This is a genomic window from Microvirgula aerodenitrificans DSM 15089 (assembly GCF_000620105.1).
Taxonomy (GTDB): Bacteria; Pseudomonadota; Gammaproteobacteria; order Burkholderiales; family Aquaspirillaceae; genus Microvirgula; species Microvirgula aerodenitrificans.
The window spans coordinates 267622-323882 of record NZ_JHVK01000003.1 but is presented as its reverse complement, the minus strand read 5'-3'; the positions used below and the strand labels follow the sequence as shown (position 1 = coordinate 323882).

At 65.0% G+C, this 56261-nt stretch carries 57 protein-coding genes and 1 pseudogene (1 of these 58 running past the window's edge); 47 read left to right on the top strand and 11 right to left on the bottom strand.

The annotated features are described in order from the left end of the window. Positions 1-643: the 5' portion of a bile acid:sodium symporter family protein gene (locus Q352_RS0105230; RefSeq protein ID WP_028498421.1), read on the bottom strand. The gene continues 353 nt to the left of window position 1, outside the view; the window shows 643 of its 996 coding nt (coding positions 1-643); its start codon is at positions 641-643; its stop codon lies off the left edge, out of view. 121 nt (positions 644-764) lie between these two features. Here Q352_RS0105230 and Q352_RS0105225 point away from each other — a divergent pair, with 121 nt between their 5' ends. Continuing rightward, positions 765-1682 (top strand): LysR family transcriptional regulator, encoded by a 918-nt coding sequence (locus Q352_RS0105225; RefSeq protein WP_028498420.1) that lies wholly within the window; start codon positions 765-767, stop codon positions 1680-1682. After that, a complete protein-coding gene (locus tag Q352_RS0105220; protein ID WP_028498419.1) occupies positions 1679-2281 on the top strand; it encodes an acyl carrier protein phosphodiesterase in 603 nt (200 codons plus the stop codon). Before Q352_RS0105225 ends, Q352_RS0105220 begins: the two co-directional genes overlap by 4 nt. Before the next feature lie 6 nt (positions 2282-2287). Here Q352_RS0105220 and Q352_RS0105215 read toward each other — a convergent pair whose 3' ends face one another. Next, entirely contained in the window at positions 2288-3541 is a 1254-nt protein-coding gene (locus tag Q352_RS0105215; RefSeq protein WP_028498418.1) for a DUF1615 domain-containing protein, read from the bottom strand. Between the two features lie 182 nt (positions 3542-3723). Here Q352_RS0105215 and Q352_RS0105205 point away from each other — a divergent pair, with 182 nt between their 5' ends. The 5 genes from Q352_RS0105205 to Q352_RS0105185 all read left to right on the top strand — a co-directional run bounded on the left by Q352_RS0105205 (position 3724) and on the right by Q352_RS0105185 (position 9258). Beyond that, complete coding sequence (locus Q352_RS0105205; protein ID WP_036385281.1) at positions 3724-4398, top strand: response regulator transcription factor; 675 nt, start codon at positions 3724-3726, stop codon at positions 4396-4398. Continuing rightward, positions 4395-5708 carry an ATP-binding protein gene (locus Q352_RS19960; RefSeq protein WP_051528699.1) on the top strand — a complete coding sequence of 438 codons (1314 nt, stop codon included), beginning with the start codon at positions 4395-4397 and terminating at the stop codon, positions 5706-5708. The genes Q352_RS0105205 and Q352_RS19960 overlap by 4 nt, the downstream gene beginning before the upstream one ends. A gap of 82 nt (positions 5709-5790) precedes the next feature. Next, positions 5791-6432: a LysE family translocator gene (locus Q352_RS0105195; protein WP_028498416.1), complete on the top strand. Its 642-nt coding sequence runs from the start codon at positions 5791-5793 to the stop codon at positions 6430-6432. Between the two features lie 105 nt (positions 6433-6537). Further along, a complete protein-coding gene (locus Q352_RS0105190; RefSeq protein ID WP_028498415.1) occupies positions 6538-6870 on the top strand; it encodes a DMT family transporter in 333 nt (110 codons plus the stop codon). 174 nt (positions 6871-7044) lie between these two features. Beyond that, complete coding sequence (locus tag Q352_RS0105185) at positions 7045-9258, top strand: YgiQ family radical SAM protein (protein WP_028498414.1); 2214 nt, start codon at positions 7045-7047, stop codon at positions 9256-9258. 44 nt (positions 9259-9302) lie between these two features. On the opposite strand, the gene Q352_RS19955 is transcribed toward Q352_RS0105185, so the two are convergent. From Q352_RS19955 to Q352_RS0105165, 4 genes are all read right to left on the bottom strand, one after another. Continuing rightward, entirely contained in the window at positions 9303-10649 is a 1347-nt protein-coding gene (locus tag Q352_RS19955; RefSeq protein WP_084299861.1) for a Fic family protein, read from the bottom strand. A 95-nt stretch (positions 10650-10744) separates the two neighbouring features. Beyond that, positions 10745-13198, bottom strand: coding sequence for a hypothetical protein (locus tag Q352_RS0105175; RefSeq protein WP_028498413.1), 2454 nt, complete (start codon positions 13196-13198; stop codon positions 10745-10747). 169 nt (positions 13199-13367) lie between these two features. After that, positions 13368-14993 (bottom strand): Na/Pi cotransporter family protein, encoded by a 1626-nt coding sequence (locus tag Q352_RS0105170; RefSeq protein ID WP_028498412.1) that lies wholly within the window; start codon positions 14991-14993, stop codon positions 13368-13370. 412 nt (positions 14994-15405) lie between these two features. Continuing rightward, positions 15406-15672: a hypothetical protein gene (locus Q352_RS0105165; RefSeq protein WP_028498411.1), complete on the bottom strand. Its 267-nt coding sequence runs from the start codon at positions 15670-15672 to the stop codon at positions 15406-15408. 153 nt (positions 15673-15825) lie between these two features. On the opposite strand from Q352_RS0105165, the gene sodC reads away from it, so the two are divergent. After that, a complete protein-coding gene (gene sodC / locus Q352_RS0105160) occupies positions 15826-16350 on the top strand; it encodes a superoxide dismutase family protein (RefSeq protein ID WP_028498410.1) in 525 nt (174 codons plus the stop codon). Positions 16351-16422: 72 nt separating this feature from the next. Here sodC and ettA read toward each other — a convergent pair whose 3' ends face one another. Beyond that, positions 16423-18090 (bottom strand): energy-dependent translational throttle protein EttA, encoded by a 1668-nt coding sequence (ettA, locus tag Q352_RS0105155; protein WP_028498409.1) that lies wholly within the window; start codon positions 18088-18090, stop codon positions 16423-16425. A gap of 91 nt (positions 18091-18181) precedes the next feature. On the opposite strand from ettA, the gene Q352_RS19950 reads away from it, so the two are divergent. Then, the gene (locus tag Q352_RS19950; RefSeq protein WP_233495208.1) at positions 18182-18934 is read left to right on the top strand and encodes a Clp protease ClpP; all 753 of its coding nucleotides are present in this window, start codon (positions 18182-18184) and stop codon (positions 18932-18934) included. A 224-nt stretch (positions 18935-19158) separates the two neighbouring features. Here Q352_RS19950 and selD read toward each other — a convergent pair whose 3' ends face one another. Further along, on the bottom strand, positions 19159-20199 hold the full coding sequence (gene selD, locus Q352_RS0105145) for a selenide, water dikinase SelD (protein WP_028498408.1): 1041 nt from the start codon (positions 20197-20199) through the stop codon (positions 19159-19161). A 17-nt stretch (positions 20200-20216) separates the two neighbouring features. Here selD and mnmH point away from each other — a divergent pair, with 17 nt between their 5' ends. From mnmH to Q352_RS0105095, 10 genes are all read left to right on the top strand, one after another. After that, positions 20217-21296, top strand: coding sequence for a tRNA 2-selenouridine(34) synthase MnmH (mnmH, locus tag Q352_RS19945; protein WP_051528697.1), 1080 nt, complete (start codon positions 20217-20219; stop codon positions 21294-21296). 151 nt (positions 21297-21447) lie between these two features. After that, positions 21448-22497 (top strand): microcin C ABC transporter permease YejB, encoded by a 1050-nt coding sequence (locus Q352_RS0105135; RefSeq protein WP_199489769.1) that lies wholly within the window; start codon positions 21448-21450, stop codon positions 22495-22497. A 6-nt stretch (positions 22498-22503) separates the two neighbouring features. Further along, a complete protein-coding gene (locus tag Q352_RS19940; RefSeq protein ID WP_051528696.1) occupies positions 22504-23559 on the top strand; it encodes a GGDEF domain-containing protein in 1056 nt (351 codons plus the stop codon). Next, on the top strand, positions 23556-24593 hold the full coding sequence (locus Q352_RS0105125; protein ID WP_028498406.1) for an ABC transporter permease: 1038 nt from the start codon (positions 23556-23558) through the stop codon (positions 24591-24593). Before Q352_RS19940 ends, Q352_RS0105125 begins: the two co-directional genes overlap by 4 nt. Beyond that, positions 24590-26182 (top strand): ABC transporter ATP-binding protein, encoded by a 1593-nt coding sequence (locus Q352_RS0105120; protein WP_028498405.1) that lies wholly within the window; start codon positions 24590-24592, stop codon positions 26180-26182. Before Q352_RS0105125 ends, Q352_RS0105120 begins: the two co-directional genes overlap by 4 nt. Positions 26183-26292: 110 nt before the next feature. Beyond that, positions 26293-26622, top strand: a complete 330-nt coding sequence (trxA, locus tag Q352_RS0105115) for a thioredoxin TrxA (RefSeq protein WP_028498404.1) — start codon at positions 26293-26295, stop codon at positions 26620-26622. A gap of 119 nt (positions 26623-26741) precedes the next feature. Beyond that, positions 26742-27998, top strand: a complete 1257-nt coding sequence (gene rho, locus Q352_RS0105110; protein WP_028498403.1) for a transcription termination factor Rho — start codon at positions 26742-26744, stop codon at positions 27996-27998. Positions 27999-28106: 108 nt separating this feature from the next. Further along, entirely contained in the window at positions 28107-28727 is a 621-nt protein-coding gene (locus Q352_RS0105105; RefSeq protein ID WP_051528695.1) for a CoA pyrophosphatase, read from the top strand. Between the two features lie 92 nt (positions 28728-28819). Next, positions 28820-29245 (top strand): OsmC family protein, encoded by a 426-nt coding sequence (locus Q352_RS0105100; protein ID WP_028498401.1) that lies wholly within the window; start codon positions 28820-28822, stop codon positions 29243-29245. Positions 29246-29346: 101 nt separating this feature from the next. Continuing rightward, complete coding sequence (locus Q352_RS0105095; RefSeq protein ID WP_028498400.1) at positions 29347-30498, top strand: M20 aminoacylase family protein; 1152 nt, start codon at positions 29347-29349, stop codon at positions 30496-30498. On the opposite strand, the gene Q352_RS0105090 is transcribed toward Q352_RS0105095, so the two are convergent. Both Q352_RS0105090 and Q352_RS0105085 read right to left on the bottom strand, forming a co-directional pair. Continuing rightward, a complete protein-coding gene (locus tag Q352_RS0105090) occupies positions 30492-31250 on the bottom strand; it encodes a 2-keto-4-pentenoate hydratase (protein ID WP_028498399.1) in 759 nt (252 codons plus the stop codon). The two genes, Q352_RS0105095 and Q352_RS0105090, sit on opposite strands and share 7 nt — an antisense overlap. Before the next feature lie 69 nt (positions 31251-31319). Further along, the gene (locus Q352_RS0105085; protein WP_158537416.1) at positions 31320-34922 is read right to left on the bottom strand and encodes a transporter substrate-binding domain-containing protein; all 3603 of its coding nucleotides are present in this window, start codon (positions 34920-34922) and stop codon (positions 31320-31322) included. A 459-nt stretch (positions 34923-35381) separates the two neighbouring features. Between Q352_RS0105085 and Q352_RS0105080 the strand changes: the two genes are divergently transcribed. Together Q352_RS0105080 and nadC are read left to right on the top strand one after the other, a co-directional pair. Then, positions 35382-36392: a nucleoid-associated protein gene (locus Q352_RS0105080; protein ID WP_036385278.1), complete on the top strand. Its 1011-nt coding sequence runs from the start codon at positions 35382-35384 to the stop codon at positions 36390-36392. A gap of 70 nt (positions 36393-36462) precedes the next feature. Then, positions 36463-37302 carry a carboxylating nicotinate-nucleotide diphosphorylase gene (gene nadC / locus Q352_RS0105075; RefSeq protein WP_028498396.1) on the top strand — a complete coding sequence of 280 codons (840 nt, stop codon included), beginning with the start codon at positions 36463-36465 and terminating at the stop codon, positions 37300-37302. 161 nt (positions 37303-37463) lie between these two features. On the opposite strand, the gene Q352_RS0105070 is transcribed toward nadC, so the two are convergent. Further along, entirely contained in the window at positions 37464-38174 is a 711-nt protein-coding gene (locus Q352_RS0105070; RefSeq protein ID WP_051528694.1) for an XRE family transcriptional regulator, read from the bottom strand. 217 nt (positions 38175-38391) lie between these two features. Between Q352_RS0105070 and Q352_RS24020 the strand changes: the two are divergent. From Q352_RS24020 to Q352_RS19900, 26 genes and pseudogenes are all read left to right on the top strand, one after another. Continuing rightward, a pseudogene (locus Q352_RS24020) lies at positions 38392-38649 on the top strand (helix-turn-helix domain-containing protein); the annotation flags it as partial. A gap of 134 nt (positions 38650-38783) precedes the next feature. Then, the gene (locus Q352_RS24265; RefSeq protein ID WP_276324984.1) at positions 38784-38906 is read left to right on the top strand and encodes a hypothetical protein; all 123 of its coding nucleotides are present in this window, start codon (positions 38784-38786) and stop codon (positions 38904-38906) included. After that, the gene (locus Q352_RS19935; RefSeq protein ID WP_244879556.1) at positions 38907-40919 is read left to right on the top strand and encodes a Mu transposase C-terminal domain-containing protein; all 2013 of its coding nucleotides are present in this window, start codon (positions 38907-38909) and stop codon (positions 40917-40919) included. It begins immediately after the preceding gene. Between the two features lie 38 nt (positions 40920-40957). Then, positions 40958-41704 (top strand): AAA family ATPase, encoded by a 747-nt coding sequence (locus Q352_RS0105060; protein WP_028498394.1) that lies wholly within the window; start codon positions 40958-40960, stop codon positions 41702-41704. Continuing rightward, positions 41701-42006, top strand: coding sequence for a hypothetical protein (locus Q352_RS0105055; protein ID WP_028498393.1), 306 nt, complete (start codon positions 41701-41703; stop codon positions 42004-42006). Before Q352_RS0105060 ends, Q352_RS0105055 begins: the two co-directional genes overlap by 4 nt. Beyond that, a complete protein-coding gene (locus Q352_RS0105050) occupies positions 42003-42614 on the top strand; it encodes a DUF3164 family protein (RefSeq protein WP_028498392.1) in 612 nt (203 codons plus the stop codon). Before Q352_RS0105055 ends, Q352_RS0105050 begins: the two co-directional genes overlap by 4 nt. Positions 42615-42802: 188 nt before the next feature. Continuing rightward, a complete protein-coding gene (locus Q352_RS19930; protein ID WP_036385411.1) occupies positions 42803-43234 on the top strand; it encodes a Mor transcription activator family protein in 432 nt (143 codons plus the stop codon). 93 nt (positions 43235-43327) lie between these two features. Continuing rightward, positions 43328-43735, top strand: coding sequence for a M15 family metallopeptidase (locus tag Q352_RS0105040; protein ID WP_028498391.1), 408 nt, complete (start codon positions 43328-43330; stop codon positions 43733-43735). Beyond that, positions 43735-43965, top strand: a complete 231-nt coding sequence (locus Q352_RS0105035; RefSeq protein ID WP_028498390.1) for a DUF2644 domain-containing protein — start codon at positions 43735-43737, stop codon at positions 43963-43965. The genes Q352_RS0105040 and Q352_RS0105035 overlap by 1 nt, the downstream gene beginning before the upstream one ends. Further along, complete coding sequence (locus Q352_RS19925; protein ID WP_051528692.1) at positions 43958-44569, top strand: hypothetical protein; 612 nt, start codon at positions 43958-43960, stop codon at positions 44567-44569. The genes Q352_RS0105035 and Q352_RS19925 overlap by 8 nt, the downstream gene beginning before the upstream one ends. After that, a complete protein-coding gene (locus tag Q352_RS19920) occupies positions 44562-44750 on the top strand; it encodes a hypothetical protein (RefSeq protein ID WP_036385276.1) in 189 nt (62 codons plus the stop codon). Before Q352_RS19925 ends, Q352_RS19920 begins: the two co-directional genes overlap by 8 nt. After that, positions 44750-44953, top strand: a complete 204-nt coding sequence (locus Q352_RS22705; RefSeq protein WP_211249603.1) for a TraR/DksA C4-type zinc finger protein — start codon at positions 44750-44752, stop codon at positions 44951-44953. The genes Q352_RS19920 and Q352_RS22705 overlap by 1 nt, the downstream gene beginning before the upstream one ends. Then, positions 44953-45177: a hypothetical protein gene (locus tag Q352_RS0105015; protein ID WP_028498388.1), complete on the top strand. Its 225-nt coding sequence runs from the start codon at positions 44953-44955 to the stop codon at positions 45175-45177. Before Q352_RS22705 ends, Q352_RS0105015 begins: the two co-directional genes overlap by 1 nt. A 2-nt stretch (positions 45178-45179) precedes the next feature. Then, the gene (locus tag Q352_RS0105010; RefSeq protein WP_028498387.1) at positions 45180-45680 is read left to right on the top strand and encodes a DUF1804 family protein; all 501 of its coding nucleotides are present in this window, start codon (positions 45180-45182) and stop codon (positions 45678-45680) included. Continuing rightward, positions 45673-47436: a hypothetical protein gene (locus tag Q352_RS19915; RefSeq protein ID WP_051528691.1), complete on the top strand. Its 1764-nt coding sequence runs from the start codon at positions 45673-45675 to the stop codon at positions 47434-47436. Before Q352_RS0105010 ends, Q352_RS19915 begins: the two co-directional genes overlap by 8 nt. Positions 47437-47447: 11 nt before the next feature. Next, positions 47448-49028, top strand: coding sequence for a DUF935 domain-containing protein (locus Q352_RS0105000; protein WP_028498386.1), 1581 nt, complete (start codon positions 47448-47450; stop codon positions 49026-49028). Next, positions 49015-50298: a phage head morphogenesis protein gene (locus Q352_RS19910; protein WP_051528690.1), complete on the top strand. Its 1284-nt coding sequence runs from the start codon at positions 49015-49017 to the stop codon at positions 50296-50298. The genes Q352_RS0105000 and Q352_RS19910 overlap by 14 nt, the downstream gene beginning before the upstream one ends. Positions 50299-50402: 104 nt before the next feature. Continuing rightward, complete coding sequence (locus Q352_RS0104990) at positions 50403-50891, top strand: phage virion morphogenesis protein (protein ID WP_028498385.1); 489 nt, start codon at positions 50403-50405, stop codon at positions 50889-50891. Positions 50892-51221: 330 nt separating this feature from the next. Continuing rightward, the gene (locus tag Q352_RS0104985; RefSeq protein ID WP_211249602.1) at positions 51222-52274 is read left to right on the top strand and encodes a phage protease; all 1053 of its coding nucleotides are present in this window, start codon (positions 51222-51224) and stop codon (positions 52272-52274) included. Continuing rightward, positions 52271-52675, top strand: coding sequence for a hypothetical protein (locus tag Q352_RS0104980; protein ID WP_028498383.1), 405 nt, complete (start codon positions 52271-52273; stop codon positions 52673-52675). The genes Q352_RS0104985 and Q352_RS0104980 overlap by 4 nt, the downstream gene beginning before the upstream one ends. A 9-nt stretch (positions 52676-52684) precedes the next feature. Continuing rightward, the gene (locus tag Q352_RS0104975; RefSeq protein ID WP_028498382.1) at positions 52685-53590 is read left to right on the top strand and encodes a Mu-like prophage major head subunit gpT family protein; all 906 of its coding nucleotides are present in this window, start codon (positions 52685-52687) and stop codon (positions 53588-53590) included. A 2-nt stretch (positions 53591-53592) separates the two neighbouring features. Beyond that, positions 53593-54075, top strand: a complete 483-nt coding sequence (locus Q352_RS19905; protein ID WP_036385273.1) for an HI1506-related protein — start codon at positions 53593-53595, stop codon at positions 54073-54075. A gap of 2 nt (positions 54076-54077) precedes the next feature. Continuing rightward, positions 54078-54497 (top strand): gp436 family protein, encoded by a 420-nt coding sequence (locus tag Q352_RS0104965; RefSeq protein WP_028498381.1) that lies wholly within the window; start codon positions 54078-54080, stop codon positions 54495-54497. After that, entirely contained in the window at positions 54497-55147 is a 651-nt protein-coding gene (locus Q352_RS0104960) for a DUF1834 family protein (RefSeq protein WP_028498380.1), read from the top strand. Before Q352_RS0104965 ends, Q352_RS0104960 begins: the two co-directional genes overlap by 1 nt. After that, the gene (locus tag Q352_RS0104955; RefSeq protein WP_028498379.1) at positions 55144-55332 is read left to right on the top strand and encodes a hypothetical protein; all 189 of its coding nucleotides are present in this window, start codon (positions 55144-55146) and stop codon (positions 55330-55332) included. Before Q352_RS0104960 ends, Q352_RS0104955 begins: the two co-directional genes overlap by 4 nt. Then, positions 55332-56261 (top strand): tail sheath protein (locus Q352_RS19900; RefSeq protein WP_036385380.1); only part of this gene is annotated, 930 nt, incomplete at its 3' end. The genes Q352_RS0104955 and Q352_RS19900, both read left to right, overlap by 1 nt.

The following is a 56261-nucleotide window of genomic DNA, read 5'->3' as shown; positions in this document are numbered from 1 at the left end:
TGAAGGCGGTATATACCACCAGCAGGATCGAGCCCTGGTCGACGAACTTCAGCACCGGCTTGTGGCGGTCGACCCAGGCGCCGATCCAGCGCCGGGCGATCTGGCCGGCGATGAACGGCACCAGCAGTTGCAGCACGATCTTGCCGATCGCGTCATACGAGAACGAGCCGCCACCCTGGCTGGCGAAAATCAGCCCGCCGATCAGCGGGGTCAGGAAAATCCCGATCAGGTTCGATGCCGAGGCGCTGCAGATGGCCGCCGGGACATTGCCGCGCGCGACCGAGGTAAAGGCGATCGACGACTGCACGGTGGACGGCAGCGTGCACAGGAACAGCACACCGAGGTAAAGCTCCGGGGTCAGCATCGGCTTCAGCAGCGGGCCGAGCGCCAGGCCCAGCAGCGGGAAAACGGCAAAGGTGCACAGCAGGACCACCAGATGCAGCCGCCAGTGGGTGATGCCGGCGACCACCGCTTCGCGCGGCAGCTTGGCGCCATGCAGGAAGAACAGCAGCCCGATGGCGAGATTGGTGATCAGATCGAAAGTCTCGGCGACCCGGCCTTCGCACGGCAGCAGGCTGGCGAGAATGACGGTGGCGACCAGCGCGAGGGTGAAATTGTCCGGCAGGAAGCGGGGACGTCTCATGGCAGGTTCCGGCGGAGGTGGAGGACAGGAATACGGCGGGATGGCCGTCATGCGCTGCATTTCACCGCGAAACCGAATAGGATACAAATTCATTTATCAGATGCATTGATGAATTTCACGCATGAACATTACCTTGCGCCAGCTGCGCGTATTTCTGGCCGTCGTCCGCCATCGTGGCTTTGGCCGTGCCGGTGCCGAAATCGGTCTGACCCAGTCGGCAGTCAGCCGCTGCCTGCGTGAGCTGGAGGCCGAACTGGCGGTCCGCCTGGTGGACCGCACCACGCGCGATGTCGAAACCACGCCGGAAGGCCGGGTGCTGGCCGGTGAGCTGGAACGGCTGCTGGGGGAACTCGACACCCTGCTGCTGACGGCGCGCAGCCGCAGCGCACAGCGCAGCGGCCGGGTGCAGGTCGCCTGCGCACCGACGATTTCCGCCAGCCTGATGCCGACGGTCATTGCCGAATCGAACCGGCAATACCCGCAAGTCCGGCTGGTGCTGCACGATCTGGCACAGCGGCAGGTGCTGGAGGCGGTGCGTGATGGCGAGGTGGACTTTGCCGTGATTGTCGATCCGATCCGGCATGACGAACTGGAACTGGAGACAGTACTGACCGATCCGTTCTGCCTGATCTGCCCGCGCGGTCACCGGCTGGCCGGCCAGCACGCGGTACGCTGGGAGGCGCTGGCCGGCGAACGGCTGGTGCTGCTCGATTGTCACTCCGGCAGCCGGCCACTGATCGACCGGGTGCTGGCCGAACGGAAAATTGTCTGCGAGATCGCGCAGGAGGTCGGGCACGCGACCACGGTGTTCCGGCTGGTCGAGGCGGGCATCGGCATTTCGGTGATGCCGGCGCTGGCCCTGCCGCTGCCGGACAATGCCGGGCTGCTGGCCTTGCCGCTGTTGCCGCAGGTTACGCGGCAGATCATGCTGGCCAGACGTCACAACCGCTCGCTGTCACTGGCGGCCGAGGTCATCTGGAATCTGGTCCGCGCCACGGCGCGGGCCTTGCCGGCAACGAACGCAGGGGGAAGGGCATGAACTATCTGGCGCACCTGGTACTGGCCGGCGACGACCCGGCCGACCGGCTGGGCGGGCTGGCCGGTGATTTCGTCAAGGGCGTGCTGCCGGGCTCGCTGCCGGCTGACCTGGCTGCCGGGGTACGCCTGCACCGCGCGATCGACCTCTACGCGGATGCGCACCCGGCATTCCGGCAGAGCCGCGAGCGGGTCAGCACCCTGCGTCGCCGCTATGCCGGGGTGATGGTCGACATGTTCTATGACCATTTCCTTGCCGTGCACTGGACGCGTTATCGCGATGAACCGCTGCGCGTCTACACCCGAAGCGTTTACGGGCTGGTCGCCGAGCGCGCCGGCGAGTTGCCGGCCTCGTTCGGCGATGTCGCGCCGCACATGGCCGCCCAGGACTGGCTGGCCAGCTATCGCGATCCGCGCGCGATTGCCACCGCGCTGGACCGGATGTCGCAGCACCGGCTGCGGCGGGCCAATCCGCTGGCCGGCGGCGGTCTTGAACTGCTGGACGACTACGCCGGCTTCGAGACCGATTTCCTGGCGTTCTTTCCCGACGCACAGGCTTTTACCGCCAGCCTGCGCGCAGACAGGGACCGGACCGGTGCCTGAGTGTGGCTATCGCCGTGCAAGGCAACTGCGATAGCGCCCTTCGACCCGGTCGGCAAACCAGGCGGTGGTGATCTTGCGCTGGATCTTCGGGCCGGTCAGCTGGATCTGCGGCAGCGTTTCGCGCGGCTGGTGGCCGTACTGGCGGTCGGCCAGTGCGAACAGGCGCTGGTAGGTCGGGGTGGCGGCGAACGGGCCGACCTTCTCCAGCTTCAGATCGCGCTGGATCTCGCCCGCTGACAGGCCGAGCCGGCCAGCCAGCGACAGGACGGCTGCCTGGGTGTCGCTGGCACCGGCCGAGCCGCCGTCGTAACTGAGGATATCGCCGTCGGCCGACAGCCTGCGACCGCTGAGCCGGGCGACTGCCTGCTGGAAGGCGGCATTGCGGCTGGCGTAGCGGCCGGCGTTGAAGTCGGCGAAGCGATAGCGCATCTGCGAGTACGGCGCCGGGTAGTCGAGCAGGATCGAGGTGCCGAAATAGATGCCGCCACGACGGGTAAACACTTCGTCGCGGATCGTGCCCTTCTTCGGGTACGGATACGGACGGTATTTCGCCTGCTGCTCGGCAAAGGCGACGCTGACCTGCATCGGCCCTCCGGTGCGGATCGGGTTCTTGCCGGCCAGCAGCGTCTTGCCGTACGGCAGTTCGTCGATCATGTCGCCGAACAGGTCGTTCATTTCGCGTTCGGTGCGCAGCGAGTCGATGCGGTCCTTGTAGCTGCGCCCGTTCGGCGAGTGTTTCAGCAGCGCGGCGTCCAGCACCAGCTTCGGAATCAGGTATTTCTGCCGCCGGGTCTCGATTTCCTTCCACACCATCTGGTTCAGGCCCGGAATCGCCCGGTCAGCCTGCCACAGCGATTCCTGCTCGATGATTGCCATCACGGCGCAGAAGTTGTCGGCGCGATAGGACAGGTGCAGGGCGCTGAAGGCATTGACGATATCGTTGGTCCAGCCGGCGCGATCGCGCACATTGCCGGGCAGCAGACGCTGCACGGCGGCACGGGCCGCCGCTTCGTTCGGATAGGCCGGGAAGGCCGGCATGCCGGTCGGGTGCGGCGTGCCGGCTGGTGCGGTGACCGGCGGTGTCGGTGTGGCCGGTTCCGGGACCGGCTCGGGGGCCGGTTCCGGGAACAGCACTTCCGGGGTGACGGGCTCGGCCGGCCTGGCGGTCGGGGCCGGGGCGACGGGAGCCGGAGTCTGGGTGGCGCAGCCGGCGAGGGCAGCGGCAACCAGCAGGGACAGAAGGGGGATAGGCCGGATCATGGACGGGGGAGGAAAAATAGGCAGCCGCCATTGTATGCCCGTGGCGATTCCGGCTGCATGGAGGAATGCGCCGGTGCCGTTTCGCCCCGGCGCGCGCTGGCCGATAATGGCGCCAGCTTCAGGCTGGATTAAACCGCTCCGGATTTACTGCCACCGTATTGCCTTGCCAGGATGCCATGCCGATGGATACCGACCGACTGCCCCGCTGCCTGATCGTCGAGGATGACCGCATCCTTGGCGAAACCCTGTCCGACGCCATGGCTGACGCCGGTTTCGAGGCGGAGTGGATTGCCGACGGGCTGGCCGCGCGCGATCGTCTCGCTGCCGGGCCGGAGCCGGCACTGGTGATTCTCGACCTTGGCCTGCCAGGGCTGGACGGCACCGCGCTGCTGGCCTGGCTGCGCGCACACGGCAGCGAACTGCCGGTACTGGTGCTGACCGCGCGCGACAGCGTGGAGAACCGCATCGAAGGGCTGAACCTCGGCGCGGACGACTACCTGGTCAAACCGTTCGACCTGGCCGAGCTGCTGGCCCGGGTCCGGGCGCTGCAGCGGCGGATTGCGCCGGTGACGGTGGAGCGCGATCGCTGGGGCGATATCGAAGTGGCCTGCGACGCCAGCCAGGCGTGGCTGGGCGGCGAGCCACTGGAACTGACCGGGGTCGAGCTGCGCATGCTGCATGCTTTTGTCACCCATCGCGGGGCGACCCTGTCGCAGTCCCATCTGGAGCAGCATATCTACGACGACATGCCCGAGCACAGCAGCAATCCGTTTGCCGTTCACCTGTCCCGGCTGCGGCGCAAACTCGGTGAGGGGCGCATCGTCAACGAGCGTGGCCTCGGCTGGCGGCTGGCATGATCCGCTGGCTGACGGGGTGGCGCCATTCACTGCTGCTGCGGGTCTGTCTGCGGCTGGCGGTCGGCATTGTCGTTGCCGGCGCCGTGGTGATGGTGACGGTGACAGTCCAGGTCCGGCACGAGGTCCGCGATCTGCTGAAGGGCGAACTGCGGCGTGCCACGCAGTTGTACGACATCCAGCATGCCGATGCGATCGAGCTGCATCTGGATCGCGATTCGCACAAGCGCGAGCACAAGAAGATCAAGCGGCCCGACAGCGGGTATGCGGTTTACGGCGCCGATGGCGGCCTGCTCGATTCGCAGGGGCCGTCCCTGCCGCTGCCGCCGCTGCTCGGCAGCCATACCATCCGCCTCGATGACCATGACTGGATGCTGTACGGTGAGCGGGTCGGCACCCGGCTGGTCGTGGTCGGCGTGCCGCATGCGGTGGAGACCGAGCTGGCGCTGGAAGTGGCCGACGATATCCTGATCCCGCTGCTGCTGGCATTCGGGCTGCTGATTCCGTGGACGCTGTGGGGGGTGTGGCGCGGCCTGCAGCCGTTGAACGCCTTTGCCCGCGAGGTACAGTCGCGGCCGGCCGACGACCTGTCGCCGTTTGCGACCGCGGTGCCTCGCGAGGCGCTGCCGTTGCGCGAGGCGCTGAACCGGCACCAGCATGCGCTGGCGGCCCGGATCGAGCGTGAACGGCGCTTTGTCGCCGATGCCGCGCACGAATTGCGTACGCCGCTGGCCGGTATCCAGGCCAGCCTCGATCTGGCGGCCAGCACCTCGCGCGACGAGGCGCGGGTGCGGGCGCTGGCCAATGCCCGTTCGGCCACGGCCAATGCCGGCCGGCTGGTCGCCCAGTTGCTGGAACTGGCCCGGCTCGACCACGATACCCATCCGTCACTGGAAATCATCGATCTGGCCGCCTGTGTGGACGAATACGAGCGCCATGGTGGCGAACGGGTCGAGCGGCGGGTCGGCACGCCATTGCCGGTCTGGGGACGCTGTGACTGGCTGGCGCTGGCGGTGCGCAATCTGGTCGATAATGCACGACGCTACGGCCGGCCCGATGGCAAGGTGTGGATCGATATTGACGGCACACGGCTGACGGTCAGCGATGACGGGCCGGGGGTCGACCCGGCAGTGATGGTGCGGCTCGGCGAACGGTTCTTCCGGCCGCCGGGACAGAGCATGCCGGGCGCGGGCATCGGTCTGTCCATCGTGTCGCGCATTGTCGAGCTGTGCGGCGGGCGGGTGTCGTTTGCCCGTTCGGCCGACGGCGGGCTGGCGGTCACGCTGCATTTGCGCGAAGCAGGCGGAAAATAGGCGCCTGGATTCGATCCGGGGCGGCGCGGAAAACCGAATCGCAATAGACTGTGGCCATTCCACCCTGTCCAGGACATTGAACGTGCACCTTTCCAACTGGCTGATCTTCTGCAGCGTCGCGCTGCTGGTGACCTTTACTCCCGGCCCGGCCGTGCTGATGGCCATTTCGAATTCGGTGTCGGTCGGCCCGCGCCGGGCGATGATCAGTTCGCTGGGCAATGCCGCCGGCCTGTTTCTGGTGTCTGCCGTGGCGATGGCGGGCATGGGGGTGGTGCTGGCGACTTCGGCCGTGGCCTTTACCGCCCTGAAGCTTGGCGGCGCCGCCTATCTGGTCTACCTGGGCATTCGCCAGTGGCGCAGCAAGGTGAGCCTGTTTTCGGAAATGGCCAGCACGCAGGCACCGGCCAGCGCCGGCGCGGACTGGCGGCTGTTCGGCCATGGCATGACCGTTGCGCTGACCAATCCGAAGGGCATTCTGTTCTTCTCCGCGCTGTTCCCGCAGTTCCTGACCCGGGAAGCGCCGGTCCTGACCCAGTTTTTTGTCCTGACCGGCACTTTTGCCTGCTGCGCGGTGCTGGCCCATGCGGTCTATGTGCTGCTTGGCCGGGCGCTGAAGCAGCAGTTCGCCAGTGCATCGCGCGTCCGCCTGTTCAACCGGATCTCGGGCGGGCTGTTTGTGGCGCTGGGGTTCAGCCTGCTGAGCCTGCGCAACAAGGCAGTCTGACCGACGGCAGCAAGGCCCGCCGTGCGCAGATTTCGCGGTGACTGACAAGACTGGCGAATTGCCGGATGTGGCTGCAGAATCTGCCGCTTGCTGTCGGGAGTCGTCGTGAAGAACTGGGTGTTTCTGCTGCTTGCCATCGTCTGTGAAACCATTGCCACATCGGCATTGAAATCCAGCGACGGCTTTTCAAGGCTGTGGCCGTCGCTGCTGGTTGTCGTCGGCTACAGCGCGGCTTTTTATCTGCTTTCGCTGACCTTGCGCACCATACCGGTCGGCATTGCCTATGCGATCTGGTCCGGCGTCGGCATTGTCATCGTGGCGCTGGCCGGGTGGCTGGTCTTCGGCCAGAAGCTCGACATGCCGGCCCTGCTCGGCATGGGGCTGATCCTGTCCGGGGTGGTCATCATGAACGTCTTCTCGAATGCGGGCGGGCATTAGCCCCGTCGCCTGACAGTGGCATCAGTCCGGCCATGGCCATGCCGGCTGCATGGTGTGTCGAGCCGCGCCTTACCCCCGCTGGCACGAGGGTTTATCCCGAATGAAATCAATCACTTCGTGCCGGTGGCGGGCAAATCTGGCACAATGCGCGCCTTGCCGTAGAACCTGCCGTCCATGACCCCGCATTCCGTTCCCCCGTTGCCGATCTTCTCCTACCCGAAATACTGGGCGGAGAGCCCGGAGCCCGCGCCGTTTCTGCCGATGAGTCGTCGGGAAATGGATGCGCTTGGCTGGGACAGCTGCGACATCATTGTCGTGGTCGGCGATGGGTATATCGATCATCCGAGTTTCGGCATGGCGCTGGTTGGCCGGCTGCTCGAGGCACAGGGATTCCGGGTCGGCATCATTGCCCAGCCGGACTGGCATTCGGCCGAGCCGTTCCGCCAGCTTGGTCAGCCGAACCTGTTCTTTGCCGTGTCGGCCGGCAATATGGATTCGATGATCAACCGCTATACCGCCGACCGCAAACCGCGCTCCGACGATGCGTATACCGCCAATGCCGAGGCCAACCGCCGGCCCGACCGTGCGGTGGCCGTTTATGCGCAGCGCTGTCGCGAAGCCTATCCGGGCGTGCAGGTGATGATCGGCGGCATCGAGGCCTCGCTGCGTCGCATTGCCCAGTACGACTACTGGAGCGACAAGGTACGCCAGTCGGCGCTGATCTACTCGAAGGCCGACATTCTGCTGTATGGCAATGCCGAACGCGCACTGGTCGAGGTTGCCCACCGCGCGGGGCGTGGCGAGCGGCTGGCCGACATGCGCGATGTGCGTGGCGCCGCTTTCCTGGTGCCGCAGGGCTGGTTGCCCGGCGATGACTGGAGCGTGGTCGATTCGAGCACGGTCGACACCCCGGGGCGGGTCGAGCCGCACCAGAACCCGTATGCGGAAGAGGGCGACAGGCAGGCGACGGCCAGCGATCCGTCCGCGCCGCAGCCGGTGCGGCTGGTGTCCGCCGCCGAGCGGGTCGCCGCGCGCAAGGCGACGCGAACGCGGACGGCGGTGCGCATTCCGGCTTACGAGGCGGTCGCCTACGATCCGGTGCTGTATGCGCATGCAAGCCGCACGCTGCATCTGGAGTCGAACCCGGGCAACGCCCGCGTGCTGATCCAGCAGCATGGCAATCGCGATGTCTGGATCTCGCCGCCGCCGATCCCGCTGACCACCGAGGAAATGGACTATGTGTTCGGGCTGCACTATGCGCGCAACCCGCACCCGAGCTATGGCGATGCGCGCTTCCCTGCCTGGGACATGATCCGTTTTTCGGTCAATATCATGCGCGGCTGTTTTGGTGGCTGTACCTTCTGTTCGATCACCGAACACGAGGGACGCATCATCCAGAGTCGCAGCGAGGAAAGCATCCTCAAGGAAATCGAGGATATCCGCGACAAGACCCACGGTTTCACTGGCCATATCACCGACCTCGGCGGGCCGACCGCAAACATGTACCGGCTGGCGTGCAAGGACCCGAAGATCGAGTCGTCCTGTCGCCGGCTGTCCTGTGTCTATCCGGGCATCTGCGAAAACCTCGGTACCGACCACGGGCCGCTGATCCAGCTGTACCGCAAGGTGCGCACGCTGCCCGGCGTCAAGCGCGTGACCATCGGCTCCGGCCTGCGCTACGACCTGGCAGTGCGCTCGCCGGAATACATCAAGGAACTGGTGACCCACCATGTCAGCGGGCTGCTGAAGATCGCTCCGGAGCATACCGAGGAAGGTCCGCTGTCGAAGATGATGAAGCCGGGCATCGGCACCTATGAGCGCTTCAAGGAGCTGTTCGAGCGCTTCTCGAAGCAGGCGGGCAAGAAACAGTATCTGGTGCCGTATTTCATTGCCGCGCATCCGGGCACGTCGGATCGCGACATGCTGAACCTGGCGCTGTGGCTGAAGCACAACGGCTTCCGCCCCGATCAGGTGCAGTCGTTCACGCCGACGCCGATGTCGCTGGCCACCACCATGTGGCATACCGGGCGCAATCCGCTGAAAAAGATCGGACGCAGCTCGGAAAAGGTCGATGTTATCAAGGACGGTTACCGGCGCAAGCTGCACAAGGCCTTTCTGCGCTATCACGATCCGGACAACTGGCCCTTGCTGCGCGAGGCATTGCTGAACATGGGCCGGGGTGACCTGATCGGCAATGGGCCCTGGCATCTGGTGCCGTCGCAGCAGCCGGGCGGCGGGCGCAGCGGGCCAGCATGGCAGGAGCGGGCTTATCACCATGCGCCGCCGGTGGCGGCAAAACCGCGCAGTGGTGGCGGGGGCCGGCCGGCCGGCAAGTCGGGCGGCGGCAGGCAGGCTGCTGCAGCGGGAAAGCCGCGCGGTCGCAGGTAGCCGCGCCGGCGGGGTGTCAGGTCATGCGACCCGGCACCCCGTTTTTACGTCTGGCGCAGCAGATTGCGGGCATCGACATGGGCGATGTAGCAGATGGTCTTGCCTTCCCTGGCCGGTACCAGCGCCTGCAGTGACACCAGCTTCTGCAGGTCGGCGCGCGCAGTGTTTTCGGTAACGCCGAAGTCGTGCTTCACCTCCTTGACGGTGAAGGCCCGGCCCGGATGGCGCAATGCCTTGCGCAGCAGCAGGCCCTGTCGTGCATTCAGCGTGTCGGCAATGCCCTGGGTGTCCAGCCAGCGCAGCAACTCGGCATGCTCTTGCTGCTTGCGCTGCAGGTGGGCGAGGAACTGACGAATGGCCCGGTGGATGATGCGCAGCTGGAAGTCGATGAAGTAGGTCAGGTCGAACGTGTCGGTTTCGCAGAACAGGTATGACTCGCCATACTGGACCGGCGCTTCCTTCAGCAGCGCGCTGATGGAGATGTACTCGAACGGCCAGTAGCCCTGCCTGAGCATGAACCAGTAGAACAGCGCGCGAGCGGTGCGGCCATTGCCATCGGTAAACGGGTGTTCATAACCCAGCATGAAATGCAGGATGATGGCCTTGACCGCCGGATGAATGAACGGGCGTCCGTCCAGGCCATCGTGAGCTGCATTGGCGAACGCACACAGTTGCTGCAGCCTGGAAACAAGCTGACTGGCTGGAGGCGGCCGGTGCAGCACGTCGCCATGCAGCCCCTGCACGACAACCTCGTCATGGTCACGCAGCCTGCCGGGCTGGACGTGCGCATTGCCGGTGTCGCGGGTGGCGATGTCGTGCAGACGGCAGATCCGCTCCACTGACAGTGGCTCATTCCGGGCGCGTTTGGCCGCTTTCATCAGCAGGAAATTGTTGAACACCATCTGCTCGCCCTCATCGCGGGGCAGACGTTCGTTTTCCAGCATGGCCTTGGCGATCTTGCGCGTGGTCGCCGCGCCTTCCAGCTGGGCGCTGGTGATGGCTTCCTCCATGGTCAGTGCATCGACCAGATAGCGATTGCGCTCGGGACCGGCAGCTGCAGCATCGTCGTCGGTTTCCAGTAACGGCGCGCACAGGCGGTCGATGGCATGCAGGTGGATCTGCAGGCTGGCAGGGATGGCGTAGACCAGCGCGTTGCCCTGTTCGCTGTGCAGGCCATCCAGGCGGTGTTGCGAGCAGGCGCGCGCCAGCCGGGTGGCAGCCCATGCCACTTCCTTGTCGATGCCGCCGGCGACGCGCCACCTGAATTCATGCCAGTGCAGGTAGCGCCCCCTGGCGTCGACTGCCGCATGGCGGGCGAGCTGCGCCAGCACCGCGTCGCCTTTGCTTGCCATGATGGCCATGAAGTCGGGAGGAATTTCAACCTTTGCCATTTTTCAACGCAAAATCAAGAGAATTGCGTCGAGATATAACGACCGCCAGTGGCCGCGTCAATTCACGGCGGCATCAAGTGATGCCGCCGCAACAGTCAGCGCCGGAAACCGCCATGGAAGCCGCCGCCAGCGCGCGGGAAAAAACCGCTAGCGGGTCGGCTGGCACCCTGACCGGGTCGGGCACCGCCTTCCGGGGGCTGGAAATACTGTCGTGCCGGCGCCTGCTGCAGCCGCTGGTTGCCGGCCTGCCTGGCCTGGTGCTCGCTGTTCAGGCGCGACGTCTCCCTGTTGCCGGCCGGCACTGGCTGCCAGCCATCAGGCGTGTGCTGTTCCCAGCTGCCGTCCGGGCTGCGGCGGTAAACATTGTTGTCATGGCCGGCATAGACCTCGCCGTTGTTCCAGGCCACGCCGGAGTCGGTGCGGCGGTTGCCGACAAAACCCTTGCTGTTCACGGTGCGGTCACCGCTGGCGGTATTGCCGGTCACCGTGGTCTGCTCGGCGCCGAAACGGCCGGTGCGGCGGTTGACGCCGGCGGCCTGGCTGCCTCCCGCATAGTTGCCGGTCGCGGCGTTGCCGGCAATGCCCTGCCGGCTGGCCCCGGCGCGCCCGGTTGCCGGACTGCTGAACGATCCCTGCCGACCGGCGGCATAGTTGCCGGTATAGGCGTTGCCGATGGCACCCCGGCTGGCCTGGAAGTGACCACCGGTATACGGGTTGAAGCCGGCGGCAGCGGTGCCGTGCCACTGGTTGCCGGTCCAGCCGTTCCAGCCGTCGACATGAGTGACGGTGCCCTGGCCCCAGCGACCATAGATATTGGTCTGGTTGACATTCACGTATTGCCAGCTTGGATAGCCGCCGCCCCACCAGCCCCAGTACGGCCCCCAGTACGGTGACGGCGCGCCCCACCAGGCACCGGCGGCAAAGCCGAAGGCGAACCCGACCGTGGTGCCGACCGCAAAACCGGCGCCATAACCATACGTGTCCGGATAGCCGTACCAGACCTCGCCGGTATATGGCGCATAGCTGTAGCCGCTGCCGTAGACGACGGTACCGCCGGGGGCGACCATCACGCCGAAATAACCCGGGGTATAGCCGACGACCACGTATTGCGGCGTGTGCGAGTACACATGGACATAGGTTACGTAGTGCAGCGGCGACGAGACCGGAATGGTGTAGATCGCCCCCGGTACGCTGTCCGCTACCCGCCAGGCACCGGTCGGCGTGGCCGCCGTGAACCAGATGCCGCTGGACAGCGCATAGTAGTGGCGGCTGTCGACCTCGATGACCGGCAGTGCGCTGTTCGGCGCGTAATGCAGGCTCGTGCCGGCGATCGGGATGAAGTGCGGCGCGCCGTCGTAGCTGACAGTCAGGCTGGCCTTGTTGCGATAGACCGTGGCGGTCTGCGGAATGGCGGCGGCAATGACGGCTTCGCGCGCTTGCGGGGTGCCGGGCACCGACACCAGCACATTGGCTTTTGGGCTGCCGGCCGGGATGCGGGCGAAGTCGGCCGGCAGCGCTGAACCGGCGACCGCATGCCAGGGACCGGCCAGGTCACGGCCGGCAAACCAGCGCCCGGAAATCAGGAGATAGTAGTCATTGCTGGCCGGGTCGAGAAACAGCGCATGGTCGGCATTGCCGACAGTCAGCAGGTTGACACCATCGACCGGCTGCATGGCCGGCTGGCCGTCGGTGACGACCAGCTCGGTCGGTTCGGTGGCGATCAGTACCGCCGGTGCCGTTGCCGGTTTTTTGCCGCTGGTCGGCTGCATCGGGTCCGGCTTGACGGCCTTCGCGGCCGCCTGGGCGGCGGCCAGCAGGTTCGTCGCCGGCTTGCCGGTCACGACCCAGCTGCCGTTCAGCGCCGGCGCCTCGTACCAGCTGCCGGCGGCGTTCAGGTGATAACGTTCGCTGGCGTCGCGCAGCAGCAGTGCCCGGGTATTGATCACGCGTTGCCAGCCACTGGCGCCGGAGACCGGACGCAGTACCGGCGCGCCATCGATGCGGACCAGCAAAGTGGGCGTGCTGGCAAACATGATATGTGGAGGATCATTGCGTACGGCGACACTGCCGGCCTTGCTGATCTGCTGTGAAACCAGATAACTGGTCTGCAGCTCGTCAAGCGGGATCGACATGCCGCCTGTGGGCAGACGCTGCTGCAGCATGGTGCGGTAGCCGGCCGCCCGGTCCTGGGCGGTCGGGATCTGCACGTCGTCGATAACGATGCCGGTCAGCGTGACGATGCCACCGGGTTTGTCGATGGCGGCATTGGCACGAAAGTGGGCGATGCCGTACAACGGCGCGCCCTTTTTGCTGCTGATGGCCAGCGCCGCGCGGCCGGACAGCTGATTGCCATCCCATTTTTCGATCTGCGGCTGGAACAGCTCGACGTGACTGTCGCCGGCGCTGAGGGTGCGCGGCCAGGTCGGGGCCAGGGTCGGTGCGGCAGCGGCCTGTGCCGGTGTCACCAGCGCGTGCAGTGGCAGGATGCTGCCGAACGCCAGGGCCAGACCGATGAGCAGTGCCGGGCGGTTGATGAGACGGGTACGCATGGAAATCTCCGGGGACGGGAAAGCCGGGCCGTCCCTCTGCGTTGTAGACAGGGCCCGGTGGATGAGCCAGTGGCTTTGCCAATATACATACAAAAAGAAATGTATAACAGCAAGGCCAGCAGACTGTGTCCATCCGGCACAAACCTGTTTCCAGAGATGTCTGCCGCGTTCAGTCGCGGCCGTTGCTGCGTTCGATTACCGGGTAGGCGATGGCGCAGATATGCGAATGGATGCGCTTGAAGTCGCGCAGCACGTCCAGATGCAGCGAACTGGTCGAAATGCTGTCCTTGCGACCCTCACGCAGCCGTGCCAGGTGGTTGTCACCGGCCTCGCGGACAATGTCGCGCACCCGGGCCTTGTCTTCCAGCAGCCGGCCGGCCGCGTGCAGGTCATTGGCCATGAAGGCGGCCATGGCGCGGCGGAAGCTTTCCAGCACCAGTTCGTGCAGGGCACTGAGCTCGGTTGCGCCGTCGCCGGAGAAGCGCAGCCGGTTCTTGGCCTTCTTGGCCGCGAGCTCCATCAGGTTGCGGTCGATGATGTCGCCGATGTGCTCCATATTGATGACGAAGGCAATGATGGCCATCGCCTTGCTGCCCTGTTCGGGGTCCAGACTGTCGCGGGTCACGGCGGTTACATAGAACTTGATGCGTTCGTACAGCCGGTCGACTGCATCATCGCGGCGGGCGATGGTGGCAATCAGCCGCCGGTCGCCGGTCAGCAGCGCGGGCAGGCTCTGGGTCAGCATGTCCTCGACGATATCTCCCATGTGCAGCGCTTCGCGGGTGGCGTTGACCAGGGCTTCTTCCGGCGTGCCGATGGCCGACGAGTCCAGATGACGGGGCGCGTCCGGATCTTCCGCCGCTTCATTATTCTGCGGGTAGATCTTTTCCAGCAGGCGGGCGACCGGATCGAGCAGACCGATAAACAGCACCGCAATGGCAATATTGAGCCCGGTATGGAAATCGGCGATCCGGTGGCCGGGGATACCCGGCAACTGCGACAGCGCGTCGGCCAGCGGGCCGGTGACGGCAAGCAGCACGAGACAGACACCGCCGCGCAGTAGCAGATTGCCGGCCGGCAAGCGTTTCCGCAGGTTGTCATTGCCCTTCGCACCGGCGAAATACGGATTCAGCGCGCTGCCGATATTGGTGCCCAGCACCATGGCGATGGCCGTGCTCATCGGGATGGCGTTCGAGGTGGCCAGCGACATGACGAACAGCACGATCGGAATGCTGGAGTGGGCGGCCCAGGTCAGCAGCGCGGCGATGGCGGCATTCAGTGCCGGCATGTCGGCCAGCGCCCCGAGCACCGTGCGCAGGGCCGGGGCCGCCTCGGCCGGTTCCATGGTGTCGACCAGCAGTTCCAGCGCCAGCAGCATCAGGCCGAGACCGATGATGGCACGGCCGAAATCGCGCATCTGCGAGCCCTTGCCGCGCTCGAACATGGCCATGCCGACAACCAGACAGGCAGGCGAGATCCAGCTCAGGTTCAGCGAGAACGCCTGCACGATCAGGGTCGAGCCGATATTGGCGCCAAGCATGATGGCCAGCCCGGTCACCGGGCGCATGATGCGCCGGGCGGCGAACGAGGTGGCGATCAGCCCGGTGGCGGTGGCGCTCTGCAGGGCGGCGGTCACCGCCAGTCCGGCGAACAGCGCGCTGAAGCGGTTGCCGAGGCTGCTGGCCATGAAACGGCGCAGCGACGAGCCCAGCGCCCGCATGAAACCGGACTCCACCATGTGGAGTCCCCAGGTCAGCAGCGCCACGCCTCCGGCGAGATGCAGCAAGATGAACATGTTCTTTCCTCCCGGGTGGCGGCGCGGCGGGCAGGATGCCGGCAAAAGCGGGCGGGACGGTCAGCAACGTGCGGGAGAATGCCCTTGCCGGCAGGCATGGGGCCTGAATCAGGTCCTCGGACTGTCCGCATACCCCGCTTGCGAAGAATGGACGGGCGAAGCAAGGTTTCTCCCCGGCGGCGGGGGCGGAAGAGGCAGGATTCAATCAGGCAGACTGCCGTGCTTGCCGACAGATCCTGTCAGTCGGGCGATGCCACTGTAATCATTGTGCTCACATCCATGAGCCGTCCGGGCTCATGGGGCAGGACCTGTATACATAGGCGAAATGCACGGGAAAGGCAAATCGCGCCCGGAGGCGGGCGCGAACGGAAATGCCCGCGCCGGTGGCGCGGGGCTGGAGGCGATGACCGGATCAGGTGTTGTTGCTGCTCAGTGCCCGGCGGCGCTCGGCGGCAAGCAGCGACACGATGCACAGATTGGCAGCACCCAGGGCCAGCGCCGTGACCAGACCGGCTGCGGCACCCAGTGCCTGCATCGCACACAGCAGCGCCACCAGGGTGAGCAGGCCTGCGTAGCGGCGACCGGCCCGCAGCCGGCGGGCGATCAGTTGCTGGGTGGGCGAGGCGACATGGAGCGCCAGCGCGGCAGCCAGCGAGAACAGGAAGGCAAGAACCAGCATGATGGGGACTCCGGTAAAACAGGGTTGCATACCATCAATAATAATGATTCTCATTTGATATGCAAGCCAGACGACAAGGCCGCGGCGATCGTGTCTATATTCAGAGGCCTGACGGCGCCCCGTCACCGCCCCTTACCCACAAGAGGAGAAACCATGAACAAACGACTGCCCGCACTGCTGATGATGGCCGGCCTGACCGGTTCCGCACTGGCTGCGGCACCGGTGCCGGTCGACATGCAGCTGGTCGACCAGAAAGGCCCGGTCCGGCAGATCGGCACGATACAGGCCACCCAGTCGGCCTACGGTGTGGTGTTCACGCCGAACCTGGACGGCCTGCCGCCCGGTGTTCATGGCTTCCATCTGCATGCCAGTGCGGACTGCGGTCCGAAGCTGATCGACGGCAAGATGGTGCCGGCCGGCGCGGCCGGCGGCCATTTCGATCCGGCCGGAACCGGCCGGCATGAAGGCCCGTGGGGCGAAGGCCATCTCGGAGACCTGCCGGCGCTGTATGTCGGTGCCGATGGCCGCGCGACCCAGCCGGTGCTGGCGCCACGGCTGAAACTGTCCGATCTGGCCGGGCATGCGCTGATGATCCATGCCGGTGGTGACAATCACGCCGACATGCCGGCGGCGCTGGGCGGCGGCGGTGCCCGTGTCGCCTGCGGGGTAATCCGCTAGCAGAACGTATCGCCGCAAACGACAAACGCGGGCCCGAAGGCCCGCGTTGTGGTTGAAGCTGCTGCTACGTGATCAGCGCGTGACCGGCTTGTAGCGGATGCGCTTCGGCTTCGCGCCTTCTTCGCCAAGGCGTTTCTTCTTGTCGGCTTCGTATTCCTGATAGTTGCCATCGAAGAAGGTCCACTGCGAATCGCCTTCCGCCGCCAGGATATGGGTGGCGATACGGTCGAGGAACCAGCGGTCATGGGAGATCACGAACACGGTGCCGGCGTATTCCAGCAGCGCGTCTTCCAGTGCGCGCAGCGTTTCGACGTCGAGGTCGTTGGACGGTTCATCGAGCAGCAGCACGTTGCCGCCCTTCAGCAGCGTCTTGGCCAGGTGCAGGCGGCCGCGTTCGCCGCCGGACAGCGAGCCGACCTTCTTCTGCTGGTCGCCACCCTTGAAGTTGAACCGGCCCAGATAGGCACGGCTCGACATCTCGAACTTGCCGACGTTGACCAGTTCCTGGCCACCGGACACGTCCTCGAACACGGTCTTGTCGTCGTCCAGCCCTTCACGGCTCTGCTCGACGAAGGCCATCTGCACGGTCTGGCCGATCTTCACCGTGCCGCTGTCCGGCTGTTCGCGGCCGGCGATCATCTTGAACAGCGTCGATTTGCCGGCGCCGTTCGGGCCGATGATGCCGACGATGGCGCCGGCCGGTGCCTTGAAGCTCAGGTTGTCGATCAGCAGGCGGTCGCCGAAGCCCTTCGACACCTGGTCGAACTCGATCACTTCGCTGCCGAGCCGCTCGCCGACCGGGATGAAGATTTCCTGGGTTTCATTGCGCTTCTGGTATTCGAACGACGACAGTTCCTCGAAGCGGGCGATACGGGCCTTGGACTTGGCCTGGCGTCCCTTCGGGTTCTGCCGCACCCATTCCAGTTCCTGCTTCATGGCCTTCATGCGCGCAGCTTCACCCCTGGATTCCTGCTCCAGGCGCTGTTCCTTCTGTTCCAGCCACGAGCTGTAATTGCCCTTCCACGGGATGCCGTGACCGCGGTCGAGTTCCAGGATCCATTCGGCGGCGTTGTCGAGGAAGTAGCGATCGTGGGTAACGGCGACCACGGTGCCGGGGAAGCGCACCAGGAACTGCTCCAGCCATTCGACCGATTCGGCATCGAGGTGGTTGGTTGGTTCGTCGAGCAGCAGCATGTCCGGCTTGGACAGCAGCAGCTTGCACAGTGCCACGCGGCGCTTTTCACCACCGGACAGCTGACCGATGCGGGCATCCCATGCCGGCAGGCGCAGCGCATCGGCGGCCAGTTCCAGCTGCAGCGAGGTGTTGTCGCCGGCGCCGGCGGAAATGATCGCCTCGAGCCGCGCCTGCTCCTCGGCCAGTGCATCGAAGTCGGCATCCGGCTCGGCGTAGGCGGCATAGACTTCTTCCAGCCGCTTTTGCGCGTCCATGACGTCGCCCATGCCGGCTTCGACTTCCTCGCGCACGGTGGCGTCATTGTCGAGCAGCGGCTCCTGCGCCAGATAGCCGATCTTTACGCCGGCCAGGTGCTGGACTTCGCCGTCATACTCCTTGTCGACACCGGCCATGATTTTCAGCACGGTGGATTTGCCCGCGCCGTTCAGCCCCAGCAGGCCGATCTTGGCACCGGGGAAGAAACTCAGGGAGATGTCCTTGATGATCTGACGCTTGGGGGGGACGATCTTGCTCACGCGGAGCATCGACATTACATATTGGGCCATGCAGAATTCCGTAGGAAGAGTCAGTGTCTAAGCCGTGGAGTGTAGCAAAGCCGGCCGCCCCGGTGGCCGGCATGACAAGAAGAAGGGGGCAATGATGAGCAGGCATTCGATACCCGCGGGCATGCGCAACGAGGGCAATGACGAGGACGAGGAGGTCGTCCCGGTTCCGGTACCCTATTTCCGCCGCTACGACAGTCAGGTGGTCGCCCGGCAAATCTCCTTCTATCTGTCCGGCGAGATCGGTCCGGCGATCGCCTATACCGATCTGCTGAACGCGCTGTCGACTGCCAGCGAATACGACGTGATCTTCCTGCACCTGAATACCCCCGGCGGGATTTTCGACACCGGGTTGCAGATCATCAACAACATCCAGGCCTGCAAGGCCAAGGTCATCACCGTGCTGGAAGCGCGCGCCTACTCGATGGGTTCGCTGATCTTTCTCGCCGGCGACGAGCTGATCGTGCACGACAACTGCCAGCTGATGTTCCACAACTACTCCGGCAGCCTGATCGGCAAGGGCAACGAGCAGCACGCGCAAGTGATTGCGCATGGCAAGTGGTTCGACAAGGTCATGCACCGGCTGTGCTACCCGTTCCTGTCCAGCGAGGAGCTGGAGGCGATCATGCGTGGCGCCGACATCTGGATGGATTCGGACGAGATCCGCCGCCGCATGCAGAAAGTCATTGCCGCGCGGCAGTTGCCGGCGCCGCCGCGCGCCGCGCGCGGCAAGAAGGCGGAGGCAACGACGCCGCCGGTGCTGGATGCGGAGCCGGTCCGTCCGGTGGAGGTCGAGGTCAAGGCCATGAAGCCGGGCGGCAGCAAACGCCCCCGGACCCGCAGCTAGGGGCGCCTGGCCGGCAGCGCGGTCCAGATTTCCGCCCAGCAGCACGAGTGGTGCAGGTCGGAAACGCACGCACTGCCGGTTGCCGGCCGGCGGGAAAACCGTCGGCGTAGGCATCGGCCACCTGGCGCGGCACGATGCGATCAGCGTCGCCGACCAGCAGCCACTGCGGGATGCGTTGCGCAATCTGCTCGCCAATGCCGACCGGCATGCCCCGGCTGGTAAGGTCAGCGCACGACGACGCCGGCGTGACCGTGGGCCAGCTCGCCGATGTCTGCCGCGTAATCGAAGCCGGCAGCATGGAAACGGGCCAGAACGGCATCGGCCACTTCCGGCGCCACGGCGACCAGCAGGCCGCCGCTGGTCTGCGGATCGGCCAGCAGCCGCTGTTTCCAGGCCGGCACGTCGTGGGCGAAGCGCACGCCATCGCCGAAACTGGCCCAGTTGCGTTCGATGGCGCCCGGGCCGATGCCCTGTTCGGCAAAGCCAAGCGCTTCGCGGATGACCGGCACCCGGTCGATGTCGATCATGCCGGTCAGGCCGGCGCCGCGGCAGACTTCCAGCAGGTGGCCGGCAAGGCCGAAGCCGGTGACGTCGGTCAGCGCATGCACCTCGTCGAGTTCGGCCAGTTCGGTGCCGACCGTGTTCAGCCGGGTAGTGCTGCCGATCAGCGCGGCGTAGCCGGCGTCGTCGAGCAGTCCCTTTTTCATGGCCTGGGCCAGGATGCCGACTCCCAGTCCCTTGCCGAGGATCAGCCGGTCACCGGCGCGGGCGCCGGCATTGGTCTTGATCCGGCGCGGGTCGATAATGCCGATGCCGACCAGACCGTAGATCGGTTCCGGGCTGTCGATCGAGTGACCGCCGGCGATCGGGATGCCGGCCGCCGCGCAGACCGACTGGCCTCCGTCGAGGATGCGGCGGATGGTTTCCGGCGGCAGCACATTGACCGGCATGCCGACAATGGCCAGGGCAAACAGTGGTTTGCCACCCATGGCATAGATGTCCGACAGCGCATTGGTGGCGGCGATGCGGCCGAAATCGAACGCGTCGTCGACGATCGGCATGAAAAAATCGGTGGTGGCGACAATGGCCTGGCTGTCGTTGATGCGGTAGACCGCGGCATCGTCCGAGGTGTCGATGCCGACCAGCAGGTCGGGGAAGGGCAGCGACGGCCGTACGCCGGCGAGGATGGTTTCCAGAACGGCGGGCGCGATTTTACAGCCGCAGCCGCCACCGTGAGACAATTGCGTCAGTCTGACATCACTCATTTTTACTGCCCTTTATCATGCGTTTCTTGCCGCCCGCGACCATAGCACAGCGCGACGAATTCGATGAGGTCATCGACGTGCGCACGCCGGCGGAGTTCGCCGACGATCATATTCCCGGTGCCATCAATTGTCCGGTGCTGTCCGACGACGAGCGCGTCGTCGTCGGCACGCTGTACAAACAGGCATCGCCCTTCGAAGCGCGCAAGGTGGGGGCTGCGCTGGTCGCGCGCAATATCGCCCATCACCTTGATGCCCGTTTCCACGACCGGCCCAAGAGCTGGCGCCCGCTGGTCTGCTGCTGGCGCGGCGGACAGCGTTCGGGTGCGATGACGCTGATCCTGCAGCAGGTTGGCTGGGGCGCGCGGCAACTGGAAGGCGGCTACAAGCAGTACCGCAAGCAGGTAATGGATGCGCTGGCTGAAGCGCCGGCCCGGTTCCGGTTCCGCGTGCTGTGCGGGCCGACCGGCTCGGGCAAGAGCCGGCTGCTCGATGCGCTGGCGGAGGCCGGGCATCAGGTGCTCGACCTCGAACGGCTGGCCTGCCATCGCGGATCGGTGCTGGGGGCGTTGCCGGACGAACCGCAACCGTCGCAGAAGCGTTTCGAGAGTCTGCTGTGGCTGGCGCTGTCCGCACTCGACCCGGCCAGGCCGGTCCATATCGAGGCCGAGTCGCGCCGGATCGGCCGTCTGACCGTGCCGGGCAGCCTGATCGATGCGATGCATCAGGGGGACTGTCTGTGTCTGGAGGTGCCGCTCGGCGAGCGGGTCCGCTTCCTGCTGGAGGATTACGACTACTTCCTGCGCCAGCCGGCGCCGCTGATGGCGCGGCTCGGTCAGTTGCGCGAGTTGCACGGCCGGGAAAAACTGGCGCAGTGGGAAGCGCTGATCAAGGCCGGCGCTTTCCCGGCACTGGTCGAGGCGCTGCTGGTCGAGCATTACGATCCGCTGTATGGCCGTTCGACGGATCGTCACTATGCGAATCTGGCCGAGGCGCAGCACTTGCGGCTGGACAACCTGTCCGTTCCGGCGCTGACCGCACTGGCGGCGAAATGGCAGGATGACCGGCAAAAAATATCGGCGCCGCCCCCCTCGTCTTGAGACAGGCTGACGGCTTTTCGCCGACGACCGGCGCAAACAGTGCTGTCACCATGTCATCCCCTGCCAGAAGTCGTGTTTATGTCTTGGCGGCGGGTGCAAGCAACCCTTATTCTTGTGGCATCGCCCCGCCAGACCGGACCGACTGATGAACCTGTGGCGCTATATCGCCAAACGCCTGCTGCTGATGGTGCCGACCCTGTTCGGCATCCTGCTGGTCACCTTCATGGTGATCCAGTTCGTGCCGGGCGGCCCGGTCGAGCAACTGGCCCGCGAACTCCGTGGCGCGCAGGTCGGCGAGATGGTGACGACCAATACCGGCTTCTACCGCGCATCGGGCGGGCTGGATGCCGACCGGCTGGCCGAACTGAAAACGCTGTACGGTTTCGACAAACCGGCTTACCAGCGTTTTGGTGACATGATCTGGCGCTACCTGCATTTCGATCTTGGCGAGAGCTTCTATCATCACCAGTCGGTGGGGTCGCTGGTGGTGTCCAAGCTGCCGGTGTCGATGAGTCTCGGCCTGTGGACGTTCTTCCTGACCTATCTGATCTCGATTCCGCTCGGCATTCGCAAAGCCGTGCGCGATGGTTCCGCCTTCGATGTCGCCACCAGCACGCTGCTGCTGGTCGGCTATGCGATCCCCGGCTTCGTGCTTGGCGTGGCCCTGCTGGTACTGTTCGGCGGCGGCAGTTTCCTGGAAGTGTTTCCGCTGCGCGGACTGGTGTCCGACAACTGGAACGAGCTGGACTGGCCCGCGCGCATTGCCGACTATCTGTGGCACATGGTGCTGCCGGTGACGGCATCGGTGGTCGGCAGCCTGGCAGTGATGACGCTGCTGACCAAGAACACCTTTCTCGAGCAGATCCGCAGCCAGTATGTGCTGACCGCCCGGGCCAAGGGCGTCAGTGAAAACCGCATCCTGTACAAACACGTGTTCCGCAACGCGATGATCCCGCTGATTACCGGTTTTCCCTCCGCCTTTATCGGCGCTTTCTTTTCCGGCAGCCTGCTGATCGAGACGATCTTCTCGCTCGACGGACTCGGGCTGCTGTCCTACGACGCGGTGGTCAAGCGTGACTATCCGGTCGTGATGGGCACTCTGTACCTGTTTACGCTGATCGGGCTGGTGGCGAGGCTGCTGTCCGACCTGTGCTATGTCTGGGTCGACCCGCGCCTGCGCTTCGACTCTGTGGGCGGATAGGAGCCGATGATGGATCTGTCCTATGCGCAAATGCTGGAGAACGCCCAGCGCAACGAGGTGGTGCTGCGGCGATTCCAGGCGATCGAACTGGCACTGATCGGTGCCAGCGGCTTCGGCCAGTTTCTGGCCGGGATACGCGATCAGTTGCCGGCGCGCATGGCACTGGAACAGGCATGGCTGCTGCTGGCCGACAGCCATGGCGAGGTGTCCGCCATTCTTGGCTACGACGAGGTCCTGCCGGACGGGCTGCTGCTCGAGCGGGAGCCGGCCCGGCTGGTCGAGCGCCTTGGTGAATTGCCGACCCGGGTGCGGCTCGGCAGTCCGGGCGAAGTGCTCGGCGAACTGGCGCTGGACTGGGCAGAATTGCCCGGCAGTGTGGCGCTGATGCCGCTGTGGCGCGACAGCACACTGATCGGGCTGGTGGTACTCGGCAGCCGCGACCCGGAGCGGTTTGCACCGGATCAGGCCACCGACTTCATTGAACGGTTCGCTGCCGTGACTGCGCTGTGTCTCGACAATGTGCTGAACCGCGAGCGGCTGAAGCAGCTCGGCCTGACCGATCCGCTGACCGGCCTCTACAACCGGCGCTATTTCGACCAGCGCATCGACGAGGAACTGGCGCGGGCGCGCCGGCATGGCGCGCCGATTTCCTGTCTGTTTCTCGATGCCGATCATTTCAAGCGCATCAACGATACCCACGGTCACGTCGCCGGCGACATCGTGCTGCGCACGCTGGCCAACCGCATGCGCGGTCAGTTGCGCGGCTGTGACGTGGCCGCGCGCTATGGTGGCGAAGAATTCGCAGTCCTGCTGCCGCAGACCGCGCTGGGTCAGGCTCGGCTGGTGGCCGACCGCATCCGCACCCAGATCGGCGGCGAGCCGGTCGTACTGCCGGATGGGCGGCGTGTGCCGCTGACCGTATCCATCGGCGTGTCGACCTGCGGCAATCAGCTGGCCGACAGCCCGATGCAGTTGCTGGCCCGCGCCGACGCGGCGCTGTACCGGGCCAAGGAAGCCGGTCGCAACTGCATCATGTCCGTCGAAAGCGGAGCGCAGGCATGACCGAAGCCGCCGCGCTGCCGCCCCGCGCCCGGGCCTGGCGCCGTTTCCGCGCACACCGGCGCGGTTATGTGAGCCTGATCCTGTTCACGCTGCTGTTCGTGCTGAGCCTGTTCGCCGACGTGCTGTGCAATGACAAGCCATTGCTGGTGCGCTATGACGGCCGGTACTACTTTCCGCTGCTGGTCGACTATCCGGAAACCGCTTTTGGCGGAGACTTTGTCACGCCACCCGACTATCACGACCCGTTCATCGTCGACAGGCTGAAGCGCGGTGGCAATTTCGCCGTGTATCCGCCGGTGCCGTACCGCTTCGACAGCATCAACTACTATGCGCGCGACCCGAACCCGGCGGCGCCGTCGCGCGAGAACTGGCTGGGAACCGATGACCGGGGACGCGACGTGCTGGCCCGGGTGGTCTACGGCTTCCGGCTGTCGGTGCTGTTCGCGCTGGCGCTGACGGTGGTCGGCAGCCTGGTCGGTGTGCTGGCCGGTGCGGTGCAGGGCTATTTCGGCGGCAAGACCGATCTGTTCCTGCAGCGCTTTATCGAGATATGGGGCTCGCTGCCCGAGCTGTACCTGCTGATCATTTTTGCGTCGCTGTTCACGCCGAGCCTGTCGCTGCTGCTGATCCTGCTGGCGCTGTTCGGCTGGATGGGACTGGCCGACTATGTGCGGGCCGAATTCCTGCGCAACCGGCAGATGGAATATGTGCTGGCGGCGCGCGCGCTCGGCCTCGGCAGCGCACAGATCATGTGGCGGCACGTGCTGCCGAATTCGATGACGCCGGTCATCACCTTCCTGCCGTTTCGCGTGTCCGGCGCCATTCTGGCGCTGACCTCGCTCGACTTTCTCGGCCTGGGGGTGCCATCGAGCACGGCCAGCCTTGGCGAACTGCTGGCCCAGGGCAAGGACAACCTGGATGCCTGGTGGATCGGTCTGTCGACCTTTCTGGTGCTGACCGGCACGCTGACATTGCTGATCTTTATCGGTGAAGGCCTGCGCGAAGCCTTCGACCCGCGCCGGGAGGGACGATGAGCGATACGGTGCTGCTGCAGGTGGAAAACCTTGCCGTTCGCTACGATGGGCAGGCTGTGGTCGACGGAGTGACATTCGACATCCGTGCCGGCGAGAAACTTGCCCTGGTCGGCGAGTCCGGCTCCGGCAAGACCCAGGCTGCCAGTGCACTGCTGCGGCTGCATCCGGAAGCCACCCTGTCCGGCAGCGTGCGCTGGGCGGGGCGGGAGCTGACCACGTTGCCCGAGCGCGATATTGCCCGGCTGCGCGGGCACGATATCGCCATGATCTTCCAGGAGCCGATGACGGCGCTGAACCCGCTGTATCCCATCGGCAACCAGATTGCCGAGTCGCTGACCGTCCACCGCGGACTGAGCGGCCGGCAGGCGCGGGCGGAAGCGCTGGCGCTGCTGGGGCGGGTGCGCATTCCCGAGCCGGAAAAAAAGCTCGGGCGCTATCCGTTCGAGCTGTCCGGCGGTCAGCGTCAGCGGGCGATGATTGCCATGGCGCTGGCCTGTCGTCCGCAACTGCTGATTGCCGACGAGCCGACTACGGCGCTGGACGTGACCGTGCAGGCGCAGATCCTGTCGCTGCTCGACGAGCTGCAGCGCGAGTTCGGCATGGCGATCCTGTTCATTACCCATGATCTGAATCTGGTGCAGCGCTTTGCCGATCGCGTGGCCGTGATGCGCCATGGTGCGCTGGTTGAGAGCGGGCCGGTGGCGGACGTCTTTGCCCGGCCCCGGCACGAGTACACCCGGACGCTGCTGGCCAGCCGCCCCGAGCCGCTGGCACCGCAGGCGCCGTCGACCGAGCCCCCGCTGCTGGACGCGGAGGCGGTGCGGGTCGTTTTCTCCCGTCAGGCCGGCTGGTTCCGGCGTGAGGAAACGGTGGCGGTCGACGGGGTGTCCTGTTGCATTGCACCGGGGCGCACGCTGGGCCTGGTTGGCGAGTCCGGCTCCGGCAAGACCACCTTCGGGCTGGCGCTGCTGCGGCTGCTGCCGGCTACCGGCCGCGTGGTCTTCGCCGGGCAGTCGGTATTGGCTCTGGCGCCGCGTGCGCTGCGCAGCTTGCGGCGCGACGTGCAAATGGTGTTCCAGGACCCGTATTCCTCGCTGTCGCCACGGCTGACCGTTGGCGAGATCGTCGGTGAAGGACTGGCGCTGCACCGGACCGACCTGTCGGCATCGGCACGCCGGGCCCGGGTGGTGGAGATCCTGCGCGAAGTCGGGCTGGACGAGAAGGCCTGTGATCGCTATCCGCATGCGTTTTCCGGTGGGCAGCGCCAGCGCATAGCCATTGCCCGGGCGCTGGTGCTCGAGCCACGGCTGTTGCTGCTGGACGAGCCGACCAGCGCGCTGGACGTGTCGATCCAGCGCCAGGTGCTGGAGCTGCTGAAACGGCTGCAGCAGAAATACGGTCTTGCGTATCTGTTCATTTCGCACGATCTGGCGGTGATCCGCGCCATTGCCCATGATGTAGTGGTGCTGCGCAACGGACGGGTGGTCGAGGCCGGACCGACGCGGGAAGTGTTCGATGCACCACAGGCGTCGTACACCCGGGAATTGCTGCAGGCGGCGCTGGGTGTGGCGCCGGCACCCGCTTGCTAGTGTCATGACCGTGCAATGCAGCACGACACCCGGTCGCGTGCCTTGTCGGCGCAGGATGCGCTTGTTACTATCAATCGATACAGCCCACGCGCACCAACACGGAGAACACAATGAGCAGCGAACTGATCGTCCATGTCACCGACGCCTCTTTTGAAGAAGAAGTGTTGAAGGCACAAGGCCCGGTACTGGTCGACTACTGGGCCGAATGGTGTGGCCCTTGCAAAATGATCGCGCCGATTCTCGATGAAATTGCCAAGGAATACGACGGCAAGCTGAAAATCACCAAGCTGAACATCGACCAGAACGAAACCACGCCGCCGAAGTACGGCATCCGCGGCATCCCGACGCTGATGATTTTCAAGGACGGCAATGTGGTTGCCACCAAGGTCGGCGCTCTGGCCAAGAGCCAGCTGACCGCGTTTGTTGACAGCAACATCTAATCTGTCTAAGCTGAGTCAAGAAATCTCTCGGGCGGCGTCCAGGCCGCCCGAAACCGTACCGTTTCCCCTTCCTCCTTCCGCGTCACCCCCCACACGTTCCTCGCGTGCACTCACCCTTTATGCATCTTTCCGACCTTAAACATCAGCACGTCAGCCAACTCGTCGAGACGGCGGCTTCACTCGAAATCGAAGGCGCGAACCGCCTGCGCAAGCAGGATCTCATCTTTGCGCTTTTGAAAAACCAGGCCAAGAAAGGCGAAAGCATTTTTGGCGATGGCACGCTTGAAGTCCTGCCCGACGGCTTCGGTTTTCTGCGCTCCCCGGATACCTCGTATCTGGCCGGCCCGGATGATATCTATATCAGCCCGTCGCAGATCCGCCGCTTCAACCTTCATACCGGTGACACCATTGAGGGTGAAATCCGCATGCCGAAGGAAGGCGAGCGGTATTTCGCGCTGGTCAAGGTCGACCGCATCAACGGTGAGACCCCGGACAAGGCCAAGAACAAGATCCTGTTCGAAAACCTGACGCCGCTGCATCCGACCGAGCGGATGTCGCTGGAACGCGACATCAAGAGCGAAGAAAACATCACCGGTCGCGTCATCGACCTGGTCGCGCCGATCGGCCGTGGTCAGCGCAGCCTGCTGGTTGCTCCGCCGAAGTCCGGCAAGACCGTGATGCTGCAGCATATCGCCCATGCGATCGCCGCCAACCATCCGGACGTGATCCTGATCGTGCTGCTGATCGACGAACGGCCGGAAGAAGTGACGGAAATGACCCGGACGGTCAAGGGTGAAGTGGTGGCGTCGACCTTCGACGAACCGGCCACCCGCCACGTCCAGGTCGCCGAAATGGTTATCGAGAAGGCCAAGCGCCTGGTCGAGCACAAGAAGGACGTTGTGATCCTGCTCGACTCGATCACCCGTCTGGCCCGTGCCTACAACACCGTCGTGCCGAGTTCCGGCAAAGTGCTGACCGGTGGTGTGGACGCCAATGCGCTGCAACGCCCGAAGCGTATTCTCGGTGCGGCGCGCAACATCGAAGAGGGCGGTTCGCTGACCATCATCGGCACTACGCTGATCGATACCGGCAGCCGCATGGACGATGTGATCTACGAAGAATTCAAGGGCACCGGCAACTCGGAAATCCACCTGGACCGCCGCATGGCGGAAAAGCGGATCTTCCCGGCGATCAACATCAATCGCTCCGGCACCCGCCGCGAGGAATTGCTGCTGCCGCAGGACCAGCTCCAGCGCCTGTGGGTGCTGCGCAAGCTGCTGTACCCGATGGACGACATCGAGGCGATGGAGTTCATGCTCGACAAGCTCAAGAGCACCAAGACCAACCAGCAGTTCTTCGACTCGATGCGTCGCTGAACGCGTGGAACGGTTGCGGATGTGATAAAAACGCCGGGTGCCTGTCGCCCGGCGTTTTTTGCGCCGGCATGCGCAGGTCCCCGATTCGAGACCGACAATCCCGTGACGATGCCTCCCTCCCTGATTCTGCCTCCCGCGCTGCCGGACGCCGCGCGCTGGCTGTCCGACTGTCTTGCCCGCTTCGATCCAGGCCAGCAGGCCGGCGATATCCCCGATCGTCACCACGATGCCGACGCACGGCCTGCTGCGGTGCTGGTGCCGCTGGTCTGGCGTCCGGACGGGCCGGGTGTGCTGCTGACGCGGCGTACCGAGGGGCTGCGCCACCATGCCGGGCAGATCAGCTTCCCGGGCGGCAAACGCGAGCCCGGTGATGTCGATGCCGTCGCCTGCGCACTGCGCGAGGCGCAGGAAGAAATTGCGCTGGCGCCGCACCTGGTGCGACTGGTCGGCGAGCTGCCTCCGTATGTGACCATTACCGGCTTCTCCGTCACGCCGGTGGTCGGCCTGCTGCTGCCGCCGGCCGGGCTGGTGCCGCAGCCGGGCGAGGTGGCGGAGATCTTCGAGCTGCCGCTGGACAGGGTGCTGGATGTACGCCAGTACGAAAGGCATACCATCGAGCGCGACGGCCGTCTGCGCCACTACCTGTCGCTGAGCCACGGCGACCACTTTGTCTGGGGTGCCACCGCCGCCATGCTGCGCATTCTTGCCTGTGCCGTGACCGGTCGCTGACACTGCCGCTGGTCTATCGTCGTCTTGTCGCCTACAACGAGAGTGCGCGGCATTCCTGCCGCGCCTTCCATTCCCCCTTCAGGAGCGCTCTCATGCAGAAGACGGCATCGGCAAAATGGCATGGCAGCATCAAGGATGGCGCGGGTACGATCTCGACCCAGAGCGGCGTTTTGCAGGAGACGCCCTACGGATTCAAAAGCCGCTTCGAAGGCGGGCCCGGCACCAATCCCGAAGAACTGATCGGTGCTGCCCATGCCGGCTGCTTCTCGATGGCGCTGTCGCTGCAACTGGGCGATGCCGGCATGGTGGCGGACAGCATCGAGACCAGGGCAGCGGTGACGCTGGAGAAAGGGAACGGCGGTTTCACCATCACGGCCGTGCACCTGGACGTGGTGGCCCGTATCCCCGGCGGGGACCCGGAGGCTTTTGACCGCGCGGCCAATGCCGCGAAAGCCGGTTGTCCGGTCTCTAAACTGCTGAATGCGACCCTTACCCTGTCGGCGCGCCTGATCGGCTAGCGGATTTGTATCAGGACAAGTGGGGGGCGGGTCCGGATTGACACTGGCAATGCGGCTTGTCCACACTGATATGTACTACCGGTTTCCTGGCGAAGGCACGCATGACCCTCGACGCAGATCTGCTTGAACAGATGAAAACCTGGCGGCGCCTGATCCACCGCCATCCTGAACTGGCTTTTGACGAATACCGCACGGCGGGCCTGGTTGCGGAAAAGCTGGTTGAATTCGGGCTCGATGTCGAGCGCAATATCGCCGGGACCGGCGTGGTGGGTACCCTGCGCAATGGTGCCGGCCCGTCGATCGGGCTGCGTGCCGACATGGATGCGCTGCCGATCAGTGAAGAAAATACCTTCGATTACCGTTCTGCCCATCCGGGATGCATGCATGCCTGCGGGCATGACGGCCATACCGCCATGCTGCTGGGGGCGGCGGCGCATCTGGCCCGACATCGTGATTTCTGCGGTACGCTGCATTTCATTTTCCAGCCGGCGGAGGAAATGGCCGGCGGCGCGGGAGAGATGATCCGGGCCGGGCTGTTCGACCGTTTTCCATGCGATGCCGTCTATGCACTGCATAACTGGCCCGGGCTGAAGCTTGGTCATTTCGCCATCAATCCCGGGCCGATGATGGCGTCACTGGATACGTTCGAGATCATCGTCAGCGGCACGGGGGCCCATGCCGCGCAGCCGCACAAGGGCGTAGACAGCCTGCTGTGTGCAGCGACGATCGTGACCAGCCTGCAGAGCATCGTCAGCCGCAGCATCGATCCGCATGAGGCGCTGGTGGTGACCGTGACCCAGTTGCACGGTGGCGATGCGTGGAATGTGATCCCGGCCAGCACCGTCATTCGCGGCACCGTCCGCGCCATGCGTGAAGTGGACCGCCAGCTGGCGAAACGGCGGATTCGCGAAATTGCCGGCAATACTGCCGCCGCTTTCGGCGCCACGGCGGATGTGCGTCATATCGATGGCTATCCGCCGACGGTCAACACCTCGCGGGAGACCGATCTGGCCATTGCTGCCGCACGCCGGGTGGTGGGAGACGGGGCGGTCGAGTTCGACTGCGTGCCGTCGATGGCCTCCGAGGATTTCTCGCTGATGCTGCAGCGGCGCCCTGGCGCCTATATGTGGCTCGGGGTCGACGGGGACGCCCATGTCGCGCCGTTGCACAATCCGCATTACGACTTCAATGACCAGGCGCTGGGCTACGGCGCCGGGTTCTTTGTCGAAATGGCGCGCGGCACGCGCTACTGAGCGGATTCGAAACGGACGGTCAGCACCCCCAGCTCGCCAAAGCGGAGGGTGAGGGTCTCCGCGACCGGCAGCGTCACCACACCGGCATAGGAACCGGTGATGACGGGCTGACCGGCCCGGACCGTCCGGCCGCGGCTGCGCAGGAACTCGACCAGCCAGTAAAGCGGCGCCTGTGGCAGGCCCGCGGGATGACGGGCGTCGAGTGCCAGCCGTGGTTTTCCGCCCCAGGCGACCTGCAGCGGAAAGGTCGCGGCACGACGGGCCAGGGTCATTCCGACGGCGGGACCGATAACCAGGCCTTCATTGCTCAGACCGTCAGCCAGCCGTTCCGGGAACGTCGTGTCTTCCGCCGGCAGGTAACGGCTGCCGACCCGTTCCAGCGCCAGGTGGATACTGCCGATGGCGGCATCCACTTCCGCTTCCCGGTAGGGAACGGAGCGCGCCGGCAGATCATGGGCCAGGACAAAGGCGAGTTCGGGTTCGACCTGCACGCTGTTGCCACGGACCGGGACCGGGCTGTCTGCGTGGCAGTCGCCGGCATGGATGGGGGCGGCAATCGGCTGTTCGGTGCCAGGCAGACCGCATTTCCAGCCACCAATGCGCTCGCCGAGCCGGGCGATGACCGCTTCCTGGATCTCCAGGGCGCTGTCGGCATCGGCCGGGCGGCAGTCCGGGGGCAACCGGGGACCGGGCTGGCCGCTGCGGCGGCGGTCGGAGAGCAGGCGGGCGGCAACGGAGAGGGAGTCGGACATGGTGCGGACGTGGGTGGTGATGGTTTTCTTTACGCCATTGCCGCCCGTTGCGCAATGGGCGGCAGGGCATCAGCCCTCCGCCCGGTCCAGCACCGAGAGCCGCTCCAGGATTTTTGCGTTCAGGGTGAGCACGACCTGCTGCAGTCGGGCAACCCCTTCGGTCATCGCCGGGTGTGAGCCGGACGCGCTCGCCTGTTCGACCGCTTCGCAGGCATCGATGAAAGCCGGATAGTCGATCAGCCGGGCAGGGCCCTTCAGTCGATGGCCCAGCTCGCCGAGCGCGCGGAAATCCTGTTGCCGCCATGCCTGCCCGATGCGGGCCAGGTCGGCATCGTTGCTGTCGCGCCACTGGGCCAGAAAGGTCCGTTCGGCATGCCGGTTGCCATGGAAGGTCTCGTCGAGCCGGTCCAGCGAGACGGCGTCGGCCGAAGGATGCGCTGGGTGGGCAGGCAACTGCTCCGAAATGATGTCCACCAGCATGTCGATGTCGACCGGTTTTGACAGGCAGATGGTCATGCCGGCATCCGTCGCATCGCGCAGACTCTCGGGCTGGGTGTTGGCCGTCAGGCCGATAATGATCATGGCTGCGCGCCCCTGGCGTGCTTCGTCGGCCCGGATGGTGCGGGTCAGGGCCTCGCCGCTCAGGCGGGGCATGTAGCTGTCGGTTATCAGCAGGTCGAATTCGTCGGCGCGCCACCTGTCCAGCCCGTCCTGACCATCGATGGCCTCGACGACCCGGCACCCCAGATACTCCAGCTGGTTGCGGAGCACGATACGGTTTGCCGGGTGATCGTCAACGATCAGGACGCGCAGGCCGGAAAACCGCCCTTCCACCATCTGGCCGTCATTCTGGTCCGGGCGCTCGGCCTGGACTGCCGGTCGTGGCGCGATATCGAGCCTGACCTGGAACGACACGGTGGTGCCCTTGCCCGGCGTGCTTGCCATGCTGATCTCGCCCCCCATCAGATCGATCAGCTGCTTGCAGATCGCCAGACCCAGTCCGGTGCCGCCACAATGGGCGCGGCTCGGCAACTGGACGAAGGGCTGGAACAGACCGGCCTGCTCGGCCGCATCGATGCCGACGCCGCTGTCGATGACACTGACGCTCAGCTGTACCTGGCCCGATCCCTGCGGCTGGAGGCTGCTGGAAAGCCTGATGCCGCCGGAATGGGTGAACTTGATCGCATTGGACATCAGGTTGGTGATGATCTGACGCAGCCGTACCGGATCGGCCATGACCCAGCAGGCCAGCGTCGGATCCGCATCGATGTCGAACGCCAGCCCCTTCTGGCGCGCCAGTCCGTGAAAGACCCGGGCCGTGCTGTCAACCAGCGTGCCGAGCTCGACCGGGCGTGGAGCCAGATCCAGCTTGCCGGCCTGTATCTTCGAAACATCGAGGATATCGTCCAGCAGTGCCATCAGCTGTCGGGCGGCATGGCAGGCGGTATCCAGCGTCTCGCGCAGCTTGTCCGGTGGTGGCGGCTGGCGCAGCGCAAGGTCAAGCAGGCCGATGATGGCGTTCATCGGTGTGCGGATCTCGTGGCTCATGGTCGACAGGAAGGTGGATTTGGCCCGGTCCGCACTTTCCGCCGCATCCTTGGCGACCTTCAGTTCCTTTGCCAGCCGGGCCCGTTCGGTAATGTCGAGCCAGCCGCCCAGCTGCCCGCGCTGACGGCCGTCGGCAGCATAGAACGGGGTCGTCCAGAACAGCAGGTCGATCTGCTGGCCAAACCGGGTGACCTGCACGTCCCGGAAAATGGGACGGTCTTCTTCCAGCGACTGGCGGTACAGCGCCATGATGAGGCGTACCGAGGCATCGTCGATGGTCAGGTCGGGCACTTCATCGAGGCGGCGGCCGACCAGCGCCGAGCCGGGGCGCTTGTTGAACGACAGGTACGAGCGGTTGCAGCTCAGCAGCTTGCCTTCCAGGTCGCGGACGACCACCGGCTGCGGGATGCTGTCGAGCAGGGTGGACTGGAAGGCGAGCTGGTCGCGCAATGTGCGCTCCGCGCTTTTCCGGCGGCGGACCTCCCGTTTCAGGGAGTGGCTCCACAGCAGGATCATCAGCAGGGCGGCAACGACGACCGCCGCCGCATAGAACAGCAGGTCGCTGTAGCGGTCCCAGCTCGATTCCGGATGCGGGCGGCTGGTCAGCCAGCGATGCCGCAGCGACTCAAGCTCGCTGGGCGACAGGCTGATGATGGCCTTGTTGACGATATCCAGCAGCTCCGGGTGGTGGGGGGCAATGCCGAGGCTGATCGGTCGCGGCAGATCGCCGGCGGTGCCGCTGATGACCAGGCGGTTGTGATGGAACTGGTTGAGACGGTAATTGGCGATGGAGATGCTGACGATGGCAGCATCCACCTTGCCGTTGGCCAGTTGCTCCAGTGCTTCCCTGGCCGAACTGGCCGGGTGGACGGTGACGCCCCGGTATTGTCGGCGCAGCGTGTCGTGGAGCGGATTCATCGTCATCACGGCAACGGTCTTGCCGGTCAGGGCGCCGATATTGCGCAGGTGCGCTTCGCCCTTGCGTGTAACGATGACCATCAGGTCGCTCAGGTAGGGAAGCGAGCGCAGTGGCAGGTGCTTGTCCGGTGGCATCTCGTACATCGAGGACAGCAACTGGGCCTTGCCCTGTGCCAGCGCTTCCCGCGCCCTGGCCTGGGTATCGTACAGCGTGCCGGTGAATTTCAGACCGGTGCGTTCGCCGATCAGGTTCATCACGTCGACCGACAGGCCGGCTGGCTGGCCATCCCTTCCGCGGAAGATGAAGGGTGGCATGTCACTGATGCCGGCGTAGCTGACGACCGGGTGCAGGCTGATCCAGTTCTTCTCCGCGGCCGACAGCTGTACCTTCGTGATCGGCTGCATGTGGTTGGCGAACGTCTCCCAGCGTGCGCGTGCTTCCACCTGGAATGTGGAGGGCAGGGCCATGAGCGCCTTGTTGACCATGTCCAGCAGTACGGGCTGGCGGTTGCTGACGGCAAAGGAAAAACCATCCTCGTCGAAAGCGGCGAAATTGGTAATTTTCAGGTTCAGCAATTGCAGCTGGTCAATATCGTAGTTGGAGACCGTCATGTTGCCGATATAGGCATCGGCGTCGCCGAAGGAAACGGCCTGCAATGCCTCGATAATTCCCCGGTAGGGCTGATGACGCCAGTCGGGATAGTATTTTTTCAACTGGCCGGGCTGTATGTGCTCACGGACGAAAGCGAGTGTGGGGGCGGTGTTTTCATCATGCCGGGCAAGTGCCGGGGATCGCTCGACGATAGCCAGCTTGTTGGGAATGTAATTGTGTGAATAAAGAATGTCTTGGTTTTCCTGGCGCATGTGTGCGGTGGTCACGACATCGATTTCGCCATTGCGCAGCGCGGCTTTCATTTGTGTCCGGGATGGATATGGCCGCCATTCTATATTCACTCCCAGTTCGCGCCCGACTGCTTCGAGGTAGTCGACGCTGATGCCCCGGTATCTGCCTTCAAAGTCGACCAGATCAAAGGGGGGCAGGTCGTTGGGCACCAGCCCGGCCACGATTTTCTGGCCGTGGCTGCTCAGCCAGGCCTGATCGGCCTGATTGAGCGCGACGGTGGCCCGGGCCGGGGAGGCATCGGCATGCGCCGCTTGCGGCGATGCCTCCCGGCTCTGGCCCAGGCCGGGGACAAGGAGTGCCATCAGCAGGATGGCGGTACGAATCAATCTGGATGGCTGCATATTTTGGCGGTGTGGTTCACTGATGCAGTCATGTATTCCCGCTGCTTTCGCGGGGGCGGGTATTTCAGGAAGAATCTTTGGCATGGTGCGACGGGCTGTGCAGCGACGCGATTGATTGATCATCCACGGCTGGAACGGGTTTTGCAATCCTGGCAAATTATGCATGCGTTTCTGTTTGCCGTGGGCGGTAATCTTGATTCGCTTGAGATTTTATGTCATGAGGCTAATGGATAACCGCTATTTGAATTTCACGCGAAAACAGAATTCAAAAAAAACCGGTGCCAATATCCGGCCGGCGCCATCACTTTTCCTTCCCCGCGTGGTGGTGCCCGGCTCCTGTGGGCACGGTCGTGTTGTCAAGTGGCCTCGTGCTGGGAATAATTGCGCCTTGCAACGATCACACCAAGGAAGTACAGCAACATGGACGAACCCAGCGTAGAGCGATTGGCAGTGCATCGTGTCGGCAACCTGTCCCGCGGAGAGCGCCTGCAGCTGTCCGATCGGGCCACCGAGGTTGACGAGGCGGTGTCGGACCTGATTCTGGCGGGCTACCTGAAGGGGATCGTCTCCGACAAGCGCAAGTACCAGTTTTTTCACGAGTCCGATCTGAACCAGAACGAGCTCTATCATTTCACCCGTCAGTTCTTCCGTGGCGAGCTGGATTTCCTGGCCGTGTCACAGCGGATCGCCAGGCATCTGCAGGCGCATTCGCAGCATCCGAACATTCGCGAGGGGGATCTGCTGGTCATCCTGTTCAACGGCCTGCCTTATGGCGAAGGCACCCAGCGTGGTCTGGGCGTGTTCAAGTCCGAGGTCCGTGACGATTTTCTGACCGTGATCGAGTCGGCCAATGTGTTCGATGTGTCGCATGCGTCGGGGATCAACCCGCGTCTGATCGACAAGGGGGCGCTGATTCTGGAAAACGGGCCGACGGTCTATGCCGTCGACCGGCTTGGCAACCAGACCAAGTTCTGGCTCGACGATTTCCTCAAGGCGCTGCGCGTGCCGGATACCGGCTCCAGCAGCAAGATGATGGTGGAAGTGCTTGACCAGCTGTCAGATGACATTGACGACCCGTCCGCACAGGCGCGCTTCAAGGACGAGGTGCTGACGCTGTGCCGTGAGGAAACCGATGTGTCGCCGCGTCAGGTGGCGGCCATGGCCGAGAAATTCGTGCCGCGCGAGCACGTCAGTCAGGCACTGGACAATGCGGCCGAGTCCTATGGCTTTGCGCTCGACCATGATGCCGGCCTGCCGGCGCAACGGGTGTTCAAGCGGCTGGAGCGGACGTGGAGCAAGGTCGGGGTCGGCCATGGCATCAGCGTGCTGCTGCCATCCGAGCTGAGCCTGCAGGGCGTGCGTTCCAGCGATGATGACGAGGGCGAACTCACGCTGACCCTGACGCTGCTGCGTCGCCCGCCGAACGAGTAGCATGCTGGCGGCGGGGCGCCGACGCGGCTAGACTCGGCCTCTTTCCGCCCTGTTTCCGGAGTCGCTTCCCATGCCCGTCCTGCCTGCCGCCCACCTGATTGCCCGTGATGTTGCCACTGCGCTGGCCGAGGATATCGGCGCGTGTGACTGGACGGCCAGTCTGGTTGCCGCCGACGCGCAGGGCCATGCCACGGTACTGGCCCGGGAACCGGCCGTTATCGCCGGCATCGCCTGGTTCACCGAGTGCTTCCGCCAGGTCGAGCCGGCCGTGCACATCGTGTGGCGGGTTGCCGATGGCGACCGCGTCGAATCCGGCACGGTGCTGTGCGAGCTGGACGGGCCGGCCCGTGGCCTGCTCAGCGGAGAGCGCTGTGCACTGAACTTCCTGCAGTTGCTGTCGGCGACCGCGACCGCGACCCGCCGGCATGCCGACCTGGTTGCCGGCACCCGGGCCCGGGTCTACGACACGCGCAAGACCCTGCCGGGCCTGCGCCTGGCGCAGAAGTACGCCGTTTGCGTCGGTGGGGGCGAAAATCAGCGCATCGGCCTGTACGACGGTGTGCTGATCAAGGAAAACCACATTGCCGCTGCCGGCGGCATCCGCGAGGCACTGGCACTGGCAGCCGCCACGGTGCCGGCCACGGTGCCGGTGCAGATCGAGGTGGAAACGCTGGGTGAGCTCGAGCAGGCACTCGAAGCCGGGGCAACCCTGGTGCTGCTCGACAACTTCGATACCGACGGTCTGCGTGCCGCCGTGGCACTGACCGCAGGCCGTGCCCGGCTCGAAGCCAGCGGCAATGTCAACGCCGACACGCTGCGCGCCATCGCCGAAACCGGCGTCGACCGGATCTCCATCGGCAAGCTGACCAAGGACGTACAGGCCATCGACCTGTCGATGCGTTTCGCCTGATGTGGGCTGCTCACCTGTCTGTCACTCCCCGTCCATAGCGCCCGGATCTGTCCGGGCCTGTCGTGGCGCGGGTTGCGGCGGATCGGGGGCGGGCGGTGTCTGGCGCGGGCGGGGCGGTGCCGGCGCGGTTTTGACGCGCTGTGTGACACCGCCCGCATCGTTCAGGCGATCTGGCGTCCGAACCAGACCACGCGGCCGATGATGGAGAAATCGTCCGGCGGGTTGTGGCTGTCGACCGAAAACGGCTTGTAGGCCTCGTTGGCGCTGGAGATTTCCAGTGTGCCACCGGGTAGCCGCTGCACGCGCTTCACCACCAGATCCCCGTCGATGCGCAGCACGAACAGGCCGCTGGTTGCAGAGGTATCGCTGCGGTTGATCAGAATGACGTCCTTGTCATTCAGTACCCCCTCCATCGAATCCCCCTTGACCGAGATGACCGACAGGTCGTGCGGGTCCGCATGCAGGTAGTTGACGATCCAGTAGCGGCGGAACGCCATGGTGAACACCGGCTTCTCGCCGTCGCTCGCCGCACCGTGCCCGGCCGATGCCTGCAGATTGTAGCGGGGGACGAACACGAACTCGTCCAGATCGACCGGACTGCCCAGCGTGTCCAGGCACAGACACTGCTCGGCCTCGGGCAGGGGCGCCCCGCGCAGCATCGCGCCTTCACCGGTCAGCAGCCAGCCCGGATCGACATTGAACTGCGCGGCCATCGCCCGCAGCAGCGACGGCTTCGGCTCGCGCTTGCCATCCTCATACAGCTGCAGCGAACTGCGCGTCATCTGCAATTGTTGCGCGAAATCGTCGCGGGACATGTGTGCGACCTGATCGCGCACGACACGGATACGGTCGCCCAAAACAGGGAACTCCATTCGGGGTTTGCCGTAGGAACCCAGAATCGACTCTTTGGCGACGACACCCCGTTCGGGGTTTGCGTCAACCGCCTGATTCGAATAAGTATTCGCCATTTAAACCTCGATTAGTGTTGCAAACGACCCCGAAAAAAGACAGAAATATCTCAAAAGCGGTTGTTGTGTGTTTCTTCTGGGGTTAGCATGCGCTCATGAACTCACCCGAAAGGAGTCATCCATGAGTGCATCACACCCGCCAAAAAAGCCCGCCCACGACTGGCATCGGGCGGACATCGTCGCAGCCCTGCACAAGGAGGGCTGGTCATTGCGGGAGTTGTCCCGGCAGAGCGCATTGAGTGCGGGAACACTGAAAGCAGCGCTGGATCGCCCGTGGCCGAAGGCAGAACGCATCATTGCGACCGCGATCGGGGTTGCGCCGGAATCGATCTGGCCAAGCCGATACAAACGGCGACATTTTAAGCCAGTTTTGTCACGCATTTCTGAGAGAACTGAGGAAACTCATCAACTTGGCGCACCCGAAAGTGGGCTTTCGACCACGGTTGATGACGTTTGCAGACCGAAAAGTCCGAAAACAACCCCGATTGCATTCCCGGGCAAGGAGCCGCTGCCATGCCAGCGTGCCTGAAGTCGCCCGCCCCCCCGTCGCCGGTCAGCATCAAGACCCATTACAGCGCGGCGGAACTGGCGGCACTGAAACTGCCGGGACTGCCGGCAACCGAGCGCGGCAACTAGCTGCTCGCCAAGCGGGAAGGCTGGGCATCGCGCAAGCGCGCCGGCCGCGGCGGCGGACGGGAATATGCGCTGGATGCCTTGCCGATCGGGGCGCGTGACTGCCTGCGGGCCCGGGTTGCCCGCCAGTTGCTGGCGACGGGGCCGGTCGTGGCACCGGCGCCGGCATGGCAGGAACCGGCGCTGCGCGAACCGGTTTCGCTGACCGGCCGCCAGCAGGGCGTGGAAGCCGCGCGCATGGGCGTATTGACGGCCATCGAGCGGCTGATGGGCAGTTGCGGACTCAGCAAGGAGCGCGCCATGCAGCACCTGCTGGCCAGCGTGCAGACCGGGCAGGCCGACGCACTGACCGTGGCGATGCTGAAGCGGGCCTGCGACGAACGCGGTCGTCGCCATGGCGACGGGCTGCCCGGCATCCGCACGCTGAAGCGCTGGTTTGCCCGCCGCGAAGCCTGCCAGCTGGCGCCGAAGGTGCGCCAGACCGACCTGTCGCTGCCGTGGTGGGCGCGGGATTTCCTCGGTCACTGGCAACAGCCGCAGAAACCGTCGGTCGAACTCGCCTACCGGCTGTTCGTCGCCGGGCAGCTGGCACAGGACCCGGAACGCGAACTGCCGAGCATCCATGTGATACGCCGTTTTCTGAGAAAGCTGGGCACGGTCAGCCGCGAAGCCGGCCGGCTTGAAGCGCGTGAACTCAAGCGCCTGCAGCCGTTCGTCCGTCGTGACTTTGCCGATTTGCTGCCGAACGACGTGTGGAGTGCCGACGGTCACTGCTTCGATGCCGAGGTCCAGCATCCGTTGACCGGGCGACCGTTCCGGCCGGAAATCACCAGCATTATCGACATCGCCACCCGGCGGGTGGTCGGCTGGTCGATCGACCTGGCCGAGTCGGGGCTGGCCGTGCTGGACGCGTTGCGGATGGCGGTCGGCCAGGCCGGCACGCCGGCGATCTTCTACGTCGACAACGGCTCCGGCTACGTCAACGCGCTGATGAAGGACGAGGGCACCGGCCTGATGGGCCGGCTCGGCATCAGCATGAGCCACTCGGTCGCCTACAACTCGCAGGCCCGCGGCGTGATCGAACGGCTGCACCAGACGCTGTGGGTCAGCGCGGCCAAACAACTGCCGAGCTATATCGGCGCCGACATGGACCGGCAGGCGCGGCAGCGCCAGTTCCGCATCACCCGCGCCGCGGTTCGCCACGGTGGCCGGCTGCCGATGATGGGCTGGGACGATTTCCTGGCCTTCGCCGGCGAACGGGTCGCCGAGTACAACGCCCGCCCGCACGCCAGTCTGAAAAAGCGCAGCCCGGATGCGGTCTGGACCGGTTTCGAGCAGCGCGGCTGGCAGGCGCAGCGCGAGGACGATGCCACGCTGGAACGCCTGTTCCGTCCGCGGCTGGAGCGGACGGTGGACCGGGGCCAGGTGCGGCTGTTCAACAACGTCTATTTCAGCACCGCGCTGACCGAGCTGCATGGCGAGTCGGTACAGGTCGCCTACGACATCCATGAAGCCGAGCGGGTGTGGGTGTACCTGCCCGATGGCCGCTTTGTCTGCCATGCCGACTGGAATGCCAACCGGACCGCGTACTTCGCCCGGCCGGTGATCGAGCAGAAGCGTGCGGCACGTGCCGAGGCCGCCCTGCGCCGGCTCGACGAGCGGCGTGATGCGGTCGAGGCCGAGCGTGACGGCAGGGCGGCACTGGCACCGGTCACGGCACCGGTACTGCCCGGGCTGGCCGGACGCGACATCGCCGGCGCCTTCGAGCGGCTCGATGCCATTGACGTGCCCGCTGCCGAAGCCGCGCCGCGCCGGCTTGCCCCCGCGCCGGCCGGCGACGACTTCAGCGTGCCGCCGACACCGGCCCTGCGCTATCGCGCCTGGCTGATGCTGGAGGCCCGCACCGCTGACGGTACGCCGCTGACGGCGCGGGAGGCCAGGTGGCTGGCCAGCTATGCCCGCAGCCATGAATTCAACGTGATGAAGCAGACCGGTCACAGCGACGCCACCGCGTAGCCGGCCCCCGGTACACCGAACAAGAAAGGACCGCGCCGATGAATCCCTGCGCACCGAACCGCATCGCCGCCATTTCCAGCCTCGACCTGGTCGCGGTGGTCATGGAAAAACTGCTGCACCGTCAGGACGGCCTGCCCGGGCTGGCGGTCTATTACGGCCCGTCCGGCTGGGGCAAGACCACGGCCACGCTGGCGGTGGCCAACCGCACCCGTGCCTATTACGTGCAACTGCGTTCCAGCTGGGCACGCAAGGATCTGCTGGAAAAAATCCTGCAGGAAATGGGCATCCGCCCGGTCGGCCGCACCACCCAGCTGCTGGACCAGATCTGCGAGCAGCTGGTCGCCAGCCGCCGCCCGCTGGTGCTGGACGAGTTCGACTATGCGGCGACCCGCGACGTGATGATCGAGCTGGTGCGCGACATCTACGAAGGCAGCCAGTCCAGCCTGCTGCTGGTCGGCGAGGAACGGCTGCCGCACAAGCTGAAGCGTCACGAGCGCTTCCATGGCCGGGTGCTGCGCTGGCTGCCGGCCGCTCCGGTCAGCCATGACGATGCGCGCCGGCTGGCCGACAGCTACTGCCCGGACATCCGCGTCGCCGATGACCTGCTGGCGCAGCTGGTCGCCCTGGCGCACGGCTCGGTGCGGCGGGTGTCGGTCAACCTGGTCAATGTGTACGACACGGCGCTGGTCGAGGGCTGGGACGAAGTCGACCGCGCGCAATGGGGCGAACGGCCGCTGTACACCGGTGACGCACCACGCCGGCGCGGGCGGGGGGAGGCCGGATGAGCACCCCGAACCGCATCCTCGACGCTGGCGTGACTGCACGGCTGGGCCTGCAGAACCGGGTACTGCGCCACCTGCGCACCCTCGGCGTGCCGGTGCTGGCCACCGGCCTCGATGACGAACTGACCCTGGTTGTCGCCGCCGTCGACGGCCGGCGGCTGCGCCGGCAGGCCAGCTGCGTGACCCGCCGCCGTACTGGCATCGGCGAGCTGTTCAGCATCCATATCGACGGCTGCCGGGTGACCTGGCTGGAAACGCCCACCCCCGACGAATCGACAACGAACCGACAACGGAGCAAACCATGAATGCCATTCCGCACGGCTACAAGCAGGACGCCAAAGGCCGCCTGATCCCGCTGGAAGCCATCAAGCCGATCGACCTGGCCCGCGATGAACTGGTCGACGACATCGTCGAGCGGGCCCGCACCCTCAGCCAGGCCCTGGCTGCATTCAAGGCTGGCGTGTTCGCCGACATCGGCGCCTTTATCGAGCTGTCGGCCGAGCGCTACGACGCCCGCGTCGGCGGTGCCAAGGGCAATGTGTCGCTGGTCGGCTTCGACGGCCGCTACAAGGTCCAGCGTGCCGTCCAGGACACGCTGACCTTCGACGAGGGACTGCAGGCCGCCAAGGCGCTGATCGACGAGTGCGTCCACGAATGGACTGCCGGTGCGCGCAGCGAAATCCGCGCGCTGATCAACGACGCATTCAATGTCGACAAGGAAGGCAAGATCAGTACCGGCCGCATTCTCAGCCTGCGCCGGCTCGATATCCACGACACCAAGTGGCAGCGCGCGATGGACGCGCTGAACGACTCGGTACGGGTGCAGTGCTCGCGCAGCTATATCCGCGTGTACGAACGCATCGGCGACAGCGACCAGTACCGGCCGATCCCGCTCGACATCGCCGGCGCGTGACAGGGTCACCATCGGCGAAGGCGATGAAATCACCCACCGGGTTAGCGCCGGCGTGACCGCCTAAGCTGCGCAGGACAATGAAACCGGTCATGCCCGGCCGGTTTCCCACTGCCCATATCAAAAGGAAAGCACATGACACGTCATCCGGCATCGGTGGCCGTCACCTGTCGGCCCGGGAGGCAACCGGCATGAAACTGGAACAAGTCGAATACCTGTTGCCGGAAATGGCCCGGCTGATCGCCACCCTGATCGGCCTGCCGCGCACGCTGAGCCTGATCGAGGCCTGGGGCGGGACCACCTTCCCGGTCAGCAAGAACAAGCGCCGCGACGGACAGATCCGCTACGACGCGCTGGCCGAAGTGGTCGGCGTCGAGGCGGCCGACATCCTGACCCGCCATTTTGGCGGCGAGGTGCTGGCGATTCCGCGCTGTGCGGCAGCCATGCGCGAAGTGCGCGACCGCATGATCCGCGCCGAGTTCGACGCGATGACGCGGGAACATGCCGCCCTGTTTGCCGCCAACCAGCTGGCACGCAAGTACCAGATGACCGAGCGCAACGTATGGCTGGTCCTGAAGAAAGCCGACCAGCTTGCCGACAGCACCCAGCCGGCCCTGTTCTAGCCTGCCGGCACCCGGCTTACTGAAGCCTGTCACCACGCCCCGCCCGGGGCGTTTTTTTATGCTGGTGCCGTTCCGTTTCCTGCGAATTTCATCATGGCAAGCCGCCGAATCGAAGACCTTCATCCCGACCTGCAGCCGTTGTGCACCGCCTTTCTGCGCCAGTGCCGTGCGGCCGGCATGGACCCGCTGATTACCTGCACGTACCGAGATGGCGCCGAGCAGGACGCGCTGTACGCGCAGGGCCGCACCCGGCCCGGTCCGCGCGTGACCAACGCCCGTGCCGGCCAGTCCGCACACAACTTCACCCTGGGTGGCAAGCCGGCCGCCCGTGCCTTCGACGTGGTGCCGCTGATCAACGGCAAGGCAATGTGGGATGCCGCGCATCCGCACTGGCAGCAGATGGGCCGCATCGGCGAGCAACTGGGCCTGAACTGGTACGGCAGGCCGACCGCCCGCTTCCGCGAGTTCCCGCACTTTGAACTGGCGAAGGGCGGGGCGTGATGCGCTGGTCCGAGCTGCTCACCCACGCCGACAGCGGCCGCCTGAGCCACACCAAACTGTGGGCGAACATCGCCAGCGCCTCGTCGACCGGCATGTTCATCTATCAGGGCATCCACGACACGCTGACGTCGGAAACCTGGCTGATCTACCTCGGCCTGGTCGGCGGCTATGCCGCCGCGCTGCGGCTGATTGCCGCCTGGCGTGTCAAACGGGATGCAAAAAATGATTAGCCAATTCCTGAGCACAACCACCCTGGCCACCGCCGGCCGCGTCCTGGCCATCGTGGTGCCGCTGGCACTGGCTGGCACGCTCGGTTACCGCCTCGGCAGCAGCCAGACCGCCAAAAACTACACCGCACAGCTCGCCGAGCAGACCGCCCACTACGACCGCGAACGCCAGGCGGTGGCCGATGCCCGTGCCACCGAACTCGGTGCCGCCCTGACCGAGCAACAGCGTCTGAACGACCAGGCGCACCAGGTCGGCTATGCGCTGATCGAGGCCCGCGCCGAACTGGCCAATGCCCGGTCTCAACTCACCCGGAGAATCGACAATGCGACCCGCTCTGATGGCGACCGCTTTACTGGCCTTGGCCCTGACAGCCTGCGCGTCTACCGCGCCGCCCTCGGCTACCCCGAGCGTGATCCGGATCTGCCCGCAACCGACGCCGGACATACTGCACAAGCCGGCTCGGCCACCGGCCCCGACGCCGGGTTATCGCCCGGTGACCTCATCGCGCACGCCGCTGACTACGGCCAGTGGTGCCAGCAACTGGATGTCCAGCTGACGGCTGTCGCGCGACTCTTCCCCGTTTCCCAGGGTGATACCCATGAATGAGCAACCGCAACAAACGGCCGCCACGCGTGCCGTGATCGACGAAATCAAAATCGCCGCCGCTCGGCTGGATGAGCTGCTCGACGACATTCCGCGATTCGGCGGTGACGCAGCCTGCGCACTGGCGGCGCGCGTCGCCCTGGAACAGGTACGGTCGCTGGCCATTCAGGGGGTGGGCGCCTGATGGACCAGTTCGACCAGGCGCAGGCGCTGGAGGCTCGCCATCGCGAGGTGGCACTGACAGCCCATCGTGAGCGTGCCGCTCGTCCGAGCCTGAGCCACTGCGCGGACTGCGGCGACGCGATCCCCGAGCCGCGTCGCCTCGCTGCACCGGGCTGTACCCGGTGCATCACCTGCCAATCCAGCCACGAAAAATGGAGCCGTTAATGGCTGAACAGAACAATGAACTGACCCGCGCACTGGGCCGCATCGAAGGCAAGCTGGACATGATCGTCTCCAGCCAGGCTGGCCAGGCCGAACGCCTGGACGCGATGGATGGTCGTCTACGTCACGTCGAGCAGCAGGCGGCCCGCGCCGGCGCCATCAGTGGTGCCATCGTGGCCGTCGGCACTGCGCTGGCAACCGAACTGGTCAAACGGACGCTCCTGTAGGCATGGCGCATTCCCCTGAGATCCGCGACCGAGTGCGTCGGCTGTACGTGTTCGAGCGCCTCGGCCTGGAAATGGCTGCGCTGCAGTGCGGGGTATCCATGTCGACGGCTGGGCGCTGGAAGCGCGAGGCCGAAACCGCTGGCGACGACTGGGACAAATTGCGTGCTGCCAACATCCTTGCTGGCGGTGGCATCGAGAATGTCGCCCGAGCCGCCCTGACCGGGTTCATGACCCAGTACCAGGCGACGATGGACACGCTGAACAGCAACGCCGAAATCCAGGCCGAGGCAAAGGTCAAGATGCTGGCGTCACTGGCAGACTCCTTCAACAAAACGGTCTCGGCATCACGACGCGTCCTGCCGGAGACATCCCAACTCGCCACCGCAATGGAGGTGGTCCAGGCGCTGGCCGTGTTTATCCGCGAGAACTATCCGCAACACGCGGCAGCGTTTGTTGAGATTCTGGAGCCGTTTGGCAACACCCTGGCCAAGAACTATGGCTGACATTTCCCAGCGAGAATTTCTGGCCGGCCTGCGCGAGCTGAAGGCGCAACTGGGCCGTGACATCGAGGCTCACCAAGGCGGATTGGATGCATCCCCCGATGCAATCGCAGCTCGCCGAAAACGCGTGCTGCTCGGCGACTTTCAGTTTTTCGCCTACACGTACTTCCCTCACCATATCCGTGGCGAGCCGTCACTGTTCCATGCTCACTTTTGCCAGCGTTTTCCGCAACTACTCAGCCAGGCTGGCGGTGTGACCGAGTGGTGGGTGGCGCCTCGCGGCGAGGCGAAATCGTCATTGTTGACCAAGATTGGCCCGGTCTGGTGCGCAGTCCACGCCTTGCTGCAACGGTCGGAGATTCAGCGTGAGGTCGGTTGGGATGGCCCGCCGCCGCCGTTCATTGACTACATCATCCTACTGGGAGCCGAAACCCGCCTGCCGACCAAACTGCTGGAGGTCATCAAAACCGAGTTGACCGTCAATGCCAATCTGGCAATGGATTTCCCGGAAGCGTGCGGCAAGGGGCAGGTCTGGAAGGTGGGCGAATTTGTCACGGCCGCCGGCGTCAAGGTTGAGCCGTTTGGCGCCGAGCAGGCAATCCGGGGGACATTCCATGGCGCCAGCCGGCCGAAGTTACTGTTAGGCGATGATCTGATTACTGATGCCGAGGCCAAGTCGCCGACCGAACGCGAGAACCGCTGGAACTGGCTGGGCAAGGCTATCGACTACCTCGGACCGCCGGACGGTTCAGTGAAGTACTTCGGCATCGGCACTGTGCTTGACCGCGACGACCCCATCAGCCGAGCCAAGCGGACCATTGGTCATATCGTTCACCACTTCCGTGCCATCGAGGCGATGCCGACCCGCATGGATATGTGGGAGCAATGCACGGCGATGATGCTCAATGAGGACAGGAAGGCAGAGGAAGCGGCGAATGAATCTGGCCGCAAACTGGCTGAGGCTGAATTGCCATCATTCCAGTTTTACACGGCCAACCAGGTGCAGATGGAGGATGGTGCGCGGATCTCCTGGCCGGCAGTGCGCTCGCTGTACTGGCTGATGCGTCAGCGCGCCAAGAATGCCAAGGCATTCAAAACGGAAATGCAGGGCGACCCCCGCAGCGATGAGGACAAAACGTTTGCCCGGCTCGAATACTGGGTTCATCGCCAGCGTGACTGGCTCATGTTCGGTGGCTGCGACCCGTCGATGGGCCGGGGGGAAACCTCTGACCCGTCGGCTATTCTGGTGGGCGGCTGGGACCGTGTGGCCAAAAAACTCCATGTGATCGAGGCGGCCATCAAGCGCCGTGTCCCGTCGAAATTGGAATCCGACCTCATTGCCGCCCAGCGTGAATTCCGGTGCCTGGCATGGGGGTTTGAAAACAACAACGCCTATGAGCACTCACGCCAGACATTCGTCCAGGCGGGGATGGACCAGGGCGTGCCACTGCCGCTGATCGGGGTGACCGCCTCTGTTGCGCCAGAGGTGCGAATCGACTCGCTGGAGCCGTATATCACGGACCCGTTCACCCCCCGCATTCTGTTCAACCCGGCCCTGACGCTGTTGCTGGCTGAGCTGGACACCTGGCCTGAGCCTCAGACCGGGCATCACTACGACGGGCTGAGCGCACTACACATCCTCTGGATGATCGCCTCCACCCGTGGCGGTGGCGCCGCCTTCGACTACACCCCCGTGCCACGTTCCAGTGGTCGCGATGACAACGACAGATTCGGCAGCTTTGCTGCCGGTGCCTGGTAGGAATGACAAATATGGTGCAAATCCTCGACCAGTACGGCAACCCCATCCAGCGCGAGGTACTCAACGAACCGCAAACGTCGCGGTTAGGCTGGGTTACGCACGAATTCGCCGACCATCCATCTCGCGGTCTGACGCCACAACGCCTGCATCGCATCCTGGAGGATGCCGAGCGCGGTGATATTGCCGCTCAGCATGACCTGTTCGTCGATATGGAAGAGAAAGATGCCCACATTTTTGCGGAAATGTCGAAGCGCAAGCGCGCGCTGCTGACGCTGGACTGGAGTATTGAGCCGCCGCGTGATGCAACACCCGCCGAAAGAAAACAAACCGCCCAACTGCAGGAACAGCTGCGCGACATTGCCGACCTGGACGACGTTTTTCTCGACGCCCTGGACGCCATTGGCCACGGATTTTCTGCGCTCGAAATTGAATGGCAGCGCCTGGGTAGTGACTGGCTCCCGCGCAGCCTGACCCACCGACCGCAGCGCTGGTTTCAGACCGCACAGACTGACGGCAATGCGCTGCGGTTGCGCGATGGCACGGCCGACGGCGCCGAGCCGTGGCAATTCGGCTGGGTCATCCATCGCCACCGCGCTAAATCCGGCTATTTGACACGCGCCGGTCTGCATCGTGTGTTGGCATGGCCGTATCTGTTCAAGAACTACAGCGTCAGAGACTTGGCCGAGTTTCTGGAAATCTATGGGCTGCCGTTACGAGTCGGCAAATACCCGGCCGGCGCCACCGATGACGAGAAAGCGACGCTGCTGCGCGCTGTCGCCGGCATCGGCCACAACGCGGCCGGCATCATTCCCGAGGGCATGCTGATCGAATTCCAGAATGCCGCACAGGGTAGCCACGAGCCATTTCAGGCCATGTCCGACTGGTGCGAACGCAGCCAATCTAAAGCGATTCTCGGCGGCACATTGACCAGTCAGGCGGACGGCAAATCCTCGACCAATGCGCTCGGTACCATCCATAACGAGGTGCGGCACGACCTGCTGGTTAGCGACGCCGGGCAGCTATCCGGCACGCTGACGCGTGACCTGTTGTACCCGATGGCGGTACTTAACGGGGGCCAGGTCGACCCGCGCCGCATGCCGCGCCTGGTGTTCGATACGCGCGAGCCGGAAGATCTTAAATTGTACAGCGAGGCGCTGCCGCCCCTGGTTGCGCTGGGTGTGCCGGTGCCGGTCAGTTGGGTGAATGACAAGCTCGCGATCCCGGCGCCGAAAAATGGTGAGCCCGTCCTGGTCGCCCCACGCCCGGACATGGCACTGCCCCCCGAGTTGCGTCCGAAACCGGCTCAGGCAGCGCTGTCCTATCGCCACGTCGCCCTGAATGACCAGGGCGAGGTGATCTATCCCGATCAGGCCGCACTGGATGCCGCATCGGTGCCTGACGCATTGAATGCTGGACTGGATGCGCTGATGGCCCCGGCCATCCTGGCGATCCGGGATGGTGCGACGCCGGACGATGCCATTGCAGCGCTGGCTGCAGCCTATCCCGACATGGACGATACGGCCATCAGCGAGATCCTGGCTCGCGCGATCTTTGTCGCTGATGTATGGGGCCGGGTGAATGCCCAGGACTGACGTCGACCTGTCCTACGCCATCGGCCTGCCGCCAGCCGAGGCAATCAAATACTTTGAGCAGAAAGGGTACGCCATCGGGTTCCGTTGGCAGGACGTCTGGGCCGAGGCGCATGCGCGGGCATTTACCGTTGCCGGCGTCACCAAACTCGACATCCTGACCGACATCCGCAACGGGCTAACCGATGCGCTGCGAAACGGCGGCACGCTGAGCGATTTCCAGCGGCAACTGCAGCCGATGCTGGAGGCACGCGGCTGGTGGGGGCGTGGCCGGGTTGTCGACCAGGCCACAGGTGAGGTTGCGGGCAAACGGCTGAACAGCCGGCGCCTGGAAACGATTTTCAGGCAGAACATGCAGTCGGCCTATATGGCCGGACGCTACCAGGAACAGTTGGCGGGCGCCGACCTGCGCCCGTATGGGGAATACGTGGCGGTCCTGGACGGCCGCACCCGGCCGGCACACCGCACACTGCACGGCCGTGTGTTCCGGCTCGACGATCCGTTCTGGCGCACGTTCTACCCACCGAACGGCTGGCGCTGCCGCTGCCGCGTGCGAACCCGCAGCCAGCGTGACATTGACCGTCTCGATCTGCCCGTGTCATCAAGTGAGGGGCGGCTGGAAACGGTCGACCAGCCGATAGGCCGCGATGGCGAAACACGGCCGGCGGTGGCATTCCGAGGGCCGGATGGCAAACGGTTCACGACCGATGCCGGGTTCGGCTACAACCCCGGCCGCGCTGCCTACCAGCCGGAACTGGACGGCTACCCCGCCGACGTGGCCAGGCAATATGTGCGTGGCACGCTGACCGGCCCGGACTTTGCCCGCAGCTATCGGACACTGGAATCCCGGGTCGCCGAGCGCGTGGCCAGCGGTCAGACGCTGGCGCAGATGCGCGATGGACTGGTGGTCGGCCAGCGCTGGCCGGTGGCGGTGCTGTCGGATGAGTATCGAAAGCTGCTCCAGGTCGAGACGCAGACGGTGTGGCTATCGGATGACACGCTGGTCAAACAGGCTGTCAGCCGTGAGGGTCAGGATATCGGCCTGGATGACTACTGGCGGGTACAGGGCGTAATCGAGCGGGCGCAACTGATTGTGCGCCAGGGCGAACTGAATCTGGTGTTTGTTCGTCGGGCCGGCCGTATTTACCACGCGGTGGTCAAGGCGACAGCCAGCGGCCGGGCGTTGTTCCTGACGTCGTTCCGGGAGAGCAATGCACGTGCAGTATCAGCGGCAATGCGTCGCGGCGAGGTGGTGCGGAATGCATGGGAATAGACGCCGGGAGGGACTCCCACTGCACCCTCACGCGCTCCGCTCTGGTGAGCGGGCTACGGCCGGGAGTATTCACCGTGTTTCCGGCGTCTGCATTGAGTATAGCCATGATTGAAATCGAGATCGACGACCGACTGACTGCGGCTGCGCTGGAGCGCCTGGTCAAGGCAGCTAAAAATCCCGCCCCGCTGATGCGGGGTATCGCCGCCGTCCTGATGGACGCCGTCGAGGAGAATTTTGCACAGCAGGGCCGGCCTAAATGGCAGGGGCTGAAACCCGGCGGCCGCCAGGGGCAGATCCTGCAGGACACCGGTCGGCTGGCCAGCAGCATTTCCCCGTCGAGCGATGCCACCAGTGCGATGGTCGGCACCAATGTCAAATACGCAGCCATCCACCAATTCGGTGGCCAGACCCGCCCGCATGTGATCCGCCCCCGGAACAAACGCGCCCTGGCGTTTGGTGGCCGCGTGGTCAGGTCGGTCAATCACCCCGGCAGCAATATTCCGGCCCGGCCATTCCTGATGCTGACCGATGGGGACGAGGACGAGATCGAGGCGACGGCGGCGGACTACCTGCGGCGAGTCATCGACGGCTGATACTGAAAACGCTCAACGCGCGCAACCGGCCTCTGCGGCGTTTAATGAGGCAGGACGAGCGCTGATGCATGATATTTGTGTTGCATGGATTCTAACGGCCGACTAACGGGCTAGGATACGTAGTTCTGAACTAAGGAGCTGCCGCACATGAACGCTACCGAAATTTTGTCGAATGCAGGGAATATCATTGCCGTGATTGGTGGGATATTGGCGTAGCGCAAGTGAATACGAGAAGTTGAACAAGGTAGTCGAGGAAGCCAAATCCTCGGTGAAGCACAAGTCAAGCCCATCGCTAACCCACTGAACCAGTTCAGGTAAACCCCTTTCTTCATGACCCGCACACTGCGGGTCATGCCACATCTGCCCCCCCAAATCGCCGCCCTGTCGGTCGAAATCACCCCCGGCCAAAAGGCGGTCAAGATCCTGCCGGCCGGCGAATTCCGCGCCCGTGACGGCCGCCCGGCCGACTGCCCGCATTGGGTGCTGGACAGCGTCAACGCGGCGCTGCTGGTTGCCCAGGCCGCCGCCCGTCAGACCCGCTACGCATTCGACTACGAGCACCAAACGCTGCGCGCAGCCGATAACGGTCAGCCGGCCCCGTCGGCAGGTTGGTTCTCCACGCTCGAATGGCGTGAGGGTGACGGCCTGTATGCCACCGACGTCGAATGGACCGCGCGTGCGGCAGCCATGATCGACGCCCACGAATACCTCTACATCTCCCCGCTGTTTGTCTACACGCCCGACGGGCGTGTGCAGGAACTCATCAACGTCGCGCTGACCAACAACCCCGCACTCGACGAGTTGCCGGAATTGTCCCTGGCGGCCTTATCGCGCCTGCTTTCCCCCGTGTCACATGAAAAAAAGGAACCCACCGTGGATCTCAACGCACTGCTCACCCTGCTCGGTCTGCCGCCGGGGACGAGCGAAGAACAGGCTAAGGCCAAGCTGGCCGAGCTGAGTACCCAAGCCGGCAAGGCCAGTGAGCTGGAAACCCGTGTGGCGGCACTGTCGGCCACCCAGGTCGATCCGGCCAAACATGTGCCGGTCGATGTTGCTCAAGCGCTGCAACAGCAGATTGCCGATCTGACCGCCCAGGTCAACGGCCGCGAACTGGACGAACTGGTGACGGCCGCGCTGTCCGACGGCCGTCTGCTGCCCGCCCAGGAAAAATGGGCGCGCGATCTGGGGGCATCCAATGTTGCGGCATTGCGTGGCTACATCGAGACCGCCACGCCGATTGCTGCATTGTCCTCGACGCAGACCGGCGGTCGTCAGCCGGTCATCGAGACCGCCACGGAACTGACCGGCGATGCGCTGGCCATCTGCTCGATGTTCGGCAATGACCCTGTGGCCATCAAAGCCGCGATGGGGGGCGAGCAATGACCGCGACTACTCAGGATCGCAACACCCCGCACCGGGGCGCAGAACTGCTGGCCGTCCCGGTCGGTGCCGGTGTCGTCATCCCGGCCGGCACCATGGTGGCGATCAATGCAACCGGGTTCGCCGTGCCGGGCGCCACCTCGACCACGCTCGCCTATCTCGGCATGGCGGATGCCGCCGCTGACAACCGCGACGGCACTGATGGCGCCATCGTCGTCACGGTACGCCGTGGTCGCCAGTTCAAGTGGGGCAATCACAGCGGCGACCCGGTTACCCAGGCTGGCCTCGGCCGTAACTGCTACATCGTCGACAACCAGACCGTGGCCGCCAGCCATGGCACCAACACCCGCAGCGTGGCCGGCCTCGTGCTCGGTATCGACGCCGATGGCGTGTGGGTTATCTAAAGGAATCCCATGCTCGTCAATGCCTCCAACCTCAAGGCGATTTTTGTCAACCTGCGGACTGTCTTCAATGGCGCGTTTGCTACTGCGCCGAGCCAATGGCAGCAGGTGGCCATGCTGGTGCCGTCGACCGGCAGGCAGAACGACTACGCCTGGCTGAGCCGGTTCCCGCGCATGCGCCGCTGGATCGGTGAAAAAGCAGTCAAGGCGCTGGAAGCCTCGAAGTACACCGTCGTCAACGACGACTTCGAGGCGACCGTCGAAGTCGACCGCAACGACATCGAGGACGACCAGCTCGGCATCTACAAGCCGCAGGCCGAGATGGCCGGATTCTCCGCCGCTCAACTGCCCGACGAAATCGTGTTCGAGCTGGTGAATCGCGGCTTCGTGGAAGCCTGCTACGACGGTCAGTACTTCTTCGACACCGACCATCCGGTCGCTGGCAAATCGGTCACCAACAAGGGCACCAAAAAGCTGTCGATTGCCAGCCTGGCCGCCGCCCAAGCCAGCTACGGCGCCGCTCGCGCGGCCATGAAGTCGATGAAGGATGATGAAGGTCGTCCGCTCGGCATCACGCCGGACGTGCTGCTGGTGCCGCCGGCACTGGAAGACGTCGCCAATCTGCTGATGACGGCAGAGAGATTCGGCAATGACCAGAACCCGTATAAGGGTACGGCCAAGGTGGTGGTTGCGCCGTGGCTGATCTCGGATACCGCCTGGTTTCTGCTCGACACGACCAAGCCGGTCAAACCGTTCATCTACCAGGAGCGCAAAAAACCTGCGTTCGTCGAGCAGACCGACCCGCAGGCCGACGATGTGTTCAACCGCAAGAAGTACAAGTTCGGCGCGGAAGCGCGCGTCTCCGGCGGCTACGGCTTCTGGCAGATGGCCTACGGCTCGACCGGGACGGAGGCGTAACCATGGCCGCCCCGCGCAAAGACCGCCGGCCGGCCACCCCGGCCACCCCGGCCACCCCGGCCACCGACACCGCCTCGGCCGAGCCCGCTACGCTCCCGCCTGTTGACCAGGGCGTGCCGGACGAATCCGGCAGCGTTCAGCTCGACGCAGCTGGCGCTGCATCGCCGGCGCTGACTCTCGCGCCGAGCGAGGTACCACCGCTGGCTGCCCCGGGCGACACTCAGTCCATCGCCATCGAGGTGACGGCCATCCGTGACGGTTTCCGCCGCGCCGGTCGTGTGTTCGGCCGCATGCCGACCCGCATTGACCTCGATGAGCTGACCGAGGCCGAGCTGCGCATGCTGCTGGACGAGCCGGCGCTGACCGTCGCCCCGCTGGCCGTCGACGCTGCAACGGCCAACTGGTCGAAAACCGTCGCGGACAGCGTCATCCGTCTGCGCGACCTGCTGCTGGCCATGCGTGGTTCCGGTTCCCGGGAGCGCTGACCATGTATGCGACCCGTGACGACATGGTGGGCCGGTTCGGTGAGGGCGAGGTGATCTCCCTGACTGACCGTGTCCGGACTGGCGCGATCGACGACGGCGTGCTGATGACAGCCCTGGCTGATGCCGGCGCCGTCATCGACGGCTATATCGGCGGTCGCTACACGCTGCCGCTGGGCACGCCGCCGAAGATCCTGACCGGCTACGCGTGCGACATCGCCCGCTACCTGTTGAGCGGGAGCGGCCGAATGGTGACCGACGATTGTCGTGATCGCTACCGCGATGCCATCCGGTTTCTGGAACACGCGGCCGCCGGCCGGGTCACGCTGGGTGGTATGCCTGGCGGTGGCTCGGCGCCGGTCGGCCAGACCGTCCAGTTCGAGGCTGGCACCCGCGTGTTCGCTCGTGGTGCGGGGGCATTCTGATGATCGTCACCCGCACTGAGGACGCCATCATTGAGCGGCTGCGTCGTGGTATGGGCCGCATGGTTCGGCAGATCGGCAGCTATGGCGGCGAACTGGATGATGAACTGGGGATCGCCATCGGCAATTTCCCCGCAGCCTGGGTCACATTCGGCGGCATCACGAAAACTGAACCGACCGGCACGTCCCGCCAGAAGTTCAAGGCGACCGGGCAGTTCGTGGTCATGGTCGGCGACCGCAATGTGCGCTGCGAGGACGCAGGCCGCCGTGGTGGTGCGGGCCCGAACGAGATCGGCAGCTACTCGCTGGTCTACGCGGTGCGCCGGCTGCTGTCGGGCCAGGATCTTGGTCTGCCCATCGACCCACTGCTTCCTGCCCGGGTGCGCACGCTCTACAACACCCGCGGCCGCGGCGATGCGTTCTCGGTGTTCGCCTGCGAGTTCCAGACCGCCTGGATCGAGGAGCCGTTACCGCGTGGCCACTGGCCCAGCCCACAGACCGTCGACGACGCTGATGCCGTCATCGCCCAAAACGATGGGCGACTGGAGGAGCCGCCACCGGATTGGCTGCGCACTGGCCTGAACTATCACCTGATCCCGGACGATGGCATTGCCGACGCTCGGGACATCATCTCCACCAGGAGCAAACCATGAGAGTGACAGCCGCACCCGGCCTGCAGGTGCCGAAAGAGGGTCGCCCGCGCGACTACATCACTGACGCCGCCATCATTGATGTGCCCGACAGTGCCTATTACCGCCGGCTGGTCGCCTGCGGTGACCTGGTTGAACCGGACAGTGCCAAAACTGCCGCCAAACCCAGCCGTAAGGAGGCCGCGTAATGGCCAGCCCGAACGTCAGCTTCGACAGCATCCCGTCCAGCATCCGCAAGCCGGGCAAGTATTTCGAGTTCAACACCAAGCTGGCCGTACGTACCCTGCCGGGCAACCTGCAGAAGGTACTGGCCATCGGCCAGCGCCTGGCCAGCGGCACCCAGCCGGCCCTGGTGCCGGTCGACGTGTTCAGTGACGAGCAGGCCGCCCAGTTGTTTGGCCGTGGCTCTGCTGCCCACCTGATGGCGCACGCCGCCATCACTGCCAATCCGTACCTGCAGCTGACCGTGATTGCCGTCGACGATGCCACCGCCGGGATCGCTGCCAGCGGCACGGTCACGCTGACCGGTCCGGCCACCGGCGCCGGGATCGTCAGCCTGTATGTTGGCGCCGCCCGCGTTGATGTTGCGGCCAGCAGCGGCGATACCGCTGCCGAGCTGGCCACGGCCCTGAAAACCGCGCTGGCAGCCAAGGCTGACTTGCCGCTGACGGCGACGGTGGCGGCTGGCGTGCTGACGCTGACTGCCCGCAACAAGGGCAGCTTCGGCAACGACATCGTGGTATCGAGTGCGGTTTCCGCGCCTGGCGTCACGGCCACCGTGGCGGCAATGTCCGGTGGCGCCATTGACCCCGATCTGGCCGACGCTCTGGCGGCTGTGGTCGGCGGTGGCCACCACATCCTGGTCAGCCCGTTTGCCGACGGCACCAGCCTGACTGCAATCCGCGCCCACCTGGAATTTGTCTCCGGCCCGATGGAACAGCGCGGTGCCATTGGCGTGTTCGGCTGGCCCGGCACGCTGGCGACGGGCACCACGCTGGCGGGTCAGATCAACAGCGGCCGCATCACCGGTGCCTGGCACCGTGGCTCGGTGCGCCTGCCGGCTGAAATCGCCGCCGGCTACGCCGCCGTGCTCGCCTTCGAGGAAGACCCGGCCCGC

Coding starts and splice junctions, on each gene's coding strand:
- rho (WP_028498403.1), top strand. CDS start 26,742: ATGCATCTTTCCGACCTTAAACATCAGCACGTCAGCCAACTCGTCGAG.
- Q352_RS19910 (WP_051528690.1), top strand. CDS start 49,015: ATGCCCAGGACTGACGTCGACCTGTCCTACGCCATCGGCCTGCCGCCA.
- Q352_RS19955 (WP_084299861.1), bottom strand. CDS start 10,649: ATGGCAAAGGTTGAAATTCCTCCCGACTTCATGGCCATCATGGCAAGC.
- Q352_RS19915 (WP_051528691.1), top strand. CDS start 45,673: ATGGCTGACATTTCCCAGCGAGAATTTCTGGCCGGCCTGCGCGAGCTG.
- Q352_RS0105225 (WP_028498420.1), top strand. CDS start 765: ATGAACATTACCTTGCGCCAGCTGCGCGTATTTCTGGCCGTCGTCCGC.
- Q352_RS0105050 (WP_028498392.1), top strand. CDS start 42,003: ATGAATGCCATTCCGCACGGCTACAAGCAGGACGCCAAAGGCCGCCTG.
- Q352_RS0104965 (WP_028498381.1), top strand. CDS start 54,078: ATGTATGCGACCCGTGACGACATGGTGGGCCGGTTCGGTGAGGGCGAG.
- Q352_RS0104975 (WP_028498382.1), top strand. CDS start 52,685: ATGCTCGTCAATGCCTCCAACCTCAAGGCGATTTTTGTCAACCTGCGG.
- Q352_RS0105120 (WP_028498405.1), top strand. CDS start 24,590: ATGAGCGATACGGTGCTGCTGCAGGTGGAAAACCTTGCCGTTCGCTAC.
- mnmH (WP_051528697.1), top strand. CDS start 20,217: ATGCGTTTCTTGCCGCCCGCGACCATAGCACAGCGCGACGAATTCGAT.
- Q352_RS19930 (WP_036385411.1), top strand. CDS start 42,803: ATGAAACTGGAACAAGTCGAATACCTGTTGCCGGAAATGGCCCGGCTG.
- Q352_RS0104960 (WP_028498380.1), top strand. CDS start 54,497: ATGATCGTCACCCGCACTGAGGACGCCATCATTGAGCGGCTGCGTCGT.
- Q352_RS0105215 (WP_028498418.1), bottom strand. CDS start 3,541: ATGATCCGGCCTATCCCCCTTCTGTCCCTGCTGGTTGCCGCTGCCCTC.
- Q352_RS19925 (WP_051528692.1), top strand. CDS start 43,958: ATGATTAGCCAATTCCTGAGCACAACCACCCTGGCCACCGCCGGCCGC.
- Q352_RS24265 (WP_276324984.1), top strand. CDS start 38,784: ATGCCAGCGTGCCTGAAGTCGCCCGCCCCCCCGTCGCCGGTCAGCATC.
- Q352_RS19940 (WP_051528696.1), top strand. CDS start 22,504: ATGATGGATCTGTCCTATGCGCAAATGCTGGAGAACGCCCAGCGCAAC.
- Q352_RS0105170 (WP_028498412.1), bottom strand. CDS start 14,993: ATGTTCATCTTGCTGCATCTCGCCGGAGGCGTGGCGCTGCTGACCTGG.
- Q352_RS0105125 (WP_028498406.1), top strand. CDS start 23,556: ATGACCGAAGCCGCCGCGCTGCCGCCCCGCGCCCGGGCCTGGCGCCGT.
- Q352_RS0104980 (WP_028498383.1), top strand. CDS start 52,271: ATGACCGCGACTACTCAGGATCGCAACACCCCGCACCGGGGCGCAGAA.
- Q352_RS0105040 (WP_028498391.1), top strand. CDS start 43,328: ATGGCAAGCCGCCGAATCGAAGACCTTCATCCCGACCTGCAGCCGTTG.
- sodC (WP_028498410.1), top strand. CDS start 15,826: ATGAACAAACGACTGCCCGCACTGCTGATGATGGCCGGCCTGACCGGT.
- Q352_RS19950 (WP_233495208.1), top strand. CDS start 18,182: ATGATGAGCAGGCATTCGATACCCGCGGGCATGCGCAACGAGGGCAAT.
- selD (WP_028498408.1), bottom strand. CDS start 20,199: ATGAGTGATGTCAGACTGACGCAATTGTCTCACGGTGGCGGCTGCGGC.
- Q352_RS0105070 (WP_051528694.1), bottom strand. CDS start 38,174: ATGGAGTTCCCTGTTTTGGGCGACCGTATCCGTGTCGTGCGCGATCAG.
- Q352_RS0105055 (WP_028498393.1), top strand. CDS start 41,701: ATGAGCACCCCGAACCGCATCCTCGACGCTGGCGTGACTGCACGGCTG.
- Q352_RS0105220 (WP_028498419.1), top strand. CDS start 1,679: ATGAACTATCTGGCGCACCTGGTACTGGCCGGCGACGACCCGGCCGAC.
- Q352_RS0105165 (WP_028498411.1), bottom strand. CDS start 15,672: ATGCTGGTTCTTGCCTTCCTGTTCTCGCTGGCTGCCGCGCTGGCGCTC.
- Q352_RS0105175 (WP_028498413.1), bottom strand. CDS start 13,198: ATGCGTACCCGTCTCATCAACCGCCCGGCACTGCTCATCGGTCTGGCC.
- Q352_RS0105185 (WP_028498414.1), top strand. CDS start 7,045: ATGACCCCGCATTCCGTTCCCCCGTTGCCGATCTTCTCCTACCCGAAA.
- Q352_RS22705 (WP_211249603.1), top strand. CDS start 44,750: ATGGACCAGTTCGACCAGGCGCAGGCGCTGGAGGCTCGCCATCGCGAG.
- Q352_RS0104985 (WP_211249602.1), top strand. CDS start 51,222: ATGACCCGCACACTGCGGGTCATGCCACATCTGCCCCCCCAAATCGCC.
- Q352_RS0105090 (WP_028498399.1), bottom strand. CDS start 31,250: ATGTCCGACTCCCTCTCCGTTGCCGCCCGCCTGCTCTCCGACCGCCGC.
- Q352_RS19960 (WP_051528699.1), top strand. CDS start 4,395: ATGATCCGCTGGCTGACGGGGTGGCGCCATTCACTGCTGCTGCGGGTC.
- Q352_RS0104955 (WP_028498379.1), top strand. CDS start 55,144: ATGAGAGTGACAGCCGCACCCGGCCTGCAGGTGCCGAAAGAGGGTCGC.
- Q352_RS0105015 (WP_028498388.1), top strand. CDS start 44,953: ATGGCTGAACAGAACAATGAACTGACCCGCGCACTGGGCCGCATCGAA.
- Q352_RS0105095 (WP_028498400.1), top strand. CDS start 29,347: ATGACCCTCGACGCAGATCTGCTTGAACAGATGAAAACCTGGCGGCGC.
- Q352_RS0105035 (WP_028498390.1), top strand. CDS start 43,735: ATGCGCTGGTCCGAGCTGCTCACCCACGCCGACAGCGGCCGCCTGAGC.
- Q352_RS0105105 (WP_051528695.1), top strand. CDS start 28,107: ATGCCTCCCTCCCTGATTCTGCCTCCCGCGCTGCCGGACGCCGCGCGC.
- Q352_RS19920 (WP_036385276.1), top strand. CDS start 44,562: ATGAATGAGCAACCGCAACAAACGGCCGCCACGCGTGCCGTGATCGAC.
- Q352_RS19905 (WP_036385273.1), top strand. CDS start 53,593: ATGGCCGCCCCGCGCAAAGACCGCCGGCCGGCCACCCCGGCCACCCCG.
- nadC (WP_028498396.1), top strand. CDS start 36,463: ATGCCCGTCCTGCCTGCCGCCCACCTGATTGCCCGTGATGTTGCCACT.
- Q352_RS0105060 (WP_028498394.1), top strand. CDS start 40,958: ATGAATCCCTGCGCACCGAACCGCATCGCCGCCATTTCCAGCCTCGAC.
- Q352_RS0105080 (WP_036385278.1), top strand. CDS start 35,382: ATGGACGAACCCAGCGTAGAGCGATTGGCAGTGCATCGTGTCGGCAAC.
- Q352_RS0105000 (WP_028498386.1), top strand. CDS start 47,448: ATGGTGCAAATCCTCGACCAGTACGGCAACCCCATCCAGCGCGAGGTA.
- Q352_RS0105085 (WP_158537416.1), bottom strand. CDS start 34,922: ATGGCACTCCTTGTCCCCGGCCTGGGCCAGAGCCGGGAGGCATCGCCG.
- Q352_RS0105010 (WP_028498387.1), top strand. CDS start 45,180: ATGGCGCATTCCCCTGAGATCCGCGACCGAGTGCGTCGGCTGTACGTG.
- Q352_RS0105100 (WP_028498401.1), top strand. CDS start 28,820: ATGCAGAAGACGGCATCGGCAAAATGGCATGGCAGCATCAAGGATGGC.
- ettA (WP_028498409.1), bottom strand. CDS start 18,090: ATGGCCCAATATGTAATGTCGATGCTCCGCGTGAGCAAGATCGTCCCC.
- Q352_RS0104990 (WP_028498385.1), top strand. CDS start 50,403: ATGATTGAAATCGAGATCGACGACCGACTGACTGCGGCTGCGCTGGAG.
- trxA (WP_028498404.1), top strand. CDS start 26,293: ATGAGCAGCGAACTGATCGTCCATGTCACCGACGCCTCTTTTGAAGAA.
- Q352_RS0105205 (WP_036385281.1), top strand. CDS start 3,724: ATGGATACCGACCGACTGCCCCGCTGCCTGATCGTCGAGGATGACCGC.